The sequence below is a fragment of the Pseudoalteromonas sp. C8 genome (genome assembly GCF_011378685.1).
Classification (GTDB): domain Bacteria; phylum Pseudomonadota; class Gammaproteobacteria; order Enterobacterales; family Alteromonadaceae; genus Pseudoalteromonas; species Pseudoalteromonas arctica.
The window spans coordinates 1-57,671 of sequence record NZ_WTKT01000008.1 but is presented as its reverse complement, the minus strand read 5'-3'; the positions used below and the strand labels follow the sequence as shown (position 1 = coordinate 57,671).

56 protein-coding genes and 1 tRNA gene are annotated in these 57,671 nt (G+C 39.6%); 33 read left to right on the top strand and 24 right to left on the bottom strand.

Features of this window, described 5'->3' with window-relative positions; translation table 11 throughout:
* The first annotated feature begins 1,134 nt into the window (after positions 1-1,134).
* The gene (locus tag GQR39_RS09505) at positions 1,135-1,404 is read left to right on the top strand and encodes a transposase (RefSeq protein WP_206007808.1); all 270 of its coding nucleotides are present in this window, start codon (positions 1,135-1,137) and stop codon (positions 1,402-1,404) included.
* A 978-nt stretch (positions 1,405-2,382) separates the two neighbouring features.
* Here the strand turns inward: GQR39_RS09505 and ampE are convergent.
* Entirely contained in the window at positions 2,383-3,234 is an 852-nt protein-coding gene (gene ampE / locus GQR39_RS09500; RefSeq protein WP_165735464.1) for a beta-lactamase regulator AmpE, read from the bottom strand.
* 13 nt (positions 3,235-3,247) lie between these two features.
* Positions 3,248-3,802 (bottom strand): 1,6-anhydro-N-acetylmuramyl-L-alanine amidase AmpD, encoded by a 555-nt coding sequence (gene ampD / locus GQR39_RS09495; RefSeq protein ID WP_165735463.1) that lies wholly within the window; start codon positions 3,800-3,802, stop codon positions 3,248-3,250.
* A 235-nt stretch (positions 3,803-4,037) separates the two neighbouring features.
* Here ampD and nadC point away from each other — a divergent pair, with 235 nt between their 5' ends.
* The 7 genes from nadC (at position 4,038) to yacG (ending at position 11,151) form a co-directional block, all read left to right on the top strand.
* Complete coding sequence (gene nadC / locus GQR39_RS09490; protein ID WP_165735462.1) at positions 4,038-4,889, top strand: carboxylating nicotinate-nucleotide diphosphorylase; 852 nt, start codon at positions 4,038-4,040, stop codon at positions 4,887-4,889.
* 482 nt (positions 4,890-5,371) lie between these two features.
* Positions 5,372-5,818 carry a pilin gene (locus GQR39_RS09485; RefSeq protein WP_165735461.1) on the top strand — a complete coding sequence of 149 codons (447 nt, stop codon included), beginning with the start codon at positions 5,372-5,374 and terminating at the stop codon, positions 5,816-5,818.
* A gap of 110 nt (positions 5,819-5,928) precedes the next feature.
* Positions 5,929-7,158 carry a type II secretion system F family protein gene (locus GQR39_RS09480; RefSeq protein WP_165735460.1) on the top strand — a complete coding sequence of 410 codons (1,230 nt, stop codon included), beginning with the start codon at positions 5,929-5,931 and terminating at the stop codon, positions 7,156-7,158.
* A 308-nt stretch (positions 7,159-7,466) separates the two neighbouring features.
* Positions 7,467-8,360, top strand: coding sequence for an A24 family peptidase (locus tag GQR39_RS09475; RefSeq protein ID WP_165735459.1), 894 nt, complete (start codon positions 7,467-7,469; stop codon positions 8,358-8,360).
* A 1-nt stretch (position 8,361) separates the two neighbouring features.
* On the top strand, positions 8,362-9,003 hold the full coding sequence (coaE, locus tag GQR39_RS09470; RefSeq protein WP_165735458.1) for a dephospho-CoA kinase: 642 nt from the start codon (positions 8,362-8,364) through the stop codon (positions 9,001-9,003).
* 126 nt (positions 9,004-9,129) lie between these two features.
* The gene (gene pilB / locus GQR39_RS09465) at positions 9,130-10,806 is read left to right on the top strand and encodes a type IV-A pilus assembly ATPase PilB (protein ID WP_165735457.1); all 1,677 of its coding nucleotides are present in this window, start codon (positions 9,130-9,132) and stop codon (positions 10,804-10,806) included.
* A 114-nt stretch (positions 10,807-10,920) separates the two neighbouring features.
* Positions 10,921-11,151 carry a DNA gyrase inhibitor YacG gene (yacG, locus tag GQR39_RS09460; protein WP_076925028.1) on the top strand — a complete coding sequence of 77 codons (231 nt, stop codon included), beginning with the start codon at positions 10,921-10,923 and terminating at the stop codon, positions 11,149-11,151.
* 74 nt (positions 11,152-11,225) lie between these two features.
* On the opposite strand, the gene GQR39_RS09455 is transcribed toward yacG, so the two are convergent.
* Complete coding sequence (locus GQR39_RS09455) at positions 11,226-11,714, bottom strand: Spy/CpxP family protein refolding chaperone (RefSeq protein WP_165735456.1); 489 nt, start codon at positions 11,712-11,714, stop codon at positions 11,226-11,228.
* Between the two features lie 177 nt (positions 11,715-11,891).
* On the opposite strand from GQR39_RS09455, the gene GQR39_RS09450 reads away from it, so the two are divergent.
* The 3 genes from GQR39_RS09450 to GQR39_RS09440 are packed head-to-tail and all read left to right on the top strand — an operon-like array spanning position 11,892 to position 14,925.
* Entirely contained in the window at positions 11,892-12,581 is a 690-nt protein-coding gene (locus tag GQR39_RS09450; protein WP_165735455.1) for a response regulator, read from the top strand.
* On the top strand, positions 12,559-13,974 hold the full coding sequence (locus tag GQR39_RS09445; protein WP_165735454.1) for an ATP-binding protein: 1,416 nt from the start codon (positions 12,559-12,561) through the stop codon (positions 13,972-13,974). Before GQR39_RS09450 ends, GQR39_RS09445 begins: the two co-directional genes overlap by 23 nt.
* A gap of 3 nt (positions 13,975-13,977) precedes the next feature.
* Positions 13,978-14,925 (top strand): alpha/beta fold hydrolase, encoded by a 948-nt coding sequence (locus tag GQR39_RS09440; RefSeq protein WP_165735453.1) that lies wholly within the window; start codon positions 13,978-13,980, stop codon positions 14,923-14,925.
* On the opposite strand, the gene GQR39_RS09435 is transcribed toward GQR39_RS09440, so the two are convergent.
* Entirely contained in the window at positions 14,885-15,751 is an 867-nt protein-coding gene (locus GQR39_RS09435; protein WP_165735523.1) for a cation diffusion facilitator family transporter, read from the bottom strand. The genes GQR39_RS09440 and GQR39_RS09435 overlap by 41 nt on opposite strands.
* Before the next feature lie 160 nt (positions 15,752-15,911).
* Here GQR39_RS09435 and trmL point away from each other — a divergent pair, with 160 nt between their 5' ends.
* A complete protein-coding gene (gene trmL / locus GQR39_RS09430) occupies positions 15,912-16,376 on the top strand; it encodes a tRNA (uridine(34)/cytosine(34)/5-carboxymethylaminomethyluridine(34)-2'-O)-methyltransferase TrmL (protein ID WP_007582820.1) in 465 nt (154 codons plus the stop codon).
* A 69-nt stretch (positions 16,377-16,445) separates the two neighbouring features.
* On the opposite strand, the gene gpsA is transcribed toward trmL, so the two are convergent.
* The 4 genes from gpsA to GQR39_RS09410 are packed head-to-tail and all read right to left on the bottom strand — an operon-like array spanning position 16,446 to position 18,697.
* Positions 16,446-17,453, bottom strand: a complete 1,008-nt coding sequence (gene gpsA / locus GQR39_RS09425) for an NAD(P)H-dependent glycerol-3-phosphate dehydrogenase (RefSeq protein ID WP_007582822.1) — start codon at positions 17,451-17,453, stop codon at positions 16,446-16,448.
* Positions 17,454-17,456: 3 nt separating this feature from the next.
* Complete coding sequence (gene secB / locus GQR39_RS09420; protein WP_007582825.1) at positions 17,457-17,942, bottom strand: protein-export chaperone SecB; 486 nt, start codon at positions 17,940-17,942, stop codon at positions 17,457-17,459.
* Positions 17,943-17,976: 34 nt separating this feature from the next.
* Entirely contained in the window at positions 17,977-18,234 is a 258-nt protein-coding gene (gene grxC / locus GQR39_RS09415; protein ID WP_002957783.1) for a glutaredoxin 3, read from the bottom strand.
* A gap of 31 nt (positions 18,235-18,265) precedes the next feature.
* The gene (locus GQR39_RS09410; protein WP_002957784.1) at positions 18,266-18,697 is read right to left on the bottom strand and encodes a rhodanese-like domain-containing protein; all 432 of its coding nucleotides are present in this window, start codon (positions 18,695-18,697) and stop codon (positions 18,266-18,268) included.
* A 546-nt stretch (positions 18,698-19,243) separates the two neighbouring features.
* Between GQR39_RS09410 and gpmM the strand changes: the two genes are divergently transcribed.
* From gpmM to GQR39_RS09390, 4 genes are read left to right on the top strand one after another with little or no spacing between them, the layout of a single operon-like run.
* Complete coding sequence (gene gpmM, locus GQR39_RS09405; protein WP_165735452.1) at positions 19,244-20,788, top strand: 2,3-bisphosphoglycerate-independent phosphoglycerate mutase; 1,545 nt, start codon at positions 19,244-19,246, stop codon at positions 20,786-20,788.
* Between the two features lie 3 nt (positions 20,789-20,791).
* Complete coding sequence (locus tag GQR39_RS09400; RefSeq protein WP_165735451.1) at positions 20,792-21,931, top strand: peptidoglycan DD-metalloendopeptidase family protein; 1,140 nt, start codon at positions 20,792-20,794, stop codon at positions 21,929-21,931.
* A 34-nt stretch (positions 21,932-21,965) separates the two neighbouring features.
* Positions 21,966-23,231, top strand: coding sequence for a S41 family peptidase (locus GQR39_RS09395; protein ID WP_165735450.1), 1,266 nt, complete (start codon positions 21,966-21,968; stop codon positions 23,229-23,231).
* A 50-nt stretch (positions 23,232-23,281) separates the two neighbouring features.
* A complete protein-coding gene (locus tag GQR39_RS09390; protein WP_165735449.1) occupies positions 23,282-24,043 on the top strand; it encodes a divergent polysaccharide deacetylase family protein in 762 nt (253 codons plus the stop codon).
* A gap of 341 nt (positions 24,044-24,384) precedes the next feature.
* Here the strand turns inward: GQR39_RS09390 and rpoH are convergent, their stop codons facing one another.
* The 4 genes from rpoH to ftsY form a co-directional block, all read right to left on the bottom strand.
* On the bottom strand, positions 24,385-25,248 hold the full coding sequence (gene rpoH / locus GQR39_RS09385; protein WP_007582838.1) for an RNA polymerase sigma factor RpoH: 864 nt from the start codon (positions 25,246-25,248) through the stop codon (positions 24,385-24,387).
* Between the two features lie 296 nt (positions 25,249-25,544).
* Positions 25,545-26,531, bottom strand: a complete 987-nt coding sequence (ftsX, locus tag GQR39_RS09380; protein ID WP_007582840.1) for a permease-like cell division protein FtsX — start codon at positions 26,529-26,531, stop codon at positions 25,545-25,547.
* Complete coding sequence (ftsE, locus tag GQR39_RS09375) at positions 26,528-27,205, bottom strand: cell division ATP-binding protein FtsE (protein ID WP_007582842.1); 678 nt, start codon at positions 27,203-27,205, stop codon at positions 26,528-26,530. Before ftsE ends, ftsX begins: the two co-directional genes overlap by 4 nt.
* Before the next feature lie 87 nt (positions 27,206-27,292).
* Positions 27,293-29,869, bottom strand: coding sequence for a signal recognition particle-docking protein FtsY (ftsY, locus tag GQR39_RS09370; RefSeq protein WP_240918194.1), 2,577 nt, complete (start codon positions 29,867-29,869; stop codon positions 27,293-27,295).
* A 207-nt stretch (positions 29,870-30,076) separates the two neighbouring features.
* Here ftsY and rsmD point away from each other — a divergent pair, with 207 nt between their 5' ends.
* The 14 genes from rsmD (at position 30,077) to GQR39_RS09295 (ending at position 46,045) form a co-directional block, all read left to right on the top strand.
* Positions 30,077-30,682 (top strand): 16S rRNA (guanine(966)-N(2))-methyltransferase RsmD, encoded by a 606-nt coding sequence (gene rsmD, locus GQR39_RS09360; RefSeq protein WP_165735448.1) that lies wholly within the window; start codon positions 30,077-30,079, stop codon positions 30,680-30,682.
* Between the two features lie 145 nt (positions 30,683-30,827).
* A complete protein-coding gene (gene rpsU / locus GQR39_RS09355) occupies positions 30,828-31,043 on the top strand; it encodes a 30S ribosomal protein S21 (protein WP_002957797.1) in 216 nt (71 codons plus the stop codon).
* A gap of 19 nt (positions 31,044-31,062) precedes the next feature.
* On the top strand, positions 31,063-31,509 hold the full coding sequence (locus GQR39_RS09350) for a GatB/YqeY domain-containing protein (RefSeq protein WP_007586535.1): 447 nt from the start codon (positions 31,063-31,065) through the stop codon (positions 31,507-31,509).
* Between the two features lie 244 nt (positions 31,510-31,753).
* On the top strand, positions 31,754-33,505 hold the full coding sequence (dnaG, locus tag GQR39_RS09345) for a DNA primase (protein ID WP_010553366.1): 1,752 nt from the start codon (positions 31,754-31,756) through the stop codon (positions 33,503-33,505).
* A gap of 390 nt (positions 33,506-33,895) precedes the next feature.
* Positions 33,896-35,743, top strand: coding sequence for an RNA polymerase sigma factor RpoD (gene rpoD, locus GQR39_RS09340; RefSeq protein WP_007586533.1), 1,848 nt, complete (start codon positions 33,896-33,898; stop codon positions 35,741-35,743).
* Between the two features lie 67 nt (positions 35,744-35,810).
* Positions 35,811-36,692, top strand: a complete 882-nt coding sequence (gene prmA / locus GQR39_RS09335; RefSeq protein WP_010553367.1) for a 50S ribosomal protein L11 methyltransferase — start codon at positions 35,811-35,813, stop codon at positions 36,690-36,692.
* Positions 36,693-36,973: 281 nt separating this feature from the next.
* Entirely contained in the window at positions 36,974-37,945 is a 972-nt protein-coding gene (gene dusB / locus GQR39_RS09330) for a tRNA dihydrouridine synthase DusB (RefSeq protein WP_010553368.1), read from the top strand.
* A 19-nt stretch (positions 37,946-37,964) separates the two neighbouring features.
* Positions 37,965-38,255, top strand: a complete 291-nt coding sequence (gene fis, locus GQR39_RS09325; RefSeq protein ID WP_002957804.1) for a DNA-binding transcriptional regulator Fis — start codon at positions 37,965-37,967, stop codon at positions 38,253-38,255.
* Positions 38,256-38,446: 191 nt separating this feature from the next.
* Entirely contained in the window at positions 38,447-40,033 is a 1,587-nt protein-coding gene (gene purH, locus GQR39_RS09320; protein ID WP_165735447.1) for a bifunctional phosphoribosylaminoimidazolecarboxamide formyltransferase/IMP cyclohydrolase, read from the top strand.
* A gap of 106 nt (positions 40,034-40,139) precedes the next feature.
* The gene (locus GQR39_RS09315; RefSeq protein ID WP_024600158.1) at positions 40,140-40,961 is read left to right on the top strand and encodes a class I SAM-dependent methyltransferase; all 822 of its coding nucleotides are present in this window, start codon (positions 40,140-40,142) and stop codon (positions 40,959-40,961) included.
* A 15-nt stretch (positions 40,962-40,976) separates the two neighbouring features.
* Positions 40,977-42,260, top strand: coding sequence for a phosphoribosylamine--glycine ligase (gene purD / locus GQR39_RS09310; protein WP_076925016.1), 1,284 nt, complete (start codon positions 40,977-40,979; stop codon positions 42,258-42,260).
* A gap of 112 nt (positions 42,261-42,372) precedes the next feature.
* Positions 42,373-44,913 carry an EAL domain-containing protein gene (locus GQR39_RS09305; RefSeq protein ID WP_165735446.1) on the top strand — a complete coding sequence of 847 codons (2,541 nt, stop codon included), beginning with the start codon at positions 42,373-42,375 and terminating at the stop codon, positions 44,911-44,913.
* Positions 44,914-44,935: 22 nt separating this feature from the next.
* Entirely contained in the window at positions 44,936-45,745 is an 810-nt protein-coding gene (locus tag GQR39_RS09300) for a DUF2797 domain-containing protein (protein ID WP_165735445.1), read from the top strand.
* Between the two features lie 6 nt (positions 45,746-45,751).
* Entirely contained in the window at positions 45,752-46,045 is a 294-nt protein-coding gene (locus GQR39_RS09295) for a hypothetical protein (RefSeq protein WP_010553373.1), read from the top strand.
* 13 nt (positions 46,046-46,058) lie between these two features.
* On the opposite strand, the gene GQR39_RS09290 is transcribed toward GQR39_RS09295, so the two are convergent.
* From GQR39_RS09290 to GQR39_RS09265, 6 genes are all read right to left on the bottom strand, one after another.
* Entirely contained in the window at positions 46,059-46,976 is a 918-nt protein-coding gene (locus GQR39_RS09290) for a histone deacetylase family protein (RefSeq protein WP_165735444.1), read from the bottom strand.
* A gap of 107 nt (positions 46,977-47,083) precedes the next feature.
* On the bottom strand, positions 47,084-48,625 hold the full coding sequence (locus GQR39_RS09285) for a serine hydrolase (RefSeq protein WP_165735443.1): 1,542 nt from the start codon (positions 48,623-48,625) through the stop codon (positions 47,084-47,086).
* A 15-nt stretch (positions 48,626-48,640) separates the two neighbouring features.
* Positions 48,641-49,135 carry a gamma-glutamylcyclotransferase family protein gene (locus tag GQR39_RS09280; protein ID WP_165735442.1) on the bottom strand — a complete coding sequence of 165 codons (495 nt, stop codon included), beginning with the start codon at positions 49,133-49,135 and terminating at the stop codon, positions 48,641-48,643.
* Positions 49,136-49,161: 26 nt separating this feature from the next.
* Positions 49,162-49,800 (bottom strand): LysE family transporter, encoded by a 639-nt coding sequence (locus GQR39_RS09275; RefSeq protein WP_165735441.1) that lies wholly within the window; start codon positions 49,798-49,800, stop codon positions 49,162-49,164.
* 11 nt (positions 49,801-49,811) lie between these two features.
* Positions 49,812-50,585: a hypothetical protein gene (locus tag GQR39_RS09270; protein WP_165735440.1), complete on the bottom strand. Its 774-nt coding sequence runs from the start codon at positions 50,583-50,585 to the stop codon at positions 49,812-49,814.
* A 35-nt stretch (positions 50,586-50,620) separates the two neighbouring features.
* Positions 50,621-51,106 (bottom strand): CreA family protein, encoded by a 486-nt coding sequence (locus GQR39_RS09265; protein WP_165735439.1) that lies wholly within the window; start codon positions 51,104-51,106, stop codon positions 50,621-50,623.
* A gap of 207 nt (positions 51,107-51,313) precedes the next feature.
* Here GQR39_RS09265 and GQR39_RS09260 point away from each other — a divergent pair, with 207 nt between their 5' ends.
* Positions 51,314-51,643: a 5-carboxymethyl-2-hydroxymuconate Delta-isomerase gene (locus GQR39_RS09260; RefSeq protein WP_024590599.1), complete on the top strand. Its 330-nt coding sequence runs from the start codon at positions 51,314-51,316 to the stop codon at positions 51,641-51,643.
* Between the two features lie 319 nt (positions 51,644-51,962).
* Here the strand turns inward: GQR39_RS09260 and GQR39_RS09255 are convergent.
* The 4 genes from GQR39_RS09255 to GQR39_RS09240 all read right to left on the bottom strand — a co-directional run bounded on the left by GQR39_RS09255 (position 51,963) and on the right by GQR39_RS09240 (position 53,970).
* Positions 51,963-52,039 (bottom strand) — tRNA-Ile (locus tag GQR39_RS09255).
* Positions 52,040-52,286: 247 nt separating this feature from the next.
* Complete coding sequence (locus tag GQR39_RS09250) at positions 52,287-52,793, bottom strand: hypothetical protein (protein WP_101162741.1); 507 nt, start codon at positions 52,791-52,793, stop codon at positions 52,287-52,289.
* 379 nt (positions 52,794-53,172) lie between these two features.
* Complete coding sequence (locus GQR39_RS09245; RefSeq protein ID WP_121953763.1) at positions 53,173-53,331, bottom strand: YqaE/Pmp3 family membrane protein; 159 nt, start codon at positions 53,329-53,331, stop codon at positions 53,173-53,175.
* A 72-nt stretch (positions 53,332-53,403) separates the two neighbouring features.
* A complete protein-coding gene (locus tag GQR39_RS09240; RefSeq protein WP_165735438.1) occupies positions 53,404-53,970 on the bottom strand; it encodes a BON domain-containing protein in 567 nt (188 codons plus the stop codon).
* A 328-nt stretch (positions 53,971-54,298) separates the two neighbouring features.
* Between GQR39_RS09240 and GQR39_RS09235 the strand changes: the two genes are divergently transcribed.
* Positions 54,299-54,961, top strand: a complete 663-nt coding sequence (locus GQR39_RS09235) for a LiaF domain-containing protein (protein ID WP_165735437.1) — start codon at positions 54,299-54,301, stop codon at positions 54,959-54,961.
* 44 nt (positions 54,962-55,005) lie between these two features.
* Here the strand turns inward: GQR39_RS09235 and GQR39_RS09230 are convergent, their stop codons facing one another.
* On the bottom strand, positions 55,006-55,422 hold the full coding sequence (locus GQR39_RS09230) for a VOC family protein (protein WP_165735436.1): 417 nt from the start codon (positions 55,420-55,422) through the stop codon (positions 55,006-55,008).
* A gap of 276 nt (positions 55,423-55,698) precedes the next feature.
* Here GQR39_RS09230 and suhB point away from each other — a divergent pair, with 276 nt between their 5' ends.
* Complete coding sequence (suhB, locus tag GQR39_RS09225) at positions 55,699-56,502, top strand: inositol-1-monophosphatase (RefSeq protein WP_002957826.1); 804 nt, start codon at positions 55,699-55,701, stop codon at positions 56,500-56,502.
* Positions 56,503-56,555: 53 nt separating this feature from the next.
* Here suhB and GQR39_RS09220 read toward each other — a convergent pair whose 3' ends face one another.
* Positions 56,556-57,365, bottom strand: a complete 810-nt coding sequence (locus tag GQR39_RS09220) for a transporter substrate-binding domain-containing protein (RefSeq protein ID WP_121953760.1) — start codon at positions 57,363-57,365, stop codon at positions 56,556-56,558.
* Positions 57,366-57,671: the final 306 nt, after the last annotated feature.

Sequence of the window (57,671 nt, the reverse complement as noted above, 5' to 3'; positions counted from 1 at the left end):
ACCCCGCGACTATTGTGCAAGTAATTACCTAAACGTAAAACACAATGCGCGATGTAAAATCGCGACTACGCAATATCGTAGCAGCGGGTTTACCCCGCGACTATTGTGCAAGTAATTACCTAAACGTAAAACACAATGCGCGATGTAAAATCGCGACTACGCAATATCGTAGCAGCGGGTTTACCCCGCGACTATTGTGCAAGTAATTACCTAAACGTAAAACACAATGCGCGATGTAAAATCGCGACTACGCAATATCGTAGCAGCGGGTTTACCCCGCGACTATTGTGCAAGTAATTACCTAAACGTAAAACACAATGCGCGATGTAAAATCGCGACTACGCAATATCGTAGCAGCGGGTTTAACCCGCGACTATTGTGCAAGTAATTACCTAAACGTAAAACACAATGCGCGATATAAAATTTCGATCACGCAATATCATAGCAGCGGGTTTACCCCGCGACATTTGGCAACTAATCTCCCAACCAAAAAAACACGATGCGCGATATAAAATCGCGACTACGCAATATCGTAGCAGCGGGTTTACCCCGCGACTATTGTGCAAGTAATTACCTAAACGTAAAACACAATGCGCGATGTAAAATCGCGACTACGCAATATCGTAGCAGCGGGTTTACCCCACGACTATTGTGCAAGTAAATACCTAAACGTAAAACACAATGCGCGATGTAAAATCGCGACTACGCAATATCGTAGCAGCGGGTTTGCCCCGCGACATTTAGCAACTAATCTCCCAACCGAGAAACACAATGCGCGATATAAAATCGCGACTACACAATATCGTAGCAGCGGGTTTATCCCGCGACATTTAGCAACTAATCTCCCAACCGAGAAACACAATGCGCCATATAAAATCGCGACTACGCAAATTTATAAAAATTGCATATGCTTTAAATTCGTGGATCTGTGATTGCTAAAATACAGGTATGTTATGCATCGTTCATATTTATTACGAAAGGGAAGAGTATCAAAAGCAAACCACTATTATGCTATAACACTGGTTTGTCATGAGCGAAATAACCTACTCACAAGCTTAATAATTAATAGAGCTATTATCAATGAAATGAGGAAATTAGAAAGAGCAACTGATTAAATCAAATACTTTCGTGATAATGCCAAACCATATTCATTGGTTACTACAATTATCCGATAGCGCAACATTAAGCGAGGTAATTAGAAGCTTCAAAGGACGCTCAGCCACGGTGTATAGACAATTTGGCAGACAAAAGCTTTGGCAAAAAGGGTTTTATGATCACTTAATAAGAAATACCGAAGACTTAAATAGATGCGCTAGATACATAGTCGCAAACCCTTTGCGTGCAAATTTAATAGAAAATATTGCAGACTACCCATATTGGGATAGTATTTATCTAAACTCGTAGCAGCGGGTTTACCCCGCGACATTTAGCAACTAATCGCCCAACCAAAACACACAAATGCGCGATATAAAATTGCGACTATGCAATCGTAGCAACGGGTTTACCCCGCGAAATTAGGCAACTAATCTCCAACCAAAAACACAATGCGCGATATAAAATCGCGACTACGCAATATCGTAGCAGCGGGTTTACCCCGCGACATTTGTGCAAGTAATTACCTAAACGTAAAACACAATGCGCGATGTAAAATCGCGACTACGCAAATATCGTAGCAGCGGGTTTACCCCGCGACATTTGGCAACTAATCTCCCAACCAAAAACACAATGCGCGATATAAAATCGCGACTACGCAATATCGTAGCAGCGGGTTTACCCCGCGATTATTGTGCAAACAATCTCCCAACCGAAAAACACAATGCGCGATGCAAAATAGCGACTACGCAAATATCGTAGCAGCGGGTTTACCCCGCGATTATTGTGCAACTAATCTCCCAACCAAAAACACAATGCGCGATATAAAATCGCGACTACGCAATATCGTAGCAGCGGGTTTACCCCGCGATTATTGTGCAAACAATCTCCCAACCGAAAAACACAATGCGCGATGCAAAATAGCGACTACGCAAATATCGTAGCAGCGGGTTTACCCCGCGATTATTGTGCAACTAATCTCCCAACCAAAAACACAATGCGCGATATAAAATCGCGACTACGCAATATCGTAGCAGCGGGTTTACCCCGCGATTATTGTGCAAACAATCTCCCAACCGAAAAACACAATGCGCGATGCAAAATAGCGACTACGCAAATATCGTAGCAGCGGGTTTACCCCGCGATTATTGTGCAAACAATCTCCCAACCAAAAACACAATGCGCGATATAAAATCGCGACTACGCAATATCGTAGCAGCGGGTTTACCCCGCGACATTTGGCAACTAACCTCCCAACCGAAAAACACAATGCGCGATGTAAAATCGCGACTACGATAGTCCACCAAATAATGTAAGTAGTGCTATAAGTACTAAGTAAAATAATACATTGCGCTTAACAAGCTTAATCATACAAGTGGCCTCGTAGGTACAGCCGTAATAACGCTTTTCAACTTGCTCTGCGGCCAGTGCAGTACATGTTACTACTTCTCGGTTTGGAGATTTAAAGTTAAGTGCGTAACGTAGCCAACAGCTTGTGCCTTTATTAAAGTTACCTATTACTAAATAACCAAAGCTGGTAATACGTGCAGGTAACCAGTCGAGCCAAAACAATAGTTTATGTATAAGTTTAAAACGCTTAGCAAATATTACTTTATGATCTTCTCGTACTAAATCAGCTAAAGTACGTACCAATGCATATAAAACCGCACCTGGCGCGCCTAAAACAACGAACCAAAAAATAACCGCACAGTAAAATCTAAAGTTTACCCACGCCAATGTTTGCCCAAAGGTTTCGCCACCATCTTGATCATCAGTACGCTTTTGACCTATTTGCAACGCATATAAAGATGCAGCAGTACCGTCATCTCGCGTTAACGCATTTAAATACGACTTATATAAAGCACGCTGCTTAGCACAACCAAAGCAAACCAAAAGCACCGCGATATTAATGCCCAACTGCCACAAAACAAAATCAGATAAACAATAAATTAGTGCCATCGCAATCACTGGAAGTAAAAGCCAAATTAAAAAGCCCGGTGCTGAGCTAAATAAGCCCTTATCACCAAGTAATTTATTAGAGCGATTTAAATAACCATTTGCGTAATAACTTATCTGCCAGTAATTAGACCGAGCGCCTAAGCGCTCTAGTATTAATGCAATTATTATAGAAACTAAAATCATGGGAATAACTCTCTTAACTTAGTTGTTCAAGCATATTAAAAAACAATGGCCAATTAAAGCTACTGCCAGGATCTGTTTTACGCCCAGGGGCAATATCGCAATGCCCAACAATACGCGAAGGGGTAATTTTTGGATAGCGTTGCATTATAGATTTACTAATAATAGTTAATGTTTTGTACTGTGCTAAAGAATATGGAGCGGTGTCGGTACCTTCAAGCTCAATGCCAATGCTAAAGTTATTACAAGCAGGTACCCCCTCAAACTCAGATTGCCCTGCATGCCAAGCGCGCTTTTCAAAAGGCACGTATTGTATAACCTCACCGGTGCGCTTTATAAAGCAATGGGCCGATACACGTAAATTCTTTAAGTCACTAAAACTCGGATGAGCATTACAGTCAATGCTACCCATAAATAAGTCATCAACGAAAGGTGTACCAAACTGCCCTGCTGGCAATGATATATTGTGAATCACCAATAAAGAAATATCAGCCTCATCAGGGCGCTCATCAAAATACGAACAAGGCCGCTGCGCTACCGTACTTAAAACACCGTTTAAATCTATTTTCATGATACGTTTATTATATAAATATCAAGATATACATAGCACTGATGCTAATGGATTTATTAAAAAAATGATAGTAACAAGCGAGGTATAAAACCTCACCTACAAATAATTCAAACCCATACGTAGGTGCGAATTTACTACAAGCGCTTATCTTTATATTGGCGAAAAGGCAATCGCTTCTCTTTCTTTTATAAACATAGTAAAATTTGCTTAATTTATTAACGCTTATGAGCATCCTATGTCTATTTCGCACTCCCTCATTACTCAACTAGTCACTCTTGCACTTGACGAAGATTTAAATTATCAAACCGCGCAAGAAGGCGATATTACTGCGCAACTAATCCCACAAAATGAGCAAGCAAGCGCCAAAGTAATCACTCGCGAAGACTGCATTTTTTGTGGAAAAGACATCATCCTTGAAGTATTCAAACAAGTAGACCCAAGCGTTAAGGTTAACGTACTTATAAACGACGGCGACGCAGTTAAAGCAAACAGCACATTATTTACCGCTATTGGCTCGGCTCGTTCAATATTAACTGCCGAACGAACCGCACTTAACTTTGTGCAAACTTTATCGGGTACAGCCACTACTACTGCGCATTATGTAAAAGAGTTAAGTGGTACAACTACGCAATTACTCGACACACGCAAAACAATACCCGGTCTGCGCGCTCTTCAAAAATACGCGGTAAAATGTGGTGGGGGTGCAAACCATCGTATTGGATTATTTGACGCTTTTTTAATTAAAGAAAATCATATAGCGGCTTGTGGCACAATAAACAAAGCCGTAGCTCAAGCTAAACAAAACCACCCAAACAAACCTGTCGAAGTAGAAGTAGAATCACTCCCTGAACTTAAGCAAGCAATTGAAGCTGGCGCCGACATAATTATGCTAGACAATTTTAGCGTAGAGCAAATTAAGCAAGCTGTAATTTTAACCAACAAACGTGCAAAACTAGAGGTTTCAGGCAATATGACCCTAGAAACGCTCAAAACTTATTCACAAGCCGGCGTCGATTTTATATCAAGCGGATCGTTAACAAAAAACTTACAATCAATCGATTTATCGATGCGTTTTGAACAATTTTAAAGCAACAACTGCCAATTAATACCGCTAATCGATTGACAAGTTAAGTAAAAAAGCATTAAATAACCCGAAAGGCTTACTTTGTAACATTTTGTTAAATAAAATCGCTTTTTTATAAGAAGATACGTGCTAAATACTAAAATAAAATGGTAGACTAATTCTGTTGTACTATTTTATTTTAAAAGGTAGTCATAAATAACTAGTACCTTTAGTTTTTAAAGACATAATTAAAAACTAAACTACTTACTTTATGCCTATACTATTTGTTGCTACAACATGTAGTGCTCTTAGTAAACTTTTATAGCTAGTACTAAACATAATGAATTCACATACGGCTTTTGTGTTTCATACTCTAAAGCTAAAGTGTAATAAAATTAATTTAAAGTAAAACTGTAAAGTAAATCAGTTAAATTAAGTGAGGCATTTGCCGCTTAAGTGATTTAAGTTACAAAAATCTATCCTTTAGGAGAGGAAACATGAAAACAATGACTCAAAAACAACAGGGTTTCACCCTAATTGAATTAATGATTGTAGTAGCAATCATCGGTATTCTTGCTGCAATCGCTCTTCCACAGTATCAAGATTATACAGCTAAGGCACAAGTTACAGCATGTTTAGCTGAGCTTTCACCTGGTAAAACCGCTTTTGAAATTAAAATGAATGAAGGTTCAACAATTACTAAGAGCAATATTGGTGTGAATAACAAGGCTTGTACTGATATAGATGTAACAACATCCGATGATGGTTCTGGTACAATTTTTAGCAAAGTAAATGGTGGTGCTGCAGTTAAAGACAAAACAGTAACATTGTCACGTTCTACTTCTGGTACATGGACTTGTTCAACTGATGCTGATGAAAACCATAGACCTTCAAACTGTGGTGCTGCTGATGCTGATACTGATACTGATACTGATACTGATGCTGATGCTTAATATCGCTAAGCATTAAAGTATAATATTAAGCGCTCTTTAGAGCGCTTTTTTGCATGTCAGTTATGTATTATAAATTTAAGTGTTCCTATCTTTAACTGGTAATATCATCTATGGCAAAAAAACAAGAAAAAAAAGGCTTAGATACCTTCCAATGGGTAGGCTTAAGCGCTCGAGGGAAAAAACTTGAAGGCGAACTTACCGGGAATAGTATTGCATTAGTAAAAGCTCAGCTTCGCAAACAAGGCATCACACCCTCAAAAGTCAAACGCAAAGCAAAACCATTATTTGGCATTCAAAGTGTTCAAAAAATAACGCCAAAAGATATCGCACTAGTTACTCGACAAATAGCAACTATGTTGATGGCGGGCGTTCCGCTAATACAATCAATCGAAATGATTGGCACCGGTTCGACTAATAAAAGCATCAGTAAACTAATGGAGACTATTGCTGATGAAGTAAAAGCGGGCCAGCCATTATCTACGGCGCTTAGAAAACACCCTCGCTATTTTGATGATTTATATTGTGATTTAGTCGCATCTGGGGAGCAGTCAGGTGCGCTTGATAGAATATTTGATCGTGTTGCTATTTATAAAGAAAAGTCTGAAGCATTAAAATCAAAAATTAAAAAGGCGATGTTTTACCCTATTTCGGTATTGGTGATTGCCGGTATTGTTACCTCAATATTATTAATATTTGTAGTGCCGCAGTTTCAAGACATTTTTGCTGGTTTTGGCGCTGAACTCCCTGCATTTACATTATTTGTAATTGGTATCTCAGAATTTATGCAAGCATATTGGTGGACGATTCTTATTGGAATGTTTGCTTTTGGATACGCATTTAAAGAAGCAAAACTGCGAAGTTTAAAACTAAGAGATGCAACCGACCGAGCAATACTAAAGCTCCCTGTTATTGGCATGATTTTAAATAAAGCGGCTGTTGCTCGCTATGCACGAACTCTTTCGACCACTTTTGCTGCTGGTGTGCCGCTGGTTGATGCACTTGATTCAGCCGCAGGCGCTTCAGGTAATGCCGTTTACCGTTATGCCATTTTAGATATTAAAGTAGAAGTAAGCTCTGGTAATCAGATGAACTGGGCAATGCGTAACTCAAAAATATTCCCTGATATGGTAATACAAATGGTCGCGATTGGTGAGGAGTCAGGCTCATTAGATGGCATGCTTGCGAAAGTTGCTACTATTTACGAGCAAGAAGTCGATGATGCAGTAGACGGTCTTTCAAGCCTACTTGAGCCACTTATTATGGCCGTACTAGGTGTACTTGTTGGTGGCTTGATTGTTGCGATGTACTTACCTATTTTCCAATTGGGCTCAGTTATTTAATACCTTTAAAAATATAAACACCTATTTAAAAACACACGTAGTCGCGATTTTACATCGCGCAATAATTGTAACAATCGCGCAGTAATAGCAACCGTCGCGGGGTAAACCCGCGGCTAAGCTACCGTGGTATAAACCGCGTAGTCGCGATTTTATATCGCGTTTTTAATTACGATTTTACATCGCGCAATAATGGTAACAGTCGCGGGGTAAACCCGCTGCTACGGTGCCGTGGTATAAACCGCGTAGTCGCGATTTTACATCGCGCTGTTAATTGGTATTATTAAAAAATTTTAGTTTTAGGTAAACAAATGCAAAGTATTATAGAAGTAATGCAAAGCCAACTGTGGTTTTACTTAACCACAATTGGCTTAATTAGTTTATGTATTGGTAGTTTTTTAAATGTGGTTATTTATCGCTTACCATTGATGATGCAACGGGAGTGGCAAAGCGAATGCAGGCTACTGCTAGAGGATGAACTTACAGCTAATAAATCTAAACAAGCCAATATCAATGAACCTTTTAACTTAGTAAAACCCAATTCTACCTGCCCTAAATGTAAAACTGCCATTAAACCTTGGCAGAACATTCCTATTATTAGTTGGTTAGCACTTAAAGGTAAATGCGCAAGTTGCAGTAATCCTATTTCGGCTCGGTACCCTGCTGTAGAGCTTATAACAGCCCTATTAAGTTTAATTGTTGCTTATAGCTTTGGTGCGACCGAGCAAGCCCTTTTATATATTTTTGTAACGTGGATTTTAGTTGCACTAACCTTTATTGATATTGACCACATGTTATTGCCAGATCAGCTTACACTTCCGCTTGTTTGGCTTGCCCTTATTGCCTCTGTAATGGGTTACACAATTACACCTACTGATGCCATTATTGGCGCGGCTTGTGGCTATTTAAGCTTGTGGAGCGTGTTTTGGTTATTTAAGTTATTAACCGGTAAAGAAGGTATGGGTTATGGCGATTTTAAGTTGCTTGCAGTATTTGGGGCATTACTTGGCTGGCAGTCATTACTTACAATTATTCTGCTTTCGAGCGTAGTAGGTGCCATTATAGGTATTGCGCTGTTGAGCATACAAGGTAAAGACAAAGCAACGCCGATTCCATTTGGCCCCTATTTAGCGATAGCTGGCTGGATCACCATGCTTTGGGGCAACCAAATTCAAGGCGCTTATTTTAATTTAATTGGTTATTAAAATGAGTGAACAAATAGCTAAAGTAAACAGCTGGGTATTAGGTTTAACAGGTGGTATTGGCTGTGGTAAAACAGCCGTAAGCAATATGTTTGAAGATCTTGGTATTACAATTGTTGATGCCGATATAATTGCGCGCGAAGTAGTACTCCCAAATAGCAAAGGGCTAAAAGCGATTACCCAACACTTTGGTGAACATATTTTATTGCCCGACGGCACATTAAATAGAGCAGAGCTTCGCGAAAAAATATTTACTAACAACAATGACAAAGAATGGCTTAATGCGTTATTGCACCCTCTTATACGGATAAAAATACTAACCGATTTAAACAATGCAACCAGCCCTTATGTTGTTTTAGTAGCGCCTTTATTGTTTGAAAACAACCTTGATAAATATTGCGACCATACCTTACTTATTGATATACCAACCTCTGTACAAATAGCACGTACAGCAAAACGCGACAGCACAAGTATTGAGCAAGTTAAAAGTATTATTGCATCGCAAATGTCACGTGCCGATAAGCAGCAAAAAGCGGATGATATTTTAAATAATGACCGAAGTTTAAACCTAGTGCATATAGAACTTGTTGATCTTCATAAAAAGTACCTACAATATGCATTACACAACAAAACTAACTCACATTAACACTGTCCTAACTCACACAAACTCGTATTTTAGTTAGTAAAATCACAACAAAGAATGAAAGGTGATGTAATCACCTTCTTTTTTCTGATAAATTGCTTACTATTGAAGGAATAAAACAGGTGCGCAATGAATATTAACTCACCGTTATTGAGAAAATTTATAACCCTCGGCCGCATTGATGCCGACACGGTTAAAAACAAACAAAATGAATTTGCCTCAACAGCTGAGCTTATTTCTAAATGTGGAAAAATCGATAGTAATGATTTAGCTGAACAATGTATCGATTTGTTTCGCGTACCCTATTTTGACTTAAAAGACTTTGACCCAACAAAAATCCCGGCCGATCTTGTAAAAGAAAAACTCATACGAAAACATCACATTTTGCCGCTTGTTCAAAAAGATCGAAAAGTTTATATAGCCGCATCAGACCCAACAGATTACGGCGCATTCGAAAACTTTGAGTTTAGTACCGGTCTCTCATGCGAAATTGTTGTTGTTGATTATATTCAACTCGATAACAAAATTGAGCAGTTGCTAGATGCCACTGGCAGCTTAAATTTAACTGATGACGAGTTTCAAGAATTTGCTGATTTAGACTCAGAAAGCCAAAGAGATACAGCTCCACAAGATGACGATAAAGATGATGCGCCTATCATCGTTTACATCAACAAAATTTTAATGGATGCCATTAAAAAAGGCGCCTCTGATTTACACTTTGAACCGTATGAGCACAAGTACCGTATTCGCTTTCGTATTGATGGCATTTTGCATGAAGTGGCAAGCCCACCCAATACATTAGCAACCAAGCTTTCTGCGCGTATTAAGGTTATGTCGAGACTCGATATTGCCGAAAAACGTAAACCACAAGATGGTCGTATAAAACTAAAAATTACTGAACGCAAAAGTATCGACTTTCGTGTAAGTACCATGCCTACCTTGTGGGGCGAAAAAATAGTAATGCGTATCCTTGATTCATCAAGCGCTATGTTAGGCATTGATGTATTAGGCTATGAGCCTGAGCAGAAAAAGCTCTATATGGATGCGCTTGCCCAGCCTCAAGGGATGATATTGGTAACAGGGCCAACGGGTTCTGGTAAAACAGTATCGCTATACACAGGTTTAAATATATTAAACCAGCCTGAGCGTAATATTAGTACTGCGGAAGATCCGGTTGAGATTAACCTTGAAGGTGTAAACCAAGTACAAATTAATATTAAAGCCGATATGACTTTTGCCAACGCATTGCGTGCATTTTTACGTCAAGATCCTGATGTAGTTATGGTAGGTGAAATACGTGACTTAGAAACCGCAGAAATATCAATAAAAGCGGCGCAAACAGGTCACTTGGTTTTATCAACATTGCATACAAACTCAGCACCGGAAACAATCACCCGTTTATTAAATATGGGTGTGCCGGCTTATAACGTAGCAAGTTCGATCAGCTTAATCATAGCCCAACGCTTAGCACGTCGTTTGTGCCCCAAGTGTAAAACGCCGGAACAACTTCCGAGTGAAGAACTGACTCGCCAGGGGTTTAGTTCAGAGCAAATTGAAGAAATGACATTATATACACCTAAAGGGTGTGATAGCTGTACCGATGGTTATAAAGGCCGAGTGGGTATTTACGAAGTAATGCAAATTACTCCTGAAATAGCCCAAATTATTATGCGCGGTGGTAACTCGCTTGAAATAGCTGACGTATCACTTAAAGCCGGATTTAATAATTTACGTTTATCAGGTTTACGCAAAGCAGCCGATGGCCTTACATCCCTTGCTGAAATTAATCGCGTGACTAATTTTTAAAGGTCCATAGTAAAAGTGAGAAGGTTCTGAACACTAAACTCAGAGCCTTACTTATACCTAGAGACTCATATCTAAGTAATGTAAAATGCAGAAAAAGATTGTAAAGAGTAAATTATGCCTACTGTTGTAAACTGCCCGACCTGCAAAACTAAAGTTGAATGGTCAGAGCAAAGCCCATTTCGCCCTTTTTGCTCCAAGCGCTGTCAGCTAATTGATTTGGGTGAATGGTCGTTTGAAAATAATAAAATTTCTGCGCCAATCACCTCAGCAGAAGAGTTTAGCCAAGACATGATTGAAGATATTGAAGCTATGCTGGCTAAAAATGAAGATGACTTTTTTAAGTAAACGCTGAATTTTTCATTTAAAAGCACAAAAGCCAGCGCGATGCTGGCTTTTTAGTGTTCAATATAATTGAACGATTAGTCTTTTTGCTTACGATGCTTTTTATTCATACGCTTTTGCATTTTAGCAAACTTCTCTTTTTGCTCAGCGTTAAGAACTTGCATTACTTGGTGCTGCGTTTTTAGTTTAATTAAACCAAATTGCTCACCTTTTTCGCGGCGTTCGTTTAATAGCTCTTTAGCTGAATTTTCGTCAAATGTTGCCGCCGAAAGTAACGCATCCATTTTTGCTTTGTGCGCTTCACGCATTGCTTTACGGGCTTCTTTATCGTCGCCGCGCAATGCTTTCATTTGTGTTTTTTGTGCTTCAAAAATAGCTTTTAGCTTAGTTTGCTGTTCATCTGTTAGGCTTAATTTTTCAACGCCGCGATCAGAAAGTAAAAAACGAGCTTGAGAATGGCCTTGCTTATGCCCGTCGCCTTTAGCTAATACGCTACCAGCGCCAAGAGTTGCTGTTGCTAAGCCACAAATAAGTACTAATTTTGATAGTGTGTTTACTTTAGTCATAATCATTACCTTAATATTGAATTGGTTGGTTGAGCGATTGTGGCTGCTAAGCCAGTGAGTTAACTATACCTAACTCAACGCAAAGTAACGCAAAGCAGTGTAAAGGTTGTGTAAAGATTCACCTTTGCACTATTTAGCGGGTAAAATAACGCTATAAACAACTCTAAGGGTTTGTAAATGAAACTATTAATGATTGATGACGATACGGGCCTTTGTGAGCTATTAAGTGAATATTTAACTGCCCAAGGTTTTGAAATACAAAGTGTACACGACGGTGAGCAGGGTCTTAAACTAGCACAAGCAAACGACTACGCCCTTATATTGCTAGATGTAATGCTACCAACGCTTGATGGTTTTGAAGTACTCAAACAACTTAGGCAAACAAAGCTCACCCCTGTAATAATGCTTACTGCAAAAGGTGAAGACTTTGACCGTATTTTTGGTTTAGAGCTAGGCGCTGACGATTATATTCCAAAGCCTTTTAATCATCGTGAATTACTAGCCCGCGTAAAAGCGATAACACGCCGTATAGAGCACATTAATAGCTTAAATGCAGCTACAACGAGTAAGTTACTCGTTAATGGTATTACTGTTAACCTTGCAGCGCGAGAGGCCTCAATAGAAAGCTCTACACTAACCCTTACCGGTACAGAGTACGAAATACTCACGCTATTGTGTAAAAATGCAGGCGAAGTTGTTAGTAAAGAGCAAATTAGCGAAGAAGTGTTAGGCAGGCGCTTAGCTTCTTTTGATCGCTCTATCGATATGCATGTAAGTAATATCCGTAAAAAAATTGCGGAGCATATTCCAGGCGAGCGAATTAAAACAATGCGAGGTACAGGTTATGTCTTTATCCAAGGCGAATAAAAGCACTTACTTTACTTGGTTAAAGCACCCTGGGCACTACCTATTTTTTAAAATATTTATTTGGTTTTGGTTAACTATAATCGGCACCGTAGCAGCGCTCATATTTTTAAGTAATATTACCGCTATTAATGCGGTATCTAACGAGCCACTTTATGGGCCGATGAAAAAAAACCTGATATATACCGCTAAAAGCATTGAGCGATCTGCTGTTAAACATAAGCGCACCCTAAGCGAAGTATTAGTTCACCCTCGCCTATCAAAGCGTAAACTTTTATATTTAAGCGCAGCACAATCCGATGACTCACTTAGTAATAAAGAAGTGCCAGAGAACATCGACTTAAGTTTATTAAACTTTACTCAAAACATGTCACCGCAAATTATTTTCACTGAAAAATACCAAGCCTTCGGCCCTGTTAATATAAAAGTGCCTGAAGGAAGTTTTTATCTTTATGAAATAGATATTAACCATCAACCGCCGCTAATAATGCGCTTTAAGCTAATGCCTAATTGGATGAAAATAGTCATCGCAATTGTTGCATCTCTCATTTTAAGTTTTGTATTTAGCCGTAATTTAATAGCCCCTATAAATAGCCTTAAAAAAGCAGCTATTAAATTATCTGCGGGTAACTTAAGTGCAAGGGCCGATATTTCTGAAAACCGTAAAGATGAACTCGGAATACTAGGGCGAGATTTTAACAGCATGGCTAATCAGTTAGAGCTTTTAATTAGCTCACAAAAACGCTTGTTAGCCGACATATCACATGAGTTACGATCGCCCCTTACACGTTTAAAAATGGCTACCGGACTTGCACAAATGCAAGCTAACGATGCTAGCCAATCGTATTTATTACGCATAGAAAAAGAAGCAAACCAGCTCGATAAAATGATTGCAGACGTGCTGCAAGTTTCTCGCTTAGAAGCAAAAAGCCAAGCGCTTTCACTGCAAAAACAATCATTACAAATAATTGTAGATCACGTTATTAACGATGCGCAGTTTGAAGCAAAACAAAATAATAAGCAGCTAAATATAGTGGGCGCTGTAGACGTAAATATTAATTGCGACGAAAGCCTTATTGCCAGCGCACTTGAAAACCTATTACGCAACGCTATTAAATACGCAAATAATACTATTAGCATTACTCTAAAGCATGCTGATGCCATTTATATAGAAATATGTGATGATGGCTCTGGTGTGCCAAATGAGCAACTGGGCAAACTTTGCGAGCCCTTTTTTAGGCAATCAGATGCGCGCGACCGCGTAAGTGGTGGCACGGGTTTAGGTCTCGCGATTGCTAAAAATGCTATTACTGCGCATGGCGGCAGTTTAGTATTATCAAATAAAGAACAAGGTGGCCTGTGTGCTAATATAACCTTGCCATTAATAAAAGAGTAAAGCATGTTTTATAGTAGTGAGCGTGAGCTTAAAAGTAATCAAATAACAATTAATAACTTTTATAAAAACACGCTAATTAAAGCTTATTTAGATACGCCTAACGGGCAATTATTTTATGCTTATGCCATACCTGATAAAGCTAAAACTGCCATTGTAATAAGCTCGGGACGCCTTGAAGGGTTAGATAAATATAAAGAGCTGTTATGGGAGCTTTATAATAATAATTTTGCCATATTCATAGCCGACCACCAAGGACAAGGCCGCTCTTATCGCCATCTACTAAATAAGCATAAAGGCCATGTTAATGAATTTAAAGATTACAGTGCCGATCTAAACTTATTTAATACACAAATTGTCGATACTTATTGGCCGGGCAAAAAAATATTAGTGAGTCATTCAATGGGCGGCGCTATTGCTTTTGATTACCTTGCGCATTTTGAACACAATTTTAGTGGCGCGTTTTTATCAGCGCCTATGCTTGATATTTACACAAAAAACACACCAAAACCTTTAGCTAAATTAATAGCCAGTACCGCAACCCTTTTGGGTCAAAAAGACAACTACGCACTAGGGCAAACCGATTACATACCCGATGAGTTTGCTACAAATGTATTAACCAGCAGTCCAGTGCGTTACGAGCTATTTAGGCAAACATATCAAGAAGAGCCATTACTACAGCTCGGCGGTGTTACTTACGGCTGGCTAAATGCGACGTTTGCATTTATAACTTCTGTGGATAACTTGAGCGTGACTATTCCACTTTATATTGCCAGTGCGCAAAACGACGAAGTGGTAGATAACAATGCCCAATATAAATTAGCAAACAGGCACGAAAACACTGTACTGAAAAGCTTTGAAGGCGCTAAACACGAGCTATTTTTTGAACGTGATGAAATACGCCAGCCATTGCTTAAGAGCTTGTATCAGTTTTGTGAGTCGGTGACGGCTTAACAAGTACCGACAAAGGGTCTAGGTGGATCAGTATATCTACCTCAGACTCAAAGCGTTCGCTAAGCATTGCCTCTACTTCATCAGCTACGTTATGTGCGCGAATCAAACTTAAATGATCATCAAGCTCTAAGTGCATTTGGATAAACTTAACTTTTCCGCCTTGGCGCGTACGAATATCATGCACACCATGTACATCAGCATGGGCTCTGGCTATATCAAATATGCTTTGCTTTTCATCGTCCGGCAGTTCTTTATCCATTAAATGATCGGCACTATCGCGAGCAATATCCCAGCTGTTATAAAGTAAGTAACCCGCTACACCTATCGCAAAAACAGGATCGGCATACAACACACCATAATAAGCTAACAAAATAGCTAATAGCACAGCGGCATTTAATATTAAATCGCCTTTGTAATGTACTGAGTCGGCTTTTATAGCAATTGAATCGGTGTATTTAACTACTTTATTTTGCACAAATACAATGACGAGCGTACACGCAATCGCAAAAATACTTACCCACACACCTAATAAAGAATGGCTTAACTGTATAGGATTAAATAAACGCTCAATACCATGAAAAGCAAGTAGGCAACCTGAGCCTGCAATAAACGCGGCTTGTCCAAGCCCTGCAAGTGCTTCAGCTTTACCGTGCCCAAACCTATGGTCATCATCTGCTGGACGCAGTGCGTAACCTAACACTAAAAAACTCATGGCGGTGGCAGTAATATCCATTAACGAATCAGTTAACGAGCCAAGCATTGAGGCCGAGCCAGAAGCCAGCCATGCCCATGTTTTTGCGCCAATCATTAAACTAACCATTACCATGGTAACAATGCTTGAAGTTTTAACCCAAAATTCGTAGCTACGGTTATGCACGTTTTAATCCGATAATTAGGAGTACTCAATAGTATGAGTATATCATTTTTTTGAAGGGTTTCGTGTATACTGAAAATCGTTAAACTACAGATTATTTAAAAGGCTCACTATGCTGGATATTGTTTTATACCAACCTGAAATACCGCCTAACACTGGTAATATTATTCGCCTATGTGCCAATACCGGCTATGCACTGCATTTAATTGAGCCGTTAGGTTTTGAATGGGACGACAAACGAGTAAAGCGTGCGGGCCTTGATTACCACGAATTTAGCCATGTTCAACGCCATGCCTCATTTGAAGATTACCTTGAAAAATGTAAACCAAAAAAAATATATGCATGTACAACCAAAGGTAGTCAGTTTCACCATGAAGCAAGTTACGAAGCGGGTGACTGCTTGGTATTTGGCCCAGAAACTCGCGGCCTGCCTGACGATATGATCCAAGCACTGCCAAAAGAGCAGCGTGTACGTATTCCCATGCAAGCCAATAGCCGCAGCATGAACCTATCAAACGCAGTAGCCGTGTTTGTTTACGAGTCGTGGCGCCAGTTGGGTTTTCCTAACGCGCAGTAAATAGCTTTGAGCTAAACAACAAAAAACCGACATAATGTCGGTTTTTTAGTTTTATAAACCCTTATAAAATTATTCAGAACGTTGCTCTCGGCCTAATAGCGCCATTGCAGCTTCTTTCATATCTTTATTTTCATAAAGCACTTTATAAATTTGCTCGGTAATCGGCATTTCTACACCGCTACGCTGCGCTAATAAATACACTTCTTTGGTATTTCTAAAGCCTTCCACTACTTGACCAATTGACTCAATAGCAGCATCAACGCTTTCGCCTTTACCTAGTGCTAAACCAAATCGACGATTACGTGATTGGTTATCTGTACACGTTAGTATTAAATCGCCAAGGCCAGCCATTCCCATGAAGGTTTCTGGCTTAGCACCAAGAGCGCAACCTAAACGAGTAAGCTCTGCAAGGCCTCGGGTTATAAGTGCGGTACGCGCATTAGCGCCAAAACCAACACCGTCCGAAATACCGGCACCAATGGCAATTACATTCTTAACCGCACCACCGAGCTGTATACCAATAAAATCATCATTGTTATACACACGGAATGAGCGACCACAATGAAGTAAATCAGCGAGCTGCTGAGCAAATTCAGGCGACGTAGAAGATACTGAAATAGCTGTAGGTGAACCCATCGCCATTTCTTTTGCAAACGTAGGACCCGACAGTACCGCAAGTGGAATGTCATCACCCAATTCTTGCAAAGCCACTTCTTGTAACAAACGTCCAGTATTAGGCTCAAGTCCTTTAGTTGCCCACGCCACTTTAGCACCGTCTTGCAATGCAGGTTTGATCTGCGCAAGTGTGTCGCCAAAAGCATGGCTTGGCACAACAACAAGTACAATAGCGCTGCTAGCAACGGCATGTTGTAAGTTAGCTTCAAGAGTAAGAGTATCTGGAAAAGGAGCATCAGGTAAGTAACGTTGATTTTTCCGCTCAGCTGCAAGCGTGGCAACGTCGTCGCTATTTCTTCCCCAAAGTGTCACGTGGTGACCATTTCGGGCTAAACAAATAGCAAGGGCGGTGCCGTAAGACCCCGCCCCTAATACAGTAACAGCTGTAGTTGCTGTACTCATAAGTTATGCGTCTGCTGAAGCCTGGTCAGCTTGCGCAGTACGTTGTTGCATGTATTGTGCAAATAACGCATCAAAATTAACTGGCGCAAGGTTAAGCTGTGGGAAAGTACCACGGTTAACAAGGTTTGAAACAGCTTCACGTGCATATGGGAACAACACGTTAGGACAAAATGCACCTAGCATGTGCGCAAGTTGCACTTCTTCAACTTCAGCAATAGTAAAAATACCTGCTTGTTGAATTTCACATAAGAACGCAGTTTCTTCACCAAGAGAAGCGGTTACAGTTAGCGCTAAAACAACTTCAAATACACCTTCGTCTAGTTTATTAGAGCGTGTATCTAGGTCTAGCTTAACTTCTGGCGTCCATTCTTTTTGAAAAATGGCCGGAGAATTTGGCGTTTCAAACGATACATCTTTAGTGTAAATACGTTGAATAGTAAATTGTGCGCCGTCTTGTGCAGCTGCTACGTTTTGATTTTCTTCGTTCATTGTTATTCCTAACTTGTTCGTTATTATAATTAAATTAAGCGTTTAGCTTAGCGTCAAGTTTACCTTGCGCTTCAATAGCCATCATGTCGTCGCAGCCACCGATATGTTCATCATTAATAAAAATTTGCGGTACTGTGCTTGCACCACCTGCTTTGGCAATCATTTCATCGCGTAGCTCAGGCTGTACACCAATATCATAATTTGTGTATTCAACGCCTTTGCTGTTTAAAAGCGAAAGAGCACGCTGACAAAATGGACAATACGCCTTGGTGTATAAAACAACATTACTCATAATAAATCCTCTATCGGCCTAGCTAAACTGATTAGCGACCTGTTGTAGTTGGTAAGCTGGCAGATTGCCACGCACCCATGCCACCTGCTAATAAGTAAACTCGTTCAAAACCAGCTTTACTCATAGCGGCTGCAGTACCTTGGGCAGTCATACCTGTAGTACATACAACTATAATGGGTTTAGTCTTGTACTTTTCAAGGCTTGAAAAGTCAGATTTTTTCGCATTCTCTGGGCTTAAGTGCTCAGCACCAGAAATACGCCCTGCATTAAACTCTTTTTGCGCACGTATATCGATTACTTGACCGTCATCACGGTTAATAAGTAACGTAAGCTGCTGAGGATTTATTTGACGAACAGCTGAAAGTTTACTCTTTATCCAGCCACTAACAATAAGGAAAACAATACCAACCCAAGCAAGGCTTAAAATGGGATGATTTGTAATAAATTCAATATATTGATCCATTCTACTTCCACTATGAAATTATGTTTTAAACCTAGGGCATGTTGGCCTTTGTGGATTGAAATTTGTTCAATCTAGGGGCGATTAAATCGCGGCGCGAGATTTGTAACCTAGTGGGCTAAGTAAAAACCGAGCAACAAAGAGGTATTAGTCCCTAGAAAGAACCCAACGGGCAGCGTATGTTTGGTATTTATGCTACGTTATCGCCTATTTATGGGGAGTAACCACACTTCATAGGCTCTGCCTTGCCTAAAAACCAAACATACTGCTGCAAATTCAACCACCAAAGTGCAACACGCCCTAATATTTTAAGGATTTTGTACTTTAGCCACGCAAGTATACCCAAACCAACCTAAAATGCGAGTTTAGGAGCACTTAGAGACGTTTAAAAAACGATAAAGCCCCCCATATATAGCAGTAAGTGAAAAAATTTAATATCTTGTTTTCAATGCTGATCCTAGCTTAAAAACACGGTATGCTAAAACCACGCTAATAAACCTTTTTAGGTGCACAGTATCCATCAACAGATACTAATTTTCAGGAGCTATTATGACAGAGCATAAAAAACCACTGGTATTAATGATTTTAGACGGTTGGGGACACCGCGAAGATACGCAAAGTAACGCCATTCTTGCAGCTAACACACCGGTATTAGACAATTTATGGGCCACTCGCCCACACACATTAATATCAGCTTCGGGTTTAGATGTAGGTCTTCCTGATGGACAAATGGGTAACTCAGAAGTTGGCCATGTAAATTTAGGTGCTGGTCGCATTGTTTATCAAGATTTTACCCGTATCACAAAAGCTATTAACGATGGCGAATTTGATTCAACACCAGCCTTAGTTGAAAATATAGATAAAGCCGTAAAAGCAGGTAAAGCAGTCCACATAATGGGTCTTTTAAGCCCAGGTGGCGTACATAGCCATGAAGACCATATAGTTGCTAGCATAAAACTTGCTGCAAAACGTGGCGCTAAAGAAGTTTACTTTCACGGCTTTTTAGATGGCCGCGATACACCTCCACGTAGTGCTAAAGCGTCAATCGAACGTATTGAAACGTTATTTAGCGAACTTAAATGCGGTCGTTTAGCGTCACTTGTTGGCCGTTACTACGCAATGGACAGAGACAATCGTTGGAACCGCGTAGAAAAAGCTTACAACGTAATTGCATTAGCTGAAGGTGACTTTAATTTTGATAACGGCGTAGAGGCACTTAACGCAGCGTACGAGCGCGACGAAAACGACGAGTTTGTTGCCGCTACAACTATTACACCAACAGACGCCGCTCCTGCTTCAATAAACGATGGCGACACGCTAATTTTTGCCAACTTTAGAGCAGACAGAGCCCGCGAAATTACTCGCGCTTTTGTTGAGCCTGATTTTGATGGATTCGCAAGAAAAAGAACGCCAGAGCTTAGTGCATTTGTAATGATGACGGAATACGCAGCTGATATAGATGCACCTATTGCCTTTGGTTCAACACCGTTAGTAAACGTACTTGGTGAGTGGTTTGAAAAAAATAACAAAACACAACTTCGCATTTCAGAAACCGAAAAGTACGCACACGTTACATTTTTCTTTAGTGGTGGACGTGAAAGCGAATTTGAAGGCGAAACACGCGAGCTAATTCCTTCGCCGCAGGTAGCAACCTACGACCTACAACCTGAAATGAACTCAGAAATGCTAACCGATAAACTCGTAGAAGCAATTAAAAGTGGAAAATACGACGCTATTATTTGTAACTATCCTAATGGCGATATGGTTGGTCACTCAGGTGTATTTGAAGCTGCTGTTAAAGCTTGTGAAGCTGTAGATAGCTGTATCGGACGTGTTGTTGATGCACTTGAAGAGTTTGGTGGTGAAGCACTAATAACAGCCGATCATGGTAATGCCGAGCAAATGGCTGATCTTAAAACAGGCCAAGCGCATACTGCCCACACTAGTGAACCTGTACATTTTATTTATGTTGGTCGCGATGCAGAGCCTATGCAAGGTAAGGCATTAAGCGATGTAGCCCCTACAATGCTTCACTTAATGGGCATGGAGCAACCAAGCGAAATGACTGGTACGCCTATCATGATGTTGAAATAACACATGAATAGACGTATTAACCGGTTAATTAAGTGCGGTTTAATACTAACTTCATTAGTGACTGCATCTGCAGTTGCTAATGAAGATCGTACTAAAAAAGACTTATCAGAAGTTCAAAATGCACTTGAGCAAAGCCAGGCTGAATATAACGCGCAAAGAAAAAAAATAGCGTCACTACAAAAAAACCTCAAAAGCCATGAACTCGATATAGCTAAAAATGCGAAAGCACTTAACATGGCAGAGCAATCAGTAAAAGAAACTAAAACACAGCAAAAAGAGTTGCAAAATAAAGCCGATGAGCTCGATAGAAAGCATACTCAATTTCAGAAAGTCTTAGCCGCGCAGCTCAAAAGTGCCTATATGGCCGGTGGCGACGACTACTCTAAAATGCTGTTAAATCAAGAAGACACTGCTAAATTTGAGCGCACACTTAGTTATTACAACTACTTAAATAAAGCTCGTATTGAACAAATCGAAGATCTAAAAGATCTTCAACAGCAAATAGTACAAAACCAAAAAGAGCTTGTTAAAACACAAGAAAAACTAGAACTTTTATTTGATGAGCAAAAAAGACGCCAAACCGCTTTAGTTAATGCACAAAGTGAACGCCAAGCAAATCTTAAAAACTTACAAGCTCAGCTCAACAGTACTAAAAGCTCAATAAATTATTTAAAAGAAAACCAACAAACTTTGGTAGCAACGATTGAAGAACTAGAAAAAGAAAAAACACAAAAAATTGAATTACTGGGCCTAAATAAAAATAAAGGTAAATTAGACTGGCCGAGCAAAGGCAAGTTAGAGCACACTTTTGGCCAACGTAAACATGGTGGTATTGATTGGAAAGGCGTATTAATTGGTGCAAAAGAAGGCACTAATATTAATAGCGTACATAATGGTCAAGTTGTATTTGCCGATTGGCTAAAAGGCTATGGTTGGGTAATTGTTGTAGACCATGGTGAAGGTTTTATGAGCCTATATGGTCATGCCCAAACATTGCTAAGAGATGTAGGCGACATGGTACGCGAAGGCGAAACACTTGCTTTAGTTGGCCAAAGCGGCGGACAAGCTAGTTCTGGTCTATACTTTGAAATACGCCACAAAGGACGCGCAGTAAATCCTATCAAATGGTGCAAACGCATTTAATTAAATTAATCGCTGCACCGCTCTGGAGCAGCTGATGACAACTAAAAAAACTGTAGTAACTACCATTGTTCAAAAAAATACAGGCTTTTATATAAGTCTGTATTTACTCGTATTACTAACCTTAATTGCCTTTACTAGTAATGTACTAGCAAGCTCGATTAAAGATCTTAAAAGACAACAAATAGACGAAATACTCTTTAACATTCATGCCTACTACGTTGAAGATCTCACCTTACAAAATAGCCACCACATTAAATATAATAACCAGCAATTTGAGCGTTTATATTCAAAGCTTGACTCTTACTCTAAGTACTTAAATGAGCACGAACTAACCTCATTATTTGATAACACAAATGGCCGCTACACAGGTATTGGTATTGAGGTTAAAAATATCGACGAGAATATGACTATTGTTAATGTGGTCAATAACTCTCCCGCAAAAGCGGCGGGGATTTTACCAGACGATATTATTGTAAGTGTAAACAACCACGCAGTCCAAAATCGTACAATCGATGAAGTAGCAACACTAATAAGAGACAGTAAATTTTCAAATATAGACCTAATTATAAATCGTGATAACAATAAAAGCCCTATCACGTTTCATGTTGCACGCCGCCAAATAAACCTCGAAAGCGTAACAAGCGAACTTCTAGATTTTGGAACTGGTTATATAGCTATCAATAATTTTTCTAACCACACATTGCATGAGGTTGCTCTGCAAGTTGCTGCCCTGCAAAGCCACTTTGGTTACCCACTTAAAGGCTTAGTGATTGATTTACGCGATAACCCTGGGGGTACATTACAAAGCGCTGTGGCGGTATCAGACCTATTTTTACAAAGTGGCACTATAGTGACAACTAAAGGACGTTTTTACGATGCCAACCAAGCATTTTATGCAAAGCGTGGAGACATTCTAAAAAATGCCCCCATTGTTGTGCTTATAAACGAAAATTCAGCCTCTGCAGCCGAAATACTTGCAGCAGCACTCAAAGATAATAAACGAGCAACCGTTGTTGGCAGTCAATCTTTTGGGAAGGGTTCTGTACAATCGCTCATTCCGCTAGGTGATGGCAATACCGCATTAAAGCTCACCACAGCTAAATACTTTACGCCGCTAGGTAAGTCGATTGATGGAATAGGAATAACCCCAGATGTGGCTGTTAATCAAACAAACCTTTCACAAAGTAATAAAGCCGTTATAATAAAAAATGAACACACTAACAGTAGCGCGCAATTACTTACTGGTAACTTAGCAGATTTACAATTAGTTAAAGCAAAACAATTACTCAGCATGCAATAGCTTGTACAAGCTGTATAAACAAAGCTAAAAAGATAATAAAAACTATAAACGTGAAAATAATAAAATGGCTAATATTAGCTATTTGTTTTAGCTCAGCAACAATTAGCGCCAAACAAATAGCGATAGTGATAGACGATATAGGCTATCATCAACGGGACTTAGAGTTCCTTTCCTTACCAGGGCAATTGTCGTATTCAATTTTGCCTCATACCCCTTATTCGCAAATTTTTGCAACGCTTGCCAGTCAATCAAATAAAGAGTTATTACTCCATGTGCCTATGCAGGCACTTAACGGTAAAGAACTCGGACCTGGCGCGCTTACTTTAAATATGAATAAAGAGCAGCTTCAGCAAACTCTTGGAACAGCTCTCGCTAGTTTACCGCAAGTAAAGGGCGTTAATAACCACATGGGGTCAGCGCTTACGCAAAAAAGCCAAGCTATGAAGTGGACAATGGAAGTACTTAAAAAGCGCCATTTATATTTTTTAGATAGCCGTACAACCGACTTAAGCCAAGCACAAAATGCTGCTAACTTTTTAGGTGTTGCTAATATTAGTCGCCAAGTGTTCTTAGACAATATAACTACACCAGAACAACTGCAGCTAAGGCTGGAAGAATTAAAACAACTAGCCACCATCCATAATTCCGCTATAGCAATTGCTCATCCCTACCCAGAAACAATTGATTTCTTGCGTGAAGCGTTACCACAGTTAATAGATCAAGGTTTTGAACTCGTACCCGTTTCGCAGCTGGTTGAGCGTAAATACATTCAGTTAGCGCATGCTGAGGGTAAAGGAGTTAGTGCTCGGTGATATAAGCTTTAAATAAAGCTATATCCGAATGATAAACTAACCATTCAATAATGCAGAGTATCGGTATTATACCAATCTGCTTATATATGGGGTCTATTTAACGTTAAGAAAATTACACTAGAACTAGGCAAAAATTTTTATATCTAGTTGTTCTAAATAATAAATTTTTAACGACGTTATAGTGCAATTTAATTCGTTAAATTGATCAAAGGTTTATGCAGGTTGGTATTACTTAATTGGATATTTTATCGTTGGGTTTCGCTTCGCTCAAACCAACCTACGCAAAAGCAAAAAACCCCGCATTTTCATGCAGGGCTTTTAAATTTGCTGCTTGAGCAATATTAGCTCATAGCACTTTGTAATTTTTTCATCGCTGTTTTTTCAAGCTGGCGAACACGTTCAGCAGATACACTGTACTTTTGTGCAAGCTCTTGAAGAGTCGCTTTATCATCCGACAACCAACGTGCGCTAACAATATCTTGTGAACGCTCGTCTAGTGTTTTAAGTGCGCTAAATAAACGAGTATGCGCTTGCTCTTTCCACTGCTCTTGTTCAACGTCGTCAGCTAAATCAGCTGCGCCATCTGTTAAATATTGTACTGGAGAGTACGTGCTTGTTGGTGCGTCGTCGTTATCGTCGCCCGTTAGGTCAAAGCCCATGTCTTGGCCGCTCATGCGCGATTCCATTTCACGTACTTCTTTTTCACTCACACCTAGCTCGCTAGCAACGGTACTAACCTCAGCTTGATTAAACCAACCTAAACGCTTTTTGTTTTTACGAAGATTAAAAAACAATTTACGTTGAGCTTTAGTGGTTGCAACTTTAACTATGCGCCAATTTTTAAGCACAAACTCGTGAATTTCGGCTTTAATCCAATGCACTGCAAACGATACTAAACGCACACCCACAGTAGGGTCGAAACGCTTAACCGCTTTCATCAGGCCTATATTACCTTCTTGAATAAGGTCAGCTTGTGGTAAGCCGTATCCCGAGTAGCCTTTAGCAATATGCGCTACAAAGCGTAAATGCGACATAATGAGTTGCTTGGCAGCACTAAGATCGCCTTCTTCCTGAAGTTTTTTAGCAAGTTCTTGCTCTTGTTCAACTTTAAGCATAGGAATAGTGCTTACCGCTTGAAGGTAACCGTCCATGCTTGCGCTTTGTTGTCCGACTGTAAGTGCCATTGCGTATAAATCTTTACTCATTTTTCACCTCGGTGATAAACATTTGAAACTATCTTAGCACTCTTTCTTTAAGAGTGCTAACCCCAATTTAAAACTTTTTAAAAGTATAAATCAAGCAGTTTTTTAGTATGGGTTTAGTCTACTACAAGCGACTGAATAAGTGATGAATTGAGGGATTGCAGCGGGTTAACCTCGCTGTATCACCTTATTTACAACTCATTACTTTATGGGAGGATAGTACACAAATATGACAGTTTTAATAACAGGAGGTACAACCCAGTCCGATACCATACGCACATCGAACTGAGTTGGTTCACTTATACTTTATCGGGTTCTATTTCTTTAATATATCGATTTACAGAAAGGTAAGAGCCTACAAATCCTAAACTTGTTGCAAGTAACACTAAAAAGCCAAGCTCATTAAGCGATAATCCAATTAACGAAAAGCTTGTTTGGTATACCCCTGCTACACTGCTCACAGCGCTTGAAAGCCACCACATCATTAGCCCTACGCATATAAAGGCAAACAAACCACCTATTACACCATACCAAATGCCCGTCCATAAAAATGGGGCATGTATAAAGGTGTTAGTTGCGCCAACTAGCTTCATGACTTGTATTTCTTCTTTTTTATCCATGATCGACAAACGAATAGTGTTACCAATAATAAGCGTCACTGAGGTAAGCAGTAATAATGCGATGGTTATTACGCTTTCTTTCAGTAAATCTAGTAATGCATTTAAACGCTCTAACCACGCTATATCGAGCTTACCAAAATCAACTTCACGTTCACTTTCTAATTTAGTTAACAGTACTTTAGCAGCATTTGGGTGTCTGTGACGTTTTGTTGGCGTAACCAGTACCACATCTGGTAATGGGTTCTTATCTAAATATTCTAAGGCCTGTCCAAATCCAGATACGTCTTTAAACTCAGTAAGTGCTTTTTGTTTTGAAATAAACTCAACACTTTCAACCTCTGGGTATAACGCTAAGCGCTTTACTAATGTTTGCGTTTCTTGCTCGTTCATACTTTCTTTTACAAACAACGATATTTCACTCGCCTCTTCAAAACCACTACTTACTTGCTGTACGTTTTTAACGACAAGATAAAGTGTTGCAGGTAACGTTAGGCTCAAACCAAGTACAGCAATAGTCATCATAGACGCAAGCGGCGTACGCCACATTTCACCTAAGCTATGAACACCTTGGCGAAAAATATTAATAATGAAAAAATAACCGCCAGCTAATACTGATTTTTTTTGCTTGTCGTTACTATTTTGACGACTTTTAAAAAGTAAACTCATAGTGCTCCCTCAGCGAGCGGATCTTGAAGCATACGACCATCTTTTAAGGTTAGACTGCGGTACTTCATACGTGCAACCAAACCTAAGTCATGCGTAGCTATAAGAACAGTGGTGCCGTGTTTATTGAAGTCTTCAAACAGCTTTAGTATTTCCATTGAAAGCTCAGGATCAAGGTTACCTGTAGGTTCATCGGCTAACAAAATTGGCGGGGAGTTCACTATTGCTCTGGCAATACCAACACGTTGCTGCTCGCCTCCAGAGAGCATCGACGGATGACATTTTATTTTGTCTATCAGGCCTACTTTATCAAGCGCACCATGAACACGTTTAGCTATTTGCTTATGGTGAGTACCCTCAATAATAAGAGGCAGCGCCACGTTATCAAAAATAGTATAGCGCTCTAGTAAACGGTGGTTTTGAAAAATAATACCAATATCACGGCGAGCATAAGGAATTTGACGCGAGTTTACTTTATTTAAATCAACACCGTTGATAAATACACTGCCTGCCGATGGACGTTCCATTAAGCTAATTAACTTAAGCAACGTACTTTTACCCGCACCACTGTGACCGGTTAAAAAGGCAAGTTCACCCGGTTTAACATGAAAATTAACTTTTTCGAGGGCGCGGTGCCCTCCAGGATAAGTCTTACTTACTTGCTGAAAATTTATCATCTTTTTATTATGCCAATTCAATTAATTTACTAATAAAATTGGTATTCCTCGCAATTAAAAAGGGAGCAAGCTCCCTTTTTTGGTAAATTAAACGTCGTCCTCATCTTGGCTAAATAACGCATCAATAAAGTCATCGCTTTTAAAAGCGCGTAAATCATCAATACCTTCACCAACACCAATGTAACGAATTGGAATATTAAACTTATCTGCAACCGCAAAAATAACACCACCCTTTGCAGTTCCATCAAGTTTTGAAAGCGTAATACCAGTTAAGCCAACGCATTGATTAAATAAGTTCACTTGGCTAATTGCATTTTGACCTGTGCCAGCATCAATGGTTAGCATCACTTCGTGCGGCGCATCAGGATCAATTTTTTTCATAACACGAGCTATTTTTTCAAGCTCCTGCATTAAGTTATCTTTATTTTGCAAGCGACCCGCTGTATCTGCAATTAACACATCTATATTACGTGCTTTTGCAGCTTGGAATGCATCAAAAACAACCGATGCACTATCTGCACCCGTATGCTGTGCAATAACAGGAATGCTGTTACGTTCACCCCAAACCTGAAGTTGCTCAACAGCAGCCGCTCTAAACGTATCGCCAGCAGCCAGCATAACCGACTTACCTTCGCTTTGAAATTGCTTAGCCATCTTACCAATAGTCGTTGTTTTACCAACGCCATTTACGCCCACCATTAAAATAACAAATGGCTTTTTATCTTTGGTAATTACTAAAGGCTGTTCAGCCGTTTTTAGCATCGCCGCCATTTCTTGTTTCATTAACTCATAAAGCGCATCACCATCTTTTAACTGCTTACGGTTTGCAGCATCAGTTAAGCTATCAATCAACTTCATGGTGGTATCAACGCCTAAATCGGCGGTGAGCAGCTGTGTTTCAAGATCTTCAAATAATTCGTCATCTATTTTTTTACCACTAAAAATAGATGCAAAGCCAGAACCTATATTAACGCGAGTTTTTAACAAGCCCTTTTTAAGGCGAGAGAAAAACCCTTCTTTTTTCGGCTTTTCTGCTTTTTTAGCTTCTTCAATTGCAAGTTCTGCTGTGATACGTTCTTGTTCTAAAAGCTCATTTTCTGCTTTTTCAGCAGCAATGCGTTCTTGCTCTAAGCGTTCTTTTTCTGCTTTTTCTAAAGCAATGCGCTCTTGTTCTAAACGCTCGTTTTCTGCTTTTTCAGCCGCAATGCGCTCTTGCTCTAAACGCTCGTTTTCTGCTTTTTCAGCCGCAATGCGCTCTTGCTCTAAACGCTCGTTTTCTGCTTTTTCAGCCGCAATGCGCTCTTGCTCTAAACGCTCGTTTTCTGCTTTTTCAGCCGCAATGCGCTCTTGCTCTAAACGCTCGTTTTCTGCTTTTTCAGCCGCAATGCGCTCTTGCTCTAAACGCTCGTTTTCTGCTTTTTCAGCCGCAATGCGCTCTTGCTCTAAACGCTCGTTTTCTGCTTTTTCAGCCGCAATGCGCTCTTGCTCTAAACGCTCGTTTTCTGCTTTTTCAGCCGCAATGCGCTCTTGCTCTAAACGCTCGTTTTCTGCTTTTTCAGCCGCAATGCGCTCTTGCTCTAAACGCTCGTTTTCTGCTTTTTCAGCCGCAATGCGCTCTTGCTCTAAACGCTCGTTTTCTGCTTTTTCAGCCGCAATGCGCTCTTGCTCTAAACGCTCGTTTTCTGCTTTTTCAGCCGCAATGCGCTCTTGCTCTAAACGCTCGCTTTCTGCTTTTTCAGCAGCAATACGCTCTTGCTCTAAACGTTCATTTTCTGCTTTTTCAGCCGCAATACGTTCTTGTTCTAAACGTTCATTTTCAACTTTGTCAGCAGCAATACGTTCTTGCTCTAAACGCATTTGCGCTTCTTGTTCTGCTAAACGTTTTGCTTGATCTTGTCTTTGTGCTTCAGCATCTGCTTGTTCTTTTGCTAATAACTCAGCATTCGCTTGCTCTATTGCAAGCTTTTCAGCCTTTACAGCTTCATCCTTTTTTTCAAGGCGTATTTGCTCTAGTCGCTCAGCCTCTATTTTTTCTGCAGCCAATCGCTCTTGCTCTAACAGCATCTGCGTTTCTTGATCGGCTAAACGTTGTGCATGTTCTTGTCTTTGCGCTTCTGCATCAGCTTGTTGTTTTGCAAGTAATTCAGCATTGGCCTGCTCAATTGCAATCTTTTCTGCGTTTTCAGCACGCTCTTGCTCTAAACGTTTTGCTTCAATTTGTTCAGAAGCAATACGCTCCAGCTCTAAGCGCTCTGTTTCGGCCTCTGCTTTTAAACGTTCAGCTTGCTCCTGCGCTAGCTTTTCTTGCTCTGAACGTTTAGCTTCAATTTTTTCAGCAGCAATACGCTCCTGCTCTAAGCGCTCTGTTTCGGCTTCTGCTTTTAAACGTTCAGCTTCAGCTTGCTCCTGTGCTAGCTTTTCTTGCTCTAAACGTTTAGCTTCAATTTGTTCAGCAGCAATACGCTCCTGCTCTAAGCGCTCTGCTTCGGCTTCTGCTTGTAAGCGTTCAGTTTCAGCCTGCTGCGCAAGCTTTTCTTGCTCTAGCTTCTGCGCTTCTTCTTGCGCTAATGCTTGTTGTTTATCAGCGGCTGCTTTTTGCTCTGCTTCTTTTTTATCTGACTTGCCAAAACCGAGCCACGACATGAATTTACTTTTTTTTGTCATACTTGCTAATAACCACTTATAAAAATCTGATAAACTAAAATTTGAAATAGCTTGGCAATGCCCAGCAATAGTTGCTAATAAATACAACCATTCAAAACGTAAGTGTTCAATAGTAACACTTTTAATACGGTTGAAAAATGAAGCTACATGTAATCACCCATAATATTATCTGAGCTAGATACCATATACCATTTTTTAGTGAGCTAAATGAGAAAAAAAACAACGCAAAATAAAGCTACTAACAAGCCCAGTGATGGCTTTATTAGAGTGATTAGTGGCCAATTTCGAGGCCGAAAACTCCCTGTTAAAAATGTAGAAGGCTTAAGACCTACTACCGATCGAATTAAAGAAACTGTATTTAATTGGCTAATGCAAGATACGCGTGACACAAATGTACTTGATTGTTTTGCAGGTTCTGGTGGGTTAGGATTTGAAGCGCTATCTCGATTTGCAAAAAACGCCACATTTATCGAGCTCGACTCGTCAGCTGCCAAGCAATTAGAACAAAACATTAGCACTTTAAAGCTCGACAACGCATACGTTAAACATACTAATTCACTCTCCTTTTTAGAGCAAAAAAACACAACCGAAGCGTTTAATCTTGTATTTGTTGACCCACCATTTCGTAAAGATTTAGCGCAAACAACCTGCGATTTATTAGAAAAAAACCAATGGTTAAGCGATGATGCATTAATTTATGTTGAAGTAGAAACAGAGTTAACCACCTTCAAGAACCCGAGCAACTGGTTGTTAATTAAAGAAAAAAAGGCAGGCCAAGTGTTTTGCAAACTCTACCAGCGCCAGGCAAATTAATACTGTTTTACATGATGCGTTTCTGTTAATATTGTCCTTTACATGTGGTGTTGCTTCGGATTACAATACCGCACCATTTTTGAACCACTTGATCAATGTTTGATCAACTTGAGCAACGCTCATAATTTAGGTAGGTGAATTTTTAATGCCAGTAATTAAAGTAAGAGAGAACGAACCGTTTGACGTAGCACTTCGTCGCTTCAAGCGTTCATGTGAAAAAGCAGGAATCCTTTCAGAAGTTCGTCGTCGCGAGCACTATGAAAAACCAACAGCTGAGCGTAAGCGTAAAAAAGCTGCTGCAGTAAAACGTCACATGAAAAAACTTTCTCGTGATAACGCACGTCGCGTTAAATTATACTAATATATTAGGTCTTGTATAAATGAGCCTTTTAATAACGCTAAAAGATGCGCAAAAAGATGCGATGAGAGCTAAAGACAAGCAACGTCTTAACCCTATTCGTATGGTACTTGCTGCAATCAAGCAACGTGAAATTGACGAGCGTATAGAACTAGACGACGCAGGTATTACCTCCGTTATAGTGAAGCTTGTTAAACAACGTCGTGACTCTTATACTCAGTACAAAGATGCTGGGCGTGATGATTTAGCTGATATTGAAGCCAATGAAATAGTGGCACTTGAAACTTTCTTACCTCAAAAATTGAGTGAAGAAGAAATCATTGCTCTCATTGATGCGGCTATTGCTGATACTAACGCAGCAGGTATGCAAGACATGGGTAAAGTAATGGGTATAATCAAAAGCAAAGCCGAAGGTCGTGCCGATATGGGCAAAATCTCTGGTTTAATTAAGCAACGATTAACTGCCTAATACTCCCACATACATTAAAGTATGATTGAAGTGAACCGAGCCTTGCGCTCGGTTTCTTTGTTTTTAACTTTAATAAAAAGTACACCTACTAGGTTACTTTAAAATGAAATTTTTTATAGCTTCCCTATTTATTTTGTTATCATTTTGGTAAGTTAAAGCACGCTATACTTTGCATCAAGCTAGTATAAAAAAGTAAATTTCATATTCGTTATTCTTCTTATTATTTCAGGACTGTATTTTACTAATGGCTGGAAAGATCCCACGTAACTTTATAGACGATTTACTTGCCAGAACCGATATTGTCGACCTGATAGACTCAAAAGTAGGTCTAAAAAAAGCAGGTAAGGATTATCAAGCTTGTTGCCCATTCCATAACGAAAAATCGCCCTCATTTACCGTATCGCAAGACAAACAGTTCTATCATTGCTTTGGTTGTGGCGCTAATGGTAATGCTATTTCGTTTGTAATGGAGTATGAAAAGCTTGAGTTTGTAGATGCTATTGAAGAAATAGCAAGCATGCTTAACTTAGAAGTACCTCGAGAACAAGGCACAAACTCAGCACCAGAACGTACTGCTGCGCAAAAGCGCTCTGATTACGATTTAATGCTTCATACTGCGCGCTTTTATCAGCACCAATTAAAACACCACAGTAATTCTGCCGCCGTTATTGAATATGTAAAAGGCCGTGGTTTAAGTGGTGAAACAGTTAAAAAGTTTATGATTGGCTACGCTCCCAGCGAATGGGATGGATTATGTCTTCAGCTTGGCCGTAATAAAGAACAAAAAGAGCAATTAGTTGAATTAAAGCTAGCTTCAGAAAAAACACCAGGCAGACAATTTGATTTTTTCCGCGACCGATTAATGTTCCCTATTCGCGATAAACGCGGACGCGTTATTGCATTTGGTGGGCGTGTAATGCAAGCCGACCAAGGGCCAAAATATTTAAACTCGCCAGAGACCCGAATTTTTCATAAAGGCTTTGAGCTTTACGGACTTTATGAAGCAAAGCAAGCCCATAAAAAACTTGAGCATGTAATGGTTGTGGAAGGTTACATGGATGTTGTTGCCTTAGCCGAGCAAGGGATTGAATATGCCGTTGCATCACTAGGTACCGCAACAACAAGCGAGCACATGCATACGCTGTTTAGAACAACAGATAAAGTAATCTGTTGTTACGATGGCGACAGAGCTGGCCGTGATGCAGCTTGGAGGGCGCTTGAAAACGCACTTCCTTATTTAAATGACGGTAAAGCACTGCAATTTACTTTTTTACCCGATGGCGAAGACCCTGACTCTCTTGTACAAAAAGAAGGTAAGGAGCAATTCGAATCGCGCCTAAGCCAAGCAGATGACTTTACCAAAGTATTGTTTAATAAATTAAGCCAAGAAGTTGATTTAACACTCGACTCAGGAAAAGCTAAATTACTCAGTGCAGCACTTCCACTCATTGAAAAAATTCCAAGTGAATTTTATCAAGAAAACATTCTTGAACAATTAGGGCGTTTAATCGGAAGAACACGTGAGCAATTAAATAACCGTTTAAAAACCCCAAAGCAACAGCATTCGATTGAACGTAAGTTTAAAATAACACCAATGCGTCAAGCGATTGGTATTTTAATTCAACATCCTAATTTGGCTAAAAATGTGCCATATTTGCCTGAACTCGCACAAATGAATATTGCTGGTATAGGGCTATTATTACGCTTACAAGAGCAAGCTTTAGAAAAAGAAAGCATTACCACAGCGCAACTACTCGAATTTTTTAGAGGAACTGAAGATTACGAGCCCTTAATCAAGCTTGCAACGTGGCAACACGACATAAATGAAGAGCGTTTAGAGACGGTTTTTAAAAATACTTTCAAGTTTATTGAAGATCAGTGTTTAAATTATCGACTCGAGACCCTATTAATAAAGGACAAGACTCAAGGCCTTAGTAGCGACGAAAGACTTGAGTGTCATTTGTTAATGACAGCGTTAAAAGCCACTAACAGTTAGGGTCTGTTTATCTTTCGAGGTTAAGTTTACAGCAGTGTGTTTGGTATTTAGACAAGGCAGAGCCTATGTAGTGTGGTTATTCCACATAAATAGGCGATAACGCAGCATAAATGCCGAACACGCGCTGCCCTTTGGGTTCGTCCCAAGGGAGGTTTACTCTTTGTTGCCCGGTTTTGACTTAGCCCACTAGGTTACAAACCTGGCGCCGCGATTAAACCACCCTTGGATAGAACAAACTTTAATCCTGAAAGGCCAACAGACCCTAGTCAAAATTGATTTAAACTGTTATACTGTGCTATTCACTGCGTCACATTATTCTAGTTGGCTTTAATGCAAACTACATGATGGCGCCTGTTGTATCAACTTATCAGAGTGGAAGAAACAATCTCTATGGATCCAACTCCTCAGTCACAATTAAAACTTCTGATTCAAAAAGGTAAAGAGCAAGGCTACTTAACTTTTGCAGAAGTAAATGATCACCTTCCACAAGACATTATAGACTCAGATCAAGTAGAAGATATCATAAGCATGATTAATGATATGGGTATCAAGGTTAGCGAAAACGCGCCTGATGCTGATGAATTAATGATGCAAGAAACAACGACAGACGAAGACGCAGCTGAAGCTGCCGCTGCAGCCCTTGCGACTGTAGAAAAAGAAATCGGCCGTACAACGGATCCGGTTCGCATGTACATGCGTGAAATGGGTACTGTTGAACTTCTTACACGTGAAGGCGAAATTGTAATCGCTAAACGTATCGAAGAAGGCATTAACCAAGTACAGATTTCTGTTGCAGAGTACCCTGAAGCAATCACTTACCTGCTAGAGCAGTGGGATAAGTTTGAAGCTGAAGAAATGCGTTTAAGCGATATCATCGTTGGATTTATCGATCCTAATGAAGATACAGCGCCAATTTCAGCAACTAATATCGGTTCAGAATTAAGTGCTAAGCAACTTGATGACGATAAAGATGACAAAGATGATGCTGATAGCGATGACGAAGATGAAGAAGAAGTAGACACAGGGCCAGATCCTGAAGAAGCGCGCATTCATTTTGAAAATTTACGTGATTTATACAATAAAGCACGTGATACGTTTGAAGCTAAAGGTCGTTCGCATCCTGAATCACAAGCTGCCATTTTTGAAATTGGTGAGCTTTTCAGAACCTTTAAATTAATACCTAAACAGTTTGACCGCATGGTAAATAACATGCGTGAAATGATGGATCGTGTTCGCGTTCAAGAACGTCTAATCATGAAACAAGCTGTACAAATTGCTAAATTACCGAAGAAAACATTCGTTAAGCATTTTGCTAATAACGAAACTGACGCTTCATGGGTTGATTTAGAAATTTCAGGTAACGAAAAATACTCAGCTAAACTTGAAGAAGTTAAGCCAGAAATCATTCGTAGCATTAATAAACTATCTGTTATTGAACAAACAACAGGTTTAAGCATTGAGCGTATTAAAGACATTAACCGTCGAATGAGCATTGGTGAAGCGAAAGCACGCCGTGCGAAAAAAGAAATGGTTGAAGCTAACTTACGTCTTGTAATCTCAATTGCTAAAAAATATACAAACCGTGGCTTACAATTCTTGGATTTAATTCAAGAAGGTAACATTGGTCTGATGAAAGCAGTTGATAAGTTTGAATATCGCCGTGGTTATAAGTTCTCTACTTATGCTACGTGGTGGATACGTCAAGCAATCACTCGCTCTATTGCTGACCAAGCAAGAACAATCCGTATTCCAGTACATATGATTGAAACGATTAATAAACTTAACCGTATTTCTCGTCAAATGTTACAAGAAATGGGTCGTGAGCCAAATCCAGAAGAATTAGCAGAACGCATGATGATGCCTGAGGATAAAATCCGTAAGGTACTTAAGATTGCTAAAGAGCCAATTTCAATGGAAACACCAATCGGTGATGATGAAGATTCTCACTTAGGTGACTTTATCGAAGATACAACTATTGATTCGCCAATCGATTCGGCAACAATGGAGTCTCTTCGTGGCGCAACTAACGATGTACTTGCAGGCCTAACAGCCCGTGAAGCTAAAGTACTACGTATGCGTTTTGGTATTGATATGAATACCGACCACACCTTAGAAGAAGTAGGTAAACAGTTTGACGTAACACGTGAACGTATTCGTCAAATAGAAGCGAAAGCGCTGCGTAAATTACGCCACCCTTCTCGCTCAGATTTACTGAAAAGCTTTTTAGACGCTAAATAATTTAGCGCTACTATATAAACTAAAAAGGCCGCTATAGCGGCCTTTTTTCTATTTGAAGGAAATAATCATGGCTTGGATCCAAATTCGTATTAACGCCAATGCTGCAACAGCAGATGCAGTAAGTGACCTATTAATGGAAGCGGGTAGTGCTTCAGTAACCTTTATTGACGCAAAAGACACCCCTATTTACGAACCCAAAATTGGCACCGTTGTATTTTGGGCTGATACAACAGTAATTGGCTTGTTTGAAGCTAATCACGATATGAATGAAGTCGTTGCGTTATTGAAACGCCATGATGAACTAAAAGACAATTTAGTATACAAAATAGAGCAGCTTGAGGATAAAGACTGGGAACGTGAATGGATGGATAACTTCCACCCTATTCAATTTGGTGAAAGGCTATGGATTTGTCCAAGCTGGCGCGACATTCCAGATCCTGATGCAGTAAATGTACTGCTTGACCCTGGCCTTGCCTTTGGTACGGGCACACATGCAACAACGGCCTTATGTCTTAAGTGGTTAGAAAGCCAAGATCTAACAGGTAAAACGGTTGTTGATTTTGGTTGTGGCTCAGGCATTTTAGGTATTGCAGCTATAAAACTAGGCGCAGAGCGCATGATTGGGATTGATATTGATCCTCAAGCGCTTGAGGCAAGCCTCGATAATGCTAACCGTAATGGCGTTGCAGACAAACTTGAAGTATACCTTCCAGAAAACCAACCTGAGTTTACCGCCGACATAGTAGTGGCAAATATATTAGCCCAGCCACTTCGCGAATTGCACAGTGTAATTTTAGGTTTATTAAAGCCTGGTGGAAAAATTGCCATGTCGGGTATTTTAGAAGAACAAGCACAATCAGTTGCTGATATTTATGCACCGTTTATTGAACTAGATGACATTGCCGTTGAAGGTGATTGGACTCGAGTAAGTGGCACTAAAAAAGCGTAATAAACTGCACAACCAAATTTAGAGCATTAACTCAAAACCTGCATGTAAAGCCTGTATTTAACAGGCTTTACTATTTTTTTACATATTAAAAGTTTTCTGATTATTGTGTAAAAAATAAAACTTGTATAAATTTCAAACAAATCAACCTACTTGTCATGTGGTTATCAAATGTCAATACGAAAAGGGCAAAAAAAAGTTACTTTTGTTCAATTTATAGCCTTTGATTTTTGTGAAAAAAACCGTAAACTTAGCGCCCCTTGAAAAGAGGCCTATTGAATATAGTGCGTATCGGTAAATACCAACTTGAGAATAATGTAATTGTCGCGCCAATGGCTGGCATTACAGACAGACCATTTAGACAACTTTGCCGTCGTTTAGGCGCAGGGCTAGCTGTTTCTGAAATGCTATCGTCTAATCCTAAGGTTTGGAAAACGGAAAAGTCGATGAACCGTATGGATCACAGCGGTGAGTCGGGTATACGCGCTGTGCAAATTGCAGGAGCAGATCCTGAGCTTATGGCGCAGGCCGCACAATTCAATGTTGCTAACGGTGCACAGATCATAGATATCAATATGGGGTGCCCAGCAAAAAAAGTGAACAAGAAACTCGCAGGCTCTGCCTTATTACAGTTTCCTGAACTTGTGGAAGAGATTATTGATGCAGTCGTTAATGCTGTTGATATACCTGTGACACTTAAAATCCGTACAGGATGGGATCCGGATAACCGTAATGGTGTAGAGATTGCGAGAATAGCTGAACGTTATGGCATTGCATCACTTGCTGTACATGGGCGTACGCGCGCATGTATGTACAAAGGTGATGCTGAGTACGCCACGATTAGGGATATAAAACGTTCAGTGTCGATTCCTGTTGTTGCCAATGGTGATATTACATCACCAGAAAAAGCAAAACAGGTTTTAGACTATACGGGTGCAGATGCCATTATGATTGGCCGAGCCGCCCAAGGTCGCCCTTGGATATTTAGGGAGATAGACCACTATTTGCGAACTGGGGAACACTTACAGCCGCCTGCTATTGCAGAGGTGCGCAGTATTTTAATGGAGCATTTAACAAACCTCCACCTGTTTTACGGTGAGCCAATGGGAGCGCGAATTGCTCGCAAACATGTATCTTGGTATTTGCAAACCCATGACAGTGATGGTCAGTTTAGGCGAGTATTTAATGCGCTCGACAACCCACAAGCACAGGTCGTCGCATTAGAGCAATACTTTAAAACACTAGCAGCTAACTAAGAAAGAAAGAGACTTAATAATGTTCGAACAAAACGTGACTTCTCCATTTATCACTAACCCTCATGTTCAGTCACACGAGAAACCGCAGCCATTGCGTGATGCAGTAAAAAAAGCTGTTCACCACTATTTAAAGCAGCTTAACGGTCAAGATGTGCAAGACGTTTACGACCTTGTTCTTTCAGAGCTAGAAGCGCCATTACTTGAAGAAGTGATGACATATACACGTGGTAACCAAACTCGTGCAGCAATTTTACTAGGTATCAACCGTGGTACTTTACGTAAAAAGCTTAAAAAATACGGCATGAACTAATATGCTGGCTGTGATTTATCACAGCTAATTATTAAAAAAGCACCCTAGGGTGCTTTTTTTATGCCCGTAGTTTAATAGCCGTGTTGCAAAATGCTCACCCTCATCGGCGCTTTATAAGTCGTTTTTTGAGTTGTAATCAGTTAAAATGCCCGCTTCTAAGCTAGCTCATTAACTGAGGAAATCAAACTACAATGGATACTCATCGTCCCATTCGTCGCGCACTATTAAGTGTGTCTGATAAAACCGGTATTGTTGAATTTGCCCGCGCACTAGAAGCGCAAGGCGTTGATATATTATCAACTGGCGGCACATGTAAACTACTTGCTGATAACGGCATAAAAGTGACTGAAGTATCAGATCACACAGGCCACCCTGAAATCATGGATGGTCGCGTAAAAACTCTTCACCCAAAAATTCACGGCGGCATATTAGCCCGTCGCGGACAAGATGAAAGCGTAATGGCAGATAACAACATTTCTGCTATCGACATAGTTGTAGTTAACTTATACCCCTTTGCGAATACAGTCGCTCAAGAAAACTGCAGCCTTGAAGATGCTATTGAAAATATTGATATTGGCGGCCCTACAATGGTTCGTGCAGCCGCTAAAAACCACAAAGACGTAACAATCGTGGTAAACGCGAGCGACTACGACCGTGTTATTAGCGAAATGCAAAACAACAATGGCTCTACTACGTATAAAACACGTTTTGACTTAGCGATTGCTGCTTACGAGCACACTGCCGCATACGATGGCATGATTGCTAACTACTTCGGTAAAATGGTTCCTGATTACACCGAGGAAGCTGCTGTAGAGACTAAATTCCCACGTACTATCAATATGCAGTTCACTAAAAAGCAAGATATGCGTTACGGTGAAAACTCACATCAAGATGCTGCTTTTTATGTTGAAAGTGACATTGCTGAAGCATCAGTTGCAACAGCAACTCAATTGCAAGGTAAGGCCCTTTCGTTTAACAACATTGCAGATACCGATGCAGCACTTGAATGTGTTAAAGAATTTGACGTACCTGCGTGCGTAATTGTAAAACATGCTAACCCGTGTGGTGTTTCAATTGGGGACAATATTCTACAAGCATACGAGCGCGCTTTTAAAACAGACCCTACATCAGCATTTGGTGGCATTATTGCCTTTAACCGAGAGCTAGATGCAGCAACTGCACAAGCAATTGTTGATCGTCAGTTTGTTGAAGTAATTATCGCACCTAGTATTTCGGGCGACGCTGCAAAAATTGTTGAAGCTAAAAAGAACGTTCGTTTATTAGAATGTGGACAGTGGACAGGTAAAGCAGCTGGCCAAGATATTAAACGCGTTAATGGCGGTATTTTAGTTCAAGACCGCGATTTAGGCATGGTAACGCAAGGCGACTTAAAAGTTGTTTCTAAACGTCAACCTACAGAGCAAGAACTTAAAGATTTACTATTTTGCTGGAAAGTAGCTAAGTTTGTTAAATCAAACGCGATTGTTTATGCCCGTGACGGTATGACCATTGGTGTAGGCGCAGGCCAAATGAGCCGCGTATACTCAGCTAAAATTGCAGGCATAAAAGCAGCAGATGAAAACCTTGAAGTTAAAGGTTCAGTTATGGCGTCTGATGCGTTCTTCCCATTCCGTGATGGAATTGACGCTGCAGCAACCGCTGGCATTACTGCGGTAATTCAGCCTGGTGGCTCAATGCGTGATGAAGAAGTGATTGCAGCTGCTGATGAAGCTGGCATGGCAATGGTGCTTACTGGTATGCGCCATTTCCGCCACTAATCACACAAAGGGTTAAACGTTGGTTTAACCCTTTTTGTTTGCTATAAATTCACGTATTCTGATTATTCAATAACCTATTTAAAATTATAATGTGAAGGAACAAACAATGAAATTTGCGCTAAAATCGCTACTTGTAGCCACACTAACGATGACATCGACTATGGCGCTTAGCCATAACCACGAATCGAGCCTAGAGCATGCACTTCAATCAAGCGAACGTAGCGCTAAAAACAGCGTTCGTGACGAATATCGTCACCCGGCTCAAACACTGGCATTTTTTGGCTTTAAACCAACTATGACAGTTGTTGAAATTGCGCCAGGCGGTGGTTGGTATAGTGAAATTTTAGCGCCAGCACTAAAAGAGCAAGGCACTTATTATGCCGCGCATTTTCCTGCTGATTCATCAGTTGGCTACTACCAACGCTCTCTTGCAGGCTTTGAACAAAAAGTAGCTGAAGATAAGCGCTTTAGTAGCGTTAAAATTACTGAGTTTGCACCTGTAACACATTTAGATATTGCGCCAGCTGGCAGTGCCGATATGGTTTTAACATTCCGTAATGTGCATAACTGGTACATGGGTAAAGATAAAAGCGGTGCATTAAGTGCATTCCAAGCTTTTTACAAAGCCCTTAAACCAGGTGGTACATTAGGTTTAGTTGAACACCGTTTAGCTGAAGAACGTGCTGACGAAGATCAAAAAACATCAGGTTATATGAAGCAGAGCTACGTAGTAGACCTTGCTAAACAAGCTGGGTTTGAATTAGTGGCAAGCAGTGAAATAAATGCAAATCCAAAAGATACAGCCGATCACCCTAAAGGTGTATGGACGCTACCACCAAGCTTAAGACTCGGCGAACAAGATGCTGACAAATACAAAGCCATTGGTGAAAGCGACCGCATGACGCTGAAATTTAAGAAACCGCTTTAAATAGGAATTTTCGCCATGAATGTTTTAGTCATTGGCAGCGGCGGCCGCGAACACGCACTTGCGTTTAAAGCCGCTCAAAACACCAAAGTAAATACTGTATTTGTAGCCCCTGGTAATGCGGGTACTGCACTTGAACCAAAACTTGAAAACGTAGCAATAAACGTTGACGACTTAGAGGGTTTACTTAGTTTTGCACAGCAAAATAAGGTAGAGCTTACTATTGTAGGTCCAGAAATACCGTTAGTACTGGGTGTTGTTGATAAGTTTCGTGAACATAACATGGCTATTTTTGGCCCAACGGCAGGCGCAGCCCAGCTTGAAGGCTCTAAATCGTTTACTAAAGATTTTTTAGCACGCCACAATATTCCATCAGGCGATTATCAAACGTTTGAACAGATTGACCCTGCCCTTGCTTATTTAAAAGAAAAAGGCGCGCCAATTGTTGTAAAAGCAGATGGTTTAGCTGCAGGTAAAGGCGTAATTGTAGCTATGACGGAAGCCGATGCCGAAGATGCTATTCGCGATATGCTTGCGGGTAATGCTTTTGGCGATGCGGGAAGTCGTGTTGTTATCGAAGAGTTTTTAGACGGTGAAGAAGCGTCTTTCATTGTAATGGTTGATGGCAAAAACGTATTACCATTTGCTACCAGTCAGGACCATAAACGCGCTTACAATGGCGATGCTGGTCCTAACACGGGTGGCATGGGTGCATACTCACCTGCGCCAGTTGTTACTGATGAAATCCACCAGCGTATTATGAACGAAGTGATCTACCCTACGGTAGAAGGCATGGCAAGCGAAGGCCATCCGTACACCGGCTTTTTATACGCAGGTTTGATGATTGACGAAACAGGTACCCCTAAAGTAATTGAGTACAACTGTCGCTTTGGCGACCCTGAGACTCAACCAATGATGCTACGTTTACAATCAGACCTAGTTGAATTGATTGAAGCCGCTAACCGTGTAGAACTTGATAAAACAACGATTAAGTTTGACCCACGCGCAGCCGTTGGTGTTGTACTTGCAGCTAAAGGTTACCCTGGTGATTATCCTAAAGGTGACGCAATTTCGGGGCTACAAGTTGATTACCCTGCGGGTGAAAAAGTGTTTCATGCGGGTACTAAGCAAAGTGGCAATGACGTTGTAACCGCAGGCGGTCGCGTATTATGCGCAACAGCACTTGGTAATACCGTTACGCAAGCGCAGCAGCGCGCCTATGAGCTTGTTAAACAAATTAGCTGGGATGGTATGGAATATCGTACTGATATTGCTTACCGTGCTATTGCACGCGAGCAATAGCTTGTAATACCTATTCATTGGTATAACCAATTAATTTAACTAAAAAAGCGCAGTTTCCCTGCGCTTTTTTAGTGCTACACTAATTAAAAGGTTTTTTGAAAGTACACAAACGTTGGAACTAAGAACTTTACGTTATCATGCAATTGCTGTTGCCATACTGATCTTTATATTTTTTATAATCAGTACATTGGCATCAAACCTTGTCGTGCCTACACGATATACAATTGATAAAACGGCTCCAATGTACCTCGATTACGCCTACTACATTGACGAAACTAAAACTAAAACATTCGATACCATCATTAACCAACCTGAATTACTTACTCATCAACCATTTTCAGATGTTCCATGGAGTTTTAGCCAGCAAAACTATTGGTTGTTTCTTGATTTAGAAAATAAAAGCCTTAACAAGCAAAATGTTGTGGCACATTTTGACAACCCTATGGTCGATCACCTTACGGTTTACCGCCTCGATAAAAACAACAAACTAATTGAAACATACAAACTCGGCGATAAAGAAGAAGCCCCCTCTTTGTTTGAATACAGCGTACCGCATATTCGTTTTTTAGTAGAAAGAAAGTCGTCACAGCGCCTAGTAATGAAAATAGACACAATCGGCATAAGTAAAACACCTGTAAACTTATACCGTGATAAAGAGTTTATTGACTTAGTGCGCTCTCAAACTGGGATCTGGGGTATTTTTGTAGGCGTGCTATTGATGGCTGCGCTTTATAACTTGGTGCTTTATTTTGGCATAAAAGACCGTGTTTATTTAATTTATATTGGCTACATCGTCAGCGCTATTACGCTAATGGGGGCTGTATTAGGTTTTGGTTTTTATATATGGCCTAATCACTGGCAGCTCCTTATAAACGAACAAGTCGTATTTAGTAATTATGGTGTCGCTTTTTTCACCCTTTCTTTTTGCATCATGTTTTTGCGCTACCATAAGGATAAATGCTGGCGCTACAAAATGAGCATCGCCCTACTTTGGCTTATGTTTATTCTTGCAGTATGTAGCTTGTTTATTCCCGAGAACATAGCGGCTCCTATATTTTTTGGTGTGATGGCACTACTTTATATTACCTGTATTATTTTAATATATAACAAGTTACGTAGTGGTTTTAGGTGGGCTAAGTTTTATGTTTTTTCATGGATACCACTAATAATTGGTGCGGTAATTCAACCTATGGAACTTACTGGAGTTTTACCGTATACCTTTACAACTCGCCATGCCTTTCTAGTTGCGATTCTGTGTGAAGTTATTTTAATGGCAATGGCATTAGCAGACCGAGTAAGGTATCAGCGAGAGCGTGCGCTTTACCATGCCACGCACACACAACAAACAAGGTTACTTAATAGCTCTAAGCTAAAACAAGCATTTATGGCACTACAAAGTCAAAACCGCTCAACAACTTTATGCCTAATAAAAATACGTCACTTTAATTCGCTCAATACTATTATTACCTCTTCTCAGGGCTACACACTCATAAAGCATGTAGCCAAAGAGCTTGAATTAGAACTAAGCCATGAACGCGAATTTACAAACCTCGAAACAGATTTAAACACCAGCCCACGCTTAGCCGATTTGAGTAGTGGCGTATTTGCCTGTATTTCTACTAAAACACAAAACCAAGAAATGCTAGAAACATTATTAACAAAAATAATTAGTAGCCTGCCAAAACAATATGAAATTAAAGGACTAAACCTGCAGCTTAGCTACAGCATAGGTATTAGTAGTGCAGGTAAAAGTAACGATTTTGAATATTGGTTAAAACGTGGTTATTTAGCGCTTAAAAAAGCAAAAAGTAGCGCTAATCAAGTTGGGTCATCGTCAAACACAAATAACCTGATGATGGATGTTGCTTTAGCTGCTAAGTTGCAAAAAGCCATCCAAACCAATCAATTAGCGCTTTACTATCAACCTCAAATTAATTTATTCAGTAACCAAGTAAGTGGCGCAGAAGCTTTATTACGTTGGCCCGATCCAACTTACAGCAGCTTATCAATTGAAGAATTAATAATACTTGCTGAGCACACAGGTATTATTAACGAGCTAACACTGTGGGTAATAGAGCAAGCCTGTAAAGACATAGTCAAGCTTATAAAAAATGGTTATAACGAGCACACAATTAGTGTAAATTTAAGTGCTAAAAATCTAACTATAAATAACTTAGCCGAAAAAGTAGAAAACATTTTAATTAAATACCAAGTGCCGGCACAGTTACTTAAATTTGAACTTACCGAATCCGCATTCGTAGATAGCCAAGATGCGCTTATAAAGCTAGTTGATGAGTTGACAGCATTAGGCATTAAAGTGGTACTGGATGACTTTGGAACCGGCTACGCGTCACTTAGCTACTTAGTTAATTATCACTTTAGTGAACTTAAAATAGATAAGTCATTTGTTTTTGATTTACCTAATAATCCAACTCACCAAGTTATTGTACAAACAGCCATTGATATGGCGCATAACCTTAATTTATCAATAACAATTGAGGGGGTAGAAACCCAAGAAATTCATCACTTACTCAAAGATATGAACGCTGACTACGCCCAAGGTTATTTATATGCAAAAGCACTGCCTTACACCGACTATTTACACTTCTTAAAAAGCCAATATAGCTTAAAAATGTTAGACTCCTCTTTTTAACATCTTTAGGGGCCAAGTAAAGATGCAAGGCACACTGCGTAAACTAAAATCGAGCTTAACCGAACCAGTACAATATCACTTACCTGTAGGTGAGCACTTAGTAGACTTAAATGCATTCATAGGTAAGGAGCTTACGCTTACCTTTAGTGGCACTATTTTATGTTCTAACTGCGGTAAAAAAACCAAAAAAAGCTATTCTCAAGGTCACTGCTTTGTATGTATGCGCAAGCTTGCTAGTTGCGATATGTGTATTATGAAACCAGAAACCTGCCACTATGACCAAGGTACTTGCCGAGAGCCAGAATGGGGCGAAGCAAACTGCATGATCCCACACTATGTATATCTCGCTAACACCTCTGGGTTAAAAGTAGGTATTACCCGCCACACACAAATACCGACTCGTTGGGTTGATCAAGGCGCGACTCAGGCATTGCCTATTTTTAAAGTGCAAACTCGCCTGCAGTCAGGTTTAGTGGAAGTTGCATTGGCTGAATTTATTGCTGATAAAACGAATTGGCGCAATATGCTAAAAGGTCAAAACGAAGCAATTGACTTAAAAGTAGCTGCAGCCGAACTGATCCCACAAATTAGTGAAAAGCTAAACGAGCTCAGTGAATTATTTGGCGCAACAGCAATAGAGCAATTAGATGAAGATGTGGTTGATTTAGATTTTCCAGTAACCGAATACCCAACAAAAATCAGCTCATTTAACTTTGACAAAGACCCTGTTGTAAGTGGTGTTTTACAAGGTATTAAAGGCCAATACTTAATTTTTGAAAAAGGCGTTATTAATATTCGTAAATTTACGTCTTATGAAGTAACCGTAGGCTAACGAGCTATGTTAAACAGCTACCCACAGTTATTGGTTATTTATAATGAGCTTGAAATAGCCCATAACCAACAAGAGCAACAAGAGTGCTTACACAGCGTTATGCAAAGTGAACTAAGCGATGTGCGAGTACTTAATAAGCAAGGTGACTACCTTAATTTACAAGGCACTGCTTGCCCTGAATTGAATGGCGAGCAACTAGCACAGCTTGTTACAGCTTACTTATTAAATGAAGGACAATGCTGCCTTGGTAAAATCAAAACCCTAAGCACAGCGCAGGCGTTTGATTTATTAGGGCTATAAACACTCTCTTTATTTAAACCTCAGTAAGCACTTTTATATGCGCTACAGCACTGCGACCTAAAGCTGATAGCGCATATCCCCCCTCTAAATACGAAATAACACCTTTGCAGCCGCCCTTTTTAGCAACACCACATAGTTGCTCGGTAAGCCAAATGTAGTCATCCTCTACAAACTTTAAGCTCGCCATATCATCTTCTAGATGTGCATCAAACCCTGCGCTTATAAAAAGTAATTCAGGCTTAAACGCTTTTAATTTTGGTAACCATTGCCCAGTAAACACCTCTTTTAGGTCGTCGCCATTACTGGCAATTGGCAGAGGTGAATTAACTATATGACTATTATTTTTAACCGCTGTATTTGGGTAAAACGGATACTGGAATAACGAACAAAGCAGTACGTTTTCGTCATCAATAAAAATGTCTTGTGTGCCATTCCCATGGTGTACATCAAAGTCAGCAATCGCAATCCGCTTAATCCCTTTGCTTTGTGCGTACTTAACGGCAATAGCTAAGTTATTAAACACACAAAACCCAGATGATGAATCTTTATTAGCATGATGCCCTGGCGGGCGTACTGAGCAAAAAGCAGCATCGAGTTTATCGGCAAGTATTTCATCAACAGCTAATAACCCAGCACCTACTGCCCGCTCAATCGCTTTAAACGAATCGGGGCACAACCACGTATCGCCATCTAAATTAGCGAGTCCTTCGGTTGGTAGTGTAGTTTCTACGTGTTTAACTAAAGCCTCATCGTGAGCAAGTAAATAATGCTCACGCTCGGCCTTAGGTGCTTGCAGGTGTGTTAAGCCAACATCTACACCGCTGGCTAATAATCTGTCGGTAATTGCATCTAAGCGCTCTGGGCATTCTGGATGGTCGTCTATCATTTTATGTTTACGGCAATGAGGGTGTGAAATAACTGCAGTACGCATAAAATGCTCCTAGCCAAAGTAAATTGAGTGTTTAATATAACAAAGCCACCTAATGGTGGCTTTGCGACTTTGGTTTATATTGATACTTTAAATAACAATGTTATTAGCTATTTTGCTTTTAAATGCAGGTTTCTAAAATCAAAGCTAAAGTCGGTAACTTGTGTTGATACTGCACGCATTTTAGCGCTGTTTACACGGTTTTGTGAGCTCATTTCAAAACGAATAAACGCATCCGCTTCAAGTAGCTTTTCATCCCACTTAACTATAAATGTATTACCAGTGTAATGCTCAAGTGTGCCTTTTAAGCGCTTAGTATGCGTAAAATCAATATGCAATTTACTATCAAGCTGCTCAATAATTACATCGCCATACCAATCATCATGTAATGTACCGGTGTAATTAATGTTTGGTAATTGTGGTTGGTAGTCAGCGGGGGCTTCTGGTTTTGCATTAGCGTACGCGTGTTGTTTACCTTCAAAATGACTTTTAGCTAAATCCTCTACCCAGTCTTTATCTTCAAGCTCAAGTGCATCTTCAAGTACTTCGTGGGTTACTGCCGAAAGTGCACCAAAAGCTTGTTGATTAGATAAAATAACAATACCAAGTTTTTTCTCAGGCAATAAAGTAACTTGCGATACCATTCCTAAAATACCACCGCCATGACCTAGCTTTTTAAAGCCGTGGTAGTCTTCAATACTCCAACCTAACCCATAACCCCTAAACTGCTGATGATACGATTCAAACGCTCTTTTAGACGCCATAGACGTAATATGTGGGTGCCACATTTGCGCTTGTTGCTTTTCGCTAAATAGTTGCTCGCCACTTGGCATTTTACCGCCCGCTAATTGCGTACGAAGCCATTGGCTCATGTCGCTTACACTTGAAGCAATGGCACCTGCGCCTCTAAAATCTTCTAGGTAATTCACAAAAAATGGATGAAGCGTGCCATCCATAGGAATATGACCTGTCGCCCAGTTTTTATTACTTTTTGGAATACGTGAAAATCCCGCGCGTGAGTTATCCATGTGCAGCGGCTGTAATATATTTTTTTCGATGTAATCGTTCCAGCTGATACCCGACACACGTGCAACCACCTCACCAGCGGTAACAAACATCAAGTTGTTATAAGCATACTTACTACGAAAACTGCTCGCTGGTTTTAAATACTGTAATCCCGCTAAAATTTCATCAACTGACTTATCGGTACTTGGCCAAATCATTAAATCGCCCTGCCCAAGCCCTAGCCCACTGCGGTGACTTAATAAATCACGAATACGCATTTCGCGTGTTACGTATGAGTCGTATAATCTAAACTCTGGTAAATGATCAATTACGCGGTCATCCCAGCTTAATTTACCTTCATCAACCAACTTTGCCAGTGCCGCAGTAGTGAATGCTTTTGTGTTTGAAGCAATACCAAATAAAGTGTCTTTGTTTACTTTTTTGTTGGTATCGAGATTAGTTACACCAAAGCCTTTAGCAAATATCACTTTATCGTTTTCAACAATCGCAACTGCCATACCGGGTACGTCAAAACGTGCCATTGACGCTTTAATTACCTCGTCAATTTTGTTGGTATCAACTTGTGCCCAGCTGCTAAACGTAGTGCCTGCTAATAGTGCGATTGCGGCAAGTTTGGTTAATTTCATATCAATCCTATTTTATTATTTTTGATGAACTGCAAATTCAATTGCTGCGCGCTCTTGATTGGTATCGCTTTTTTGTGCGCGATTTAATATCGCATCACTGTATTCTTTTGGTACGCCCGCTTCAAGTGATCCGCGATGAACGTGTTTTATGTACCAATCGTATGGGAGTACATCGCTGTCATGGGTATTAGCTATATAACAATGTGCAGTTACAGTCTCACCCGTTAGAAGCGTTGGGGCTATATCTACGCAGTCGTAACCTACGCCCTCAATACTATCTAAAATAACTTTTTCATCTTCATTAAGCTCATAAATAACGCCGTAAACCAGCGCGCCTTCTTTATCGCTTGGGCAAATACTGCATTTGCCAGAGCCATCTTTAAATAGCATATCAAAAGTTAGCTCGTAACCTTTAAGTACCGCTGTTCCTACACGCTTTACATTAGGTAAGCGCGCTAACAAACGATTAGATGACATATTAGAGCCAAACGAAAAATTATATAACGGCATTTTATCTCCTGTACTTTTTAAATAAGTTAAATAACAACACGTACTGCAAGGGCAATTAAAATAACGCCAATTCCACGGTCAAACCAATAACCGCGTTGTTGGAAAAAACCCCTTACATTATTTCTAGAAAGTATTATTGAAAGCATTGAAAACCACGCCCAAGTAGCCAGTGCCATGTACACACCGTAACCGATCTGTACGCTAGTCGGTGTTGTTGGGCTAATCACGAGTGTAAATAACGACATAAAAAATAACGTGGCTTTTGGGTTTAATGCATTTGTGAAAAAGCCGCGCCTAAAAGCAAGCCAAACGGATTCTTCTTGGACGGTTTTGTTTTCAACATCTTTTGCAGCCTCGCCTTCATTACTTGCTGTAGGTTTTGCAGCTCTGAGTGCTTGTACGCCTAAATAAGCTAAATATGCACCGGCAAGATACTTAAGCGCCATAAATAAACTAGGCGATTGCGTTAAAATAAGCGCAACACCTAAAACGCAATAGGCAACGTGCAGTAAAATAGCAGCGCCAACACCGGCGCTTGTCCACAATGCATTGCGCCTTCCTTGTTGCACACTTTGCTTAAGTACTACGGCAAAGTCAGGCCCTGGGCTTGCTACTGCAAAAAAATGAGCAATAACAATCAGTAAAAATTCATCTAAGTATTCCACGCAGATCCTTGCTAGTTTGGCGAATAAGCTAATAACAGCGGGTTAGCCGAGTTATTTACCAATGCTTTAATTTCTTTTTGTGCTTTTTTGAACTGACCACGTAAATGCGGCTTTAAATGTTTTTTAGACACTTTATCGTTTTTAAAGTAACTAATCAGGGCATGCATAAATACCGTATGTGTTTCACTTAACTTAGCTTCACGGTTAGCGTATGGATTATAACAAGAGCCACAACCGCCTTTAAACTGATACACCGTGTTGCTCATCATCACACCAAATCCTAAAAAACAAGCAAGTGCATCGGCAGCTTGTGGTAAATACTCCCTACCGCCTGGCGGTAGCACCCCAACGTGATGAATAAGTATGGTGGCCAGAGTACCCGCATAACTTGCCACTAAATCTTGTGGCTGATTAATCTGATTAGGGTTAAAAGAGATACTGACCTTATGGCTTGGCGGCACAATTAGGTGGCTGCCTTCGCCACGTATTTCATCACTAAATTCAAAGTGCGGAAAAACTTGTGGTTGTAACTGCTGAGGTGCAACTAATTGAATAGGCCATGCATTCATACCCGCGTAATTAGTAACGCGGGTAAAAACATTACTCGCCATTTCCTCAATGCTCGATACCGAATCGGGGAAAAACGAGGCCGTTGGCAGTATTATTTGAGTGTGCTTTGTAAAAAACTCAGCATCAAAATTTTCTACAGCCCAAATAAATGTATCAATAAGCCATTGCTGCTCTTGCTGCTCTAATAATGGCTTTGATTTAAATAAAGCTAACATAGTGTGCTCTTTTAGATTTTAGTTTAGGTACCAGTTTAGTTTTTTTGTGTAAGCGCCCAATCCCACGCTTGAGTATTGTATAGCGGCACTGTTGATAGTGCATGGTGGTGGCTACCACTGGATTCTTTAGTTGAATACGATAAATACAATAAGGTACGGTTTTCAGCATCGTAAATACGGCGCACTTTTAGTGATTTAAATAATATACTTTTAGATGATTTAAATATCACCTCACCTGATTTACTGCGGTCTATTTTTTGTAGTTGCTGCGCTGTAATAGGCCCTGTTTGACGACACGCTATAGACATATCTGACGGGTCAGAAAAGTCCAAATTAGCCTCTATATGACTAATATGACAAGTAACGCCTTTGAGGATTGGATCTTGCTGCGAATTAACTACAACATCTTTAGTTGTAAATAACCCAAGACTTACCGACGCAACATCATCAGAGCAAGCACTTAATGTAACAACAGCACCTGCAAGTAAAACTAAACGTTTAAATTTTTGTGGTAATTTCATACTTATCCTTAATTAATATATAAGTAACTTAGCACCTACGTTACTAAGCGAAGGTTCACCTGTATGTTTTTATACTAACATCAAAAATAAATACGACTAAATTAGTTTAAAGTAAAGATTTTAGATAGCTCAGGGTTTAGCGAACCCTGTTGTATTTGATACAATTAACTCTCGCTCATGCAGTAACTCATAATAGGAAACGCCTAAATGCCGCACATTATTATTGAACACTCAGAAGACCTCCCTGTATTACCACAAGTTCTCGTAGAAAAAATTCACAATACCGCCTTTGAAAGCGATTTATTTGAGTTAGAAACCATAAAAACGCGCGCTATTGCTTATCAGCAATATCAACTAGGCGCAGGAAAATCAGGGTTTATACATATTGCGGTACATATATTGGCTGGGCGCTCAATTGAACAAAAGCAAATGCTAAGCGAACTGCTACTTTCGTGCTTAAAAACATATTGCAGAGCATCAGACAGCCTAAGTGTAAATATTTACGATATTGAGCATGAAATATACCGTAAAAATTAGTTAACTCTTGTAGTTTTGAGCAATAAAAGTAATAGCTAATAAGTAAAAAGCCCCAACAGGGGCTTTTTTTGTATCCTGAAATCAGATGCAGCTCATTGTCATTTACAAAACAGAGCATGAATGGCGTCCGATCTAACGCTGGAACTTAATAGTGCATTCGCACTCTTTCAAATTTAAGAAAGCCTAGCTTAATCTATGGATTATCTTTATTTAAATTATATTTATTATTAGGGGTAAAAAAAGAGTAATAAATTACACGATATTAAATTTATGTAGCTTTAAATAATTTGAGTAGGTATTTTTGGAAAGTTTGTAAAAGTGGTGGCCCCTCCCAGACTCGAACTGGGGACCTAACGATTATGAGTCGTGTGCTCTAACCAACTGAGCTAAGGGGCCAACTTTTATATAACTGCTAGGCAGTTAATTTTTGAAGCGTTCAGTCACAGAGCGACTAAAGCGGGTTGCAGTATAAAAACTTTTTAGGTGCTTGTCACTACCAAACACCTTTATTTTAACAATCAGTAAGCTAACTGCTTAAATAGTAATCTTTTAGGTGGGTATAAGCATAAAATGTAAGATATTTCCCATGATATTTTCTGCATTAAATTATAAAAACCTTCCCCCCACATGTAGTCTTTTATATTTAACGCTCTACTTTTTTAAGTAAAGCTAACATATATGTGTAGGCATACAAGGCTGTAAAAAATATGCTTGGGGCTACTGTAAGTGCCAAATTAGGTGTCTGATTAATTACATTCACCATAATCACTAAGCTCGATTGAACAGTAATCGGAATAATAGGCGCAAAAAGTACACCTGCTATTTTTTTGTTACCTAAATACGAGGCGCTAGAGTTAATTGCATTATTGAAGCTTTGTCGTATTGCTACGTTTTGTGGTGTTTTAGAATGAAACATACAAATAATTGGAGTTACAAACGCAAGCGTTACATAACTAGACTTATACTTGTTGACGACCTTTTCTAAAATAAAAGTAAAAAACAGCGTTACAAATCCACTATACAAACCTTGTACTAATGCAGCTTGAAACGTGACAGATTTAGCAATATCTGCCGAACTATTTGCCCAGTAGGCCCAACTAAAATAAAAAACGAATGACACAACGCCTGACAGTATAAGTCGAATATTCAATTAGCTACCTCAATATGCGTAAAAACTTGGTTTAATGATAACACTAGAAGTGATGGTAATATTGCCACTTAATAATAGAGTAATTAATCGCGTATTGTAGATATATAAACAAACTAATGTTAAAGACTTCCTAAATGGCATCAATACAGAATCAGAACACTGCTGTTAGTTAGAAAGCTTAATTGAAGTAAACGATAGGTGTGGCTGAGGGAATGTTGGGAGTGAGTTACAAGAAATAAATCACTTAGTTTGAGTCAATTAAAAATTAGATTTTGATAAAAAATATTTACTTTAAAAACTGATATTGTGAGCCGATCAGTACTGAAGTTTTTATTTAGCTAAACCTCAGTAGTCGGCTTACACAATATATAATCTGTCATTATTTTTTCGCAATAATGTAGATTGCATGTATTAACCCTGGGAAATAACCTAACAGTGTTAATACAATATTTAACCAAAAATGCATACCTAAGCCAACTTGCAAAAATACACCTAATGGCGGCAATAAAACTGAAAGTATTATACGAATAATATCCATGATTAAACTCCATTTAAATTAAGCATTAAAAAGGCGTAAAGCCCAGTGTTAGTGGGCCTTAACTATACTGTGTTATTCAGCAGTAATAGATAGTTTATCAACTACGTCACGAACATCTTCAGCATTTTTAGCAATTTTAACTGCTAGCTGCTTTTCAGCTTCAGACTCTACTGAGCCATTCAGAGTTACTATACCGTTGTCGGTATCAACATCGATGTCTGTACCACCAACTTCTGAATCAAACAGGAAGCGAGTTGTGATTACAGTGGTGATTTTAGCGTCCGTTAAGTCGTTATCATCATCGTCCATCATGTCTTTGCTTCTATCTTTTGTGTCCATGCTTTTAACAACGGTAAGGCTGTTTTCAACATCAGATACGCCATCTAGGCTAAGTACAAGTTCTTCTGCTAGCTCTTTATCAAGCTCGCTATTAACTTTACCTGTAAGTACTACCTTGCCATTTTTTACATCAGTGTTAATGTCAAAGTTGTTTAGATTAGTGTTCATAAGTAGAACTGTTTCTGCCTTACCATCAATCCAAGCATCTTTACTTTCGTTTTCCCAGCTGTTTGCTTGGGCACCCATAGCCGTAGTACCAAGAACTAGAGCTGCGATAATAGATTTGTTAAATGTTTTCATAATCTTTCTCCTTTTGATTAAAGACACTTTAACTAATGCGAGCTTTAGGCCAACTTTATTTATATATATATTTCAATAACTTGATGTAATTTTGGGATAAGGCACTATCTATAGCTGTGTAACTATTTACAGGCTACTCGGTAAAACTTTCTCAAATAGTGAAAATAACTAGATAATTGCATTTTTGGTTAATCTATCGTTAATATAACAAAACATAAAACATCATTTAAAATTAAATCATTGATAATTAAGGTTATTATATTTGGTGCGTGCTTTGCATATAAACATCAAGAGCTGTATTAATAGTAAATATAATAAGGAATGCCCCATGTCTGTAAAAGTCGAAGACCGCCCAATAGAGCAAGTACGCGAACAAGTAATTGATCAATTAATTTATAATTACAGTCATGGGGTTATTTCTGTTGATGCATTTGAGAGACGCTTAGATAACGCGATGGATGCACCTAATAACGACGCTCTTTTAGCCTTAGTAGAAGATTTAACACTTAATACTGATCAGCAATATAAAGCAGAAAAACAATCGCAATTTACACCACATTATAGTGCACAACAAAACAGTGATGATGATTTTACATTACGCAGCATTTTAGGCTCTAACGAGCGAAGCGGTCAGTGGGTCGTGCCAAAGAATATATATTTGAGTAACTTTATGGGATCGGTGGTGCTAGATTTTACCGATGCCATTTTTGCGCATCAAAATGTAACTATTCACGTTAACTGTATTTTTGGTAGTGATGAGATTTACGTACCAGAGCATGTAAATGTAGTGTCTAAAATGTTTTGTATTTTAAGTAGTCTTGAAAATAAATCTGTGTCGCTTAACAAACGCCAAGGTCCTACTATTCATATTGAAGGAAAGGCAGTTATGGGATCGGTTGAAGTAAAAATAAAGCGCACAATTAAAGAAAAATTTATGAGCTTTGCAAATGAGCTAAAAACCCAGTTTGGCACGGGTAATAATAGCCGCTAACTATAATTGAGTAGCAGCACTTTAGCGTGCTGCTTGGTATTTTATTATAAATCGTTATTTCGCTCGCTTGGTATGTCACTTAAATACTCTACAAATTCCACCTCAAACCCGGCGGGATCAATAAAGTAGACATTCTTTCTGAAAGGATTCTCGCTACCTTGCTTGCTTACTGTAAAACCCACTTTATTTAAGCGCATTACTACTGCGCTTAAATTATTAGTTACATAAGCAAAGTGTGCAAAACCAATTTGATGGCCCGATAAGTTTCTGTTTTCACCCTCACCATGATCGCTTATCGCAATGTAATGCGTGTCATCTCCAAAGTGTACCCAGCGTCTTGGTTTTCCATGCCAATCGCCTCTGCCCTCACTTCTAATCGACCAATGTGGAAATACAGCGCGATAAAATTTAAGCATGCTATCTATATCACTCGCGACTAAGTTTACGTGCTCTAAATGCATAATGTTGTCCTATCAATTAAGTTAGGAGCACGATAAAACCTCAAGCTAACTTTAGGTAAAGCGTTATTTAAAATTAATTCGATTTAATAAACACATAAAGGAACATAATGACTTATTAATTGCTCATTATTATTTTTTTAAAATATATACACTTTTCAATCTTGTATAAAAAACAAACATAAGTATTTGGGGTTTATTGTTTACTTTATGTCAAAAGTCGCTAAAATACGCCGGCTGAAATATATAAACGTTCTTTTACAACCCAAAGGTAATACCATGCATCCAATGTTAAACATTGCGGTTCGCGCTGCGCGCAACGCAGGCAAAATTTTACTTCGCGCAAGTGAAGATTTATCAAAAGTTGAAGTGCAACAAAAAGGCGCTAACGACTTAGTAACTAACATTGATAAAGAAGCCGAAGCCGTAATTCGTGACACTATTTTACAGTCTTACCCTACTCACTCTATTGTTGGTGAGGAATTAGGTGAGCATAAAGGCAAGGATGATGATTACCAATGGATTGTAGATCCTATCGATGGAACAACTAACTTCATCAAAGGTATCCCTCATTACGCGGTTTCTATCGCACTTAAAGTTAAAGGTCGTTTAGACCAAGCTGTTATTTATGATCCAATTCGTGGCGAGCTTTTCACTGCGTCTCGCGGACAAGGCACTCAGTTAAACAGCAAACGTCTACGTGTTAGCAAAACGACGGTCCTTGCAGGCACTGTACTTGCTACTGGCTTCCCTTTCAAAAACAAAAACCACATGGACGCATACACTGAAGCGTTTAAAGCATTGTTTGTACACACTGCAGACATTCGCCGCGCAGGTTGTTCTGCTTTAGATATGGCATACGTTGCAGCTGGTCGTGTTGATGGATTTTTTGAAATTGGTTTAAAACCTTGGAACTCTGCTGCAGGCGAACTTATGGTTAAAGAAGCGGGCGGTATGGTTGTAGATTTCGCTGGTGGTAATAACTATAACCACAGCGGCAATATTATCTGTGGTTCACCAAAATTGACTCAAGCAATTATTCGTGAAATTCGTCCAGTACTAACTGAGTCGTTACTTCGCTAATTTGATGCTATTAATAGCATGCTAAAAAGGAGCTCAGGCTCCTTTTTTTGTGTCTAAAAATAAGGATTATCTAGCTTGAGTTCTACTGTTTTACCTTTTTCGTAAGGTAATGTATTTAAATCCTTCGCAAAGTATTCATCAAACAACGTATCAAACTCACCATTTTTTTGCATTATTTTAAGCCCTTTTTCAATTGCCACTGCAAGCTCTGGCTTACTATTTGATACAAAATAATAAAATCCTGTTGGGTAACTTATATATAAGTTAGGTACTATCACTAGGTTGCTTTCTTTATTAGCTAGAAGCTCTGAATTAACCTCGATAAATGAACGTGGGAAGTAATCAATACGCCCTGCACTTGTTAAGGCAAACATAGCCTGATAATTTGCAAACGGTCTTATATGCAAGCCATTAAATGCCATTATTTTTGTATCTGGCCAATCATGACCTTGCACCGCAGAAAGCTTACCTAACTGCCCTAAGCTAGTAATACCTTTAAATCTAGCAATGCTGTTCTTACTTGTTAATAGTGCCCTTTTACCTATGTAGCCTTTAAATAATGGGATTTTAATCGCAATAGCTAAAGACTCTCTTTCGGGACTGCTCATACTCCAGTATAAATCTAAATTTTTTGTATCTAGTGCTATTAAAGTACGTTGTTGATGGGGATGAATTAAAACGGGGTTAATCTCTGCAGGGTATTGTGCACTCACTAATGCTTTTTCTAATAGCTCGTTAAGGTAGTCGTCACGAGCATATTGCACACGCTGCTCCTGGGCTACATTTACGATATTTACCTCACTCGCTAAAGCGCTGCATACAAACAAACTTACTACGTTAATCAAATACTTTAATGGCAACATAATTATCACCTTAGTTATTATCGGTAGTTTTAACAGTTATTATTGATAGTTTAAATTATCGCGTTATTTAAGCTAAATAGCTTCCAGCGCCTAAATATAAGATGACGATATTATGTAACTGTACTTATTAATAACCGCGCTATTAATACTTATTTTAAATACATAGTACGACGTTACACTCATGGCGTGCTCTACAAAGTTAGCACTGTTTATTCATACTTGCACAGTAAAGCTAAAACAATCGTGAGCATAAATATATTACAGGCAATAAAAAACCGCTCAATGAGCTAACACCGATCAGTTAAG

Excerpts from the sequence above, each read along its gene's own strand:
- rpoD (WP_007586533.1), top strand. The coding sequence starts at position 33,896 with ATGGATCCAACTCCTCAGTCACAATTAAAACTTCTGATTCAAAAAGGT.
- GQR39_RS09285 (WP_165735443.1), bottom strand. The coding sequence starts at position 48,625 with ATGAAATTAACCAAACTTGCCGCAATCGCACTATTAGCAGGCACTACG.
- gpsA (WP_007582822.1), bottom strand. The coding sequence starts at position 17,453 with ATGAGTACAGCAACTACAGCTGTTACTGTATTAGGGGCGGGGTCTTAC.
- nadC (WP_165735462.1), top strand. The coding sequence starts at position 4,038 with ATGTCTATTTCGCACTCCCTCATTACTCAACTAGTCACTCTTGCACTT.
- fis (WP_002957804.1), top strand. The coding sequence starts at position 37,965 with ATGTTCGAACAAAACGTGACTTCTCCATTTATCACTAACCCTCATGTT.
- secB (WP_007582825.1), bottom strand. The coding sequence starts at position 17,942 with ATGAACGAAGAAAATCAAAACGTAGCAGCTGCACAAGACGGCGCACAA.
- GQR39_RS09295 (WP_010553373.1), top strand. The coding sequence starts at position 45,752 with ATGTTAAACAGCTACCCACAGTTATTGGTTATTTATAATGAGCTTGAA.
- ftsE (WP_007582842.1), bottom strand. The coding sequence starts at position 27,205 with ATGATAAATTTTCAGCAAGTAAGTAAGACTTATCCTGGAGGGCACCGC.
- GQR39_RS09485 (WP_165735461.1), top strand. The coding sequence starts at position 5,372 with ATGACTCAAAAACAACAGGGTTTCACCCTAATTGAATTAATGATTGTA.
- GQR39_RS09290 (WP_165735444.1), bottom strand. The coding sequence starts at position 46,976 with ATGCGTACTGCAGTTATTTCACACCCTCATTGCCGTAAACATAAAATG.
- rsmD (WP_165735448.1), top strand. The coding sequence starts at position 30,077 with ATGAGAAAAAAAACAACGCAAAATAAAGCTACTAACAAGCCCAGTGAT.
- GQR39_RS09230 (WP_165735436.1), bottom strand. The coding sequence starts at position 55,422 with ATGCATTTAGAGCACGTAAACTTAGTCGCGAGTGATATAGATAGCATG.
- GQR39_RS09440 (WP_165735453.1), top strand. The coding sequence starts at position 13,978 with ATGTTTTATAGTAGTGAGCGTGAGCTTAAAAGTAATCAAATAACAATT.
- ampE (WP_165735464.1), bottom strand. The coding sequence starts at position 3,234 with ATGATTTTAGTTTCTATAATAATTGCATTAATACTAGAGCGCTTAGGC.
- GQR39_RS09245 (WP_121953763.1), bottom strand. The coding sequence starts at position 53,331 with ATGGATATTATTCGTATAATACTTTCAGTTTTATTGCCGCCATTAGGT.
- prmA (WP_010553367.1), top strand. The coding sequence starts at position 35,811 with ATGGCTTGGATCCAAATTCGTATTAACGCCAATGCTGCAACAGCAGAT.
- gpmM (WP_165735452.1), top strand. The coding sequence starts at position 19,244 with ATGACAGAGCATAAAAAACCACTGGTATTAATGATTTTAGACGGTTGG.
- GQR39_RS09235 (WP_165735437.1), top strand. The coding sequence starts at position 54,299 with ATGTCTGTAAAAGTCGAAGACCGCCCAATAGAGCAAGTACGCGAACAA.
- grxC (WP_002957783.1), bottom strand. The coding sequence starts at position 18,234 with ATGAGTAATGTTGTTTTATACACCAAGGCGTATTGTCCATTTTGTCAG.
- ampD (WP_165735463.1), bottom strand. The coding sequence starts at position 3,802 with ATGAAAATAGATTTAAACGGTGTTTTAAGTACGGTAGCGCAGCGGCCT.
- yacG (WP_076925028.1), top strand. The coding sequence starts at position 10,921 with ATGCCTACTGTTGTAAACTGCCCGACCTGCAAAACTAAAGTTGAATGG.
- ftsX (WP_007582840.1), bottom strand. The coding sequence starts at position 26,531 with ATGAGTTTACTTTTTAAAAGTCGTCAAAATAGTAACGACAAGCAAAAA.
- GQR39_RS09475 (WP_165735459.1), top strand. The coding sequence starts at position 7,467 with ATGCAAAGTATTATAGAAGTAATGCAAAGCCAACTGTGGTTTTACTTA.
- GQR39_RS09410 (WP_002957784.1), bottom strand. The coding sequence starts at position 18,697 with ATGGATCAATATATTGAATTTATTACAAATCATCCCATTTTAAGCCTT.
- GQR39_RS09220 (WP_121953760.1), bottom strand. The coding sequence starts at position 57,365 with ATGTTGCCATTAAAGTATTTGATTAACGTAGTAAGTTTGTTTGTATGC.
- GQR39_RS09270 (WP_165735440.1), bottom strand. The coding sequence starts at position 50,585 with ATGTTAGCTTTATTTAAATCAAAGCCATTATTAGAGCAGCAAGAGCAG.
- GQR39_RS09280 (WP_165735442.1), bottom strand. The coding sequence starts at position 49,135 with ATGCCGTTATATAATTTTTCGTTTGGCTCTAATATGTCATCTAATCGT.
- GQR39_RS09445 (WP_165735454.1), top strand. The coding sequence starts at position 12,559 with ATGTCTTTATCCAAGGCGAATAAAAGCACTTACTTTACTTGGTTAAAG.
- suhB (WP_002957826.1), top strand. The coding sequence starts at position 55,699 with ATGCATCCAATGTTAAACATTGCGGTTCGCGCTGCGCGCAACGCAGGC.
- GQR39_RS09315 (WP_024600158.1), top strand. The coding sequence starts at position 40,140 with ATGAAATTTGCGCTAAAATCGCTACTTGTAGCCACACTAACGATGACA.
- GQR39_RS09265 (WP_165735439.1), bottom strand. The coding sequence starts at position 51,106 with ATGAAATTACCACAAAAATTTAAACGTTTAGTTTTACTTGCAGGTGCT.
- trmL (WP_007582820.1), top strand. The coding sequence starts at position 15,912 with ATGCTGGATATTGTTTTATACCAACCTGAAATACCGCCTAACACTGGT.
- coaE (WP_165735458.1), top strand. The coding sequence starts at position 8,362 with ATGAGTGAACAAATAGCTAAAGTAAACAGCTGGGTATTAGGTTTAACA.
- GQR39_RS09240 (WP_165735438.1), bottom strand. The coding sequence starts at position 53,970 with ATGAAAACATTTAACAAATCTATTATCGCAGCTCTAGTTCTTGGTACT.
- GQR39_RS09455 (WP_165735456.1), bottom strand. The coding sequence starts at position 11,714 with ATGACTAAAGTAAACACACTATCAAAATTAGTACTTATTTGTGGCTTA.
- rpsU (WP_002957797.1), top strand. The coding sequence starts at position 30,828 with ATGCCAGTAATTAAAGTAAGAGAGAACGAACCGTTTGACGTAGCACTT.
- rpoH (WP_007582838.1), bottom strand. The coding sequence starts at position 25,248 with ATGAGTAAAGATTTATACGCAATGGCACTTACAGTCGGACAACAAAGC.
- pilB (WP_165735457.1), top strand. The coding sequence starts at position 9,130 with ATGAATATTAACTCACCGTTATTGAGAAAATTTATAACCCTCGGCCGC.
- GQR39_RS09260 (WP_024590599.1), top strand. The coding sequence starts at position 51,314 with ATGCCGCACATTATTATTGAACACTCAGAAGACCTCCCTGTATTACCA.
- GQR39_RS09395 (WP_165735450.1), top strand. The coding sequence starts at position 21,966 with ATGACAACTAAAAAAACTGTAGTAACTACCATTGTTCAAAAAAATACA.
- GQR39_RS09505 (WP_206007808.1), top strand. The coding sequence starts at position 1,135 with ATGCCAAACCATATTCATTGGTTACTACAATTATCCGATAGCGCAACA.
- GQR39_RS09450 (WP_165735455.1), top strand. The coding sequence starts at position 11,892 with ATGAAACTATTAATGATTGATGACGATACGGGCCTTTGTGAGCTATTA.
- ftsY (WP_240918194.1), bottom strand. The coding sequence starts at position 29,869 with ATGACAAAAAAAAGTAAATTCATGTCGTGGCTCGGTTTTGGCAAGTCA.
- GQR39_RS09435 (WP_165735523.1), bottom strand. The coding sequence starts at position 15,751 with ATGGTAATGGTTAGTTTAATGATTGGCGCAAAAACATGGGCATGGCTG.
- GQR39_RS09400 (WP_165735451.1), top strand. The coding sequence starts at position 20,792 with ATGAATAGACGTATTAACCGGTTAATTAAGTGCGGTTTAATACTAACT.
- GQR39_RS09300 (WP_165735445.1), top strand. The coding sequence starts at position 44,936 with ATGCAAGGCACACTGCGTAAACTAAAATCGAGCTTAACCGAACCAGTA.
- GQR39_RS09350 (WP_007586535.1), top strand. The coding sequence starts at position 31,063 with ATGAGCCTTTTAATAACGCTAAAAGATGCGCAAAAAGATGCGATGAGA.
- GQR39_RS09480 (WP_165735460.1), top strand. The coding sequence starts at position 5,929 with ATGGCAAAAAAACAAGAAAAAAAAGGCTTAGATACCTTCCAATGGGTA.
- purD (WP_076925016.1), top strand. The coding sequence starts at position 40,977 with ATGAATGTTTTAGTCATTGGCAGCGGCGGCCGCGAACACGCACTTGCG.
- dnaG (WP_010553366.1), top strand. The coding sequence starts at position 31,754 with ATGGCTGGAAAGATCCCACGTAACTTTATAGACGATTTACTTGCCAGA.
- purH (WP_165735447.1), top strand. The coding sequence starts at position 38,447 with ATGGATACTCATCGTCCCATTCGTCGCGCACTATTAAGTGTGTCTGAT.